The 57,671-nt window shown below is 70.1% G+C and carries 40 protein-coding genes and 1 pseudogene (2 of these 41 running past the window's edge); 19 read left to right on the forward strand and 22 right to left on the reverse strand.

Annotated features, from left to right (window positions below):
• Positions 1–923: the 3' portion of a prephenate dehydrogenase/arogenate dehydrogenase family protein gene (locus K8640_RS17545; RefSeq protein ID WP_223748072.1), read on the forward strand. It extends 115 nt beyond the left edge of the window; the window shows 923 of its 1,038 coding nt (coding positions 116–1,038); the start codon falls outside the window, past its left edge; its stop codon occupies positions 921–923.
• Positions 924–926: 3 nt separating this feature from the next.
• Here the strand turns inward: K8640_RS17545 and K8640_RS17550 are convergent, their stop codons facing one another.
• The gene (locus K8640_RS17550; protein WP_223748073.1) at positions 927–3,548 is read right to left on the reverse strand and encodes a U32 family peptidase; all 2,622 of its coding nucleotides are present in this window, start codon (positions 3,546–3,548) and stop codon (positions 927–929) included.
• 115 nt (positions 3,549–3,663) lie between these two features.
• Between K8640_RS17550 and K8640_RS17555 the strand changes: the two genes are divergently transcribed.
• The 7 genes from K8640_RS17555 to K8640_RS17585 all read left to right on the forward strand — a co-directional run bounded on the left by K8640_RS17555 (position 3,664) and on the right by K8640_RS17585 (position 13,549).
• Positions 3,664–4,467, forward strand: a complete 804-nt coding sequence (locus K8640_RS17555; protein WP_223748074.1) for an SDR family oxidoreductase — start codon at positions 3,664–3,666, stop codon at positions 4,465–4,467.
• A gap of 92 nt (positions 4,468–4,559) precedes the next feature.
• Complete coding sequence (locus tag K8640_RS17560) at positions 4,560–7,487, forward strand: Ig-like domain-containing protein (protein ID WP_223748075.1); 2,928 nt, start codon at positions 4,560–4,562, stop codon at positions 7,485–7,487.
• Positions 7,488–7,692: 205 nt separating this feature from the next.
• Positions 7,693–9,645 carry a M3 family metallopeptidase gene (locus tag K8640_RS17565; protein WP_223748076.1) on the forward strand — a complete coding sequence of 651 codons (1,953 nt, stop codon included), beginning with the start codon at positions 7,693–7,695 and terminating at the stop codon, positions 9,643–9,645.
• A 224-nt stretch (positions 9,646–9,869) separates the two neighbouring features.
• Positions 9,870–10,871: a siderophore ABC transporter substrate-binding protein gene (locus tag K8640_RS17570; protein ID WP_223748077.1), complete on the forward strand. Its 1,002-nt coding sequence runs from the start codon at positions 9,870–9,872 to the stop codon at positions 10,869–10,871.
• The gene (locus K8640_RS17575; RefSeq protein WP_223748078.1) at positions 10,871–11,830 is read left to right on the forward strand and encodes an ABC transporter permease; all 960 of its coding nucleotides are present in this window, start codon (positions 10,871–10,873) and stop codon (positions 11,828–11,830) included. The genes K8640_RS17570 and K8640_RS17575 overlap by 1 nt, the downstream gene beginning before the upstream one ends.
• Positions 11,820–12,794, forward strand: a complete 975-nt coding sequence (locus K8640_RS17580; RefSeq protein ID WP_223748079.1) for an iron chelate uptake ABC transporter family permease subunit — start codon at positions 11,820–11,822, stop codon at positions 12,792–12,794. The genes K8640_RS17575 and K8640_RS17580 overlap by 11 nt, the downstream gene beginning before the upstream one ends.
• The gene (locus K8640_RS17585) at positions 12,791–13,549 is read left to right on the forward strand and encodes an ABC transporter ATP-binding protein (protein ID WP_223748080.1); all 759 of its coding nucleotides are present in this window, start codon (positions 12,791–12,793) and stop codon (positions 13,547–13,549) included. The genes K8640_RS17580 and K8640_RS17585 overlap by 4 nt, the downstream gene beginning before the upstream one ends.
• A 66-nt stretch (positions 13,550–13,615) precedes the next feature.
• On the opposite strand, the gene K8640_RS17590 is transcribed toward K8640_RS17585, so the two are convergent.
• From K8640_RS17590 to K8640_RS17600, 3 genes are all read right to left on the reverse strand, one after another.
• Positions 13,616–14,683, reverse strand: coding sequence for a hypothetical protein (locus tag K8640_RS17590; RefSeq protein WP_223748081.1), 1,068 nt, complete (start codon positions 14,681–14,683; stop codon positions 13,616–13,618).
• Between the two features lie 69 nt (positions 14,684–14,752).
• Positions 14,753–15,862 carry a triacylglycerol lipase gene (locus K8640_RS17595; protein ID WP_223748082.1) on the reverse strand — a complete coding sequence of 370 codons (1,110 nt, stop codon included), beginning with the start codon at positions 15,860–15,862 and terminating at the stop codon, positions 14,753–14,755.
• Between the two features lie 388 nt (positions 15,863–16,250).
• Complete coding sequence (locus K8640_RS17600; protein WP_223748083.1) at positions 16,251–18,761, reverse strand: glycogen/starch/alpha-glucan phosphorylase; 2,511 nt, start codon at positions 18,759–18,761, stop codon at positions 16,251–16,253.
• Between the two features lie 253 nt (positions 18,762–19,014).
• Here K8640_RS17600 and K8640_RS17605 point away from each other — a divergent pair, with 253 nt between their 5' ends.
• Entirely contained in the window at positions 19,015–19,608 is a 594-nt protein-coding gene (locus tag K8640_RS17605; RefSeq protein ID WP_223748084.1) for a TIGR02265 family protein, read from the forward strand.
• Between the two features lie 15 nt (positions 19,609–19,623).
• On the opposite strand, the gene K8640_RS17610 is transcribed toward K8640_RS17605, so the two are convergent.
• The 6 genes from K8640_RS17610 to K8640_RS17635 all read right to left on the reverse strand — a co-directional run bounded on the left by K8640_RS17610 (position 19,624) and on the right by K8640_RS17635 (position 33,284).
• Positions 19,624–20,802, reverse strand: a complete 1,179-nt coding sequence (locus K8640_RS17610; RefSeq protein ID WP_223748085.1) for a M23 family metallopeptidase — start codon at positions 20,800–20,802, stop codon at positions 19,624–19,626.
• A 98-nt stretch (positions 20,803–20,900) separates the two neighbouring features.
• Positions 20,901–24,806 carry a M36 family metallopeptidase gene (locus K8640_RS42875; protein ID WP_370640358.1) on the reverse strand — a complete coding sequence of 1,302 codons (3,906 nt, stop codon included), beginning with the start codon at positions 24,804–24,806 and terminating at the stop codon, positions 20,901–20,903.
• Between the two features lie 192 nt (positions 24,807–24,998).
• Entirely contained in the window at positions 24,999–28,739 is a 3,741-nt protein-coding gene (locus K8640_RS17620) for a choice-of-anchor A family protein (RefSeq protein ID WP_223748086.1), read from the reverse strand.
• Between the two features lie 162 nt (positions 28,740–28,901).
• Positions 28,902–30,758: a Hint domain-containing protein gene (locus tag K8640_RS17625; protein ID WP_223748087.1), complete on the reverse strand. Its 1,857-nt coding sequence runs from the start codon at positions 30,756–30,758 to the stop codon at positions 28,902–28,904.
• 29 nt (positions 30,759–30,787) lie between these two features.
• Positions 30,788–32,137: a S8 family serine peptidase gene (locus K8640_RS17630; protein ID WP_223748088.1), complete on the reverse strand. Its 1,350-nt coding sequence runs from the start codon at positions 32,135–32,137 to the stop codon at positions 30,788–30,790.
• A 250-nt stretch (positions 32,138–32,387) separates the two neighbouring features.
• Positions 32,388–33,284: a sigma-70 family RNA polymerase sigma factor gene (locus tag K8640_RS17635; protein WP_223748089.1), complete on the reverse strand. Its 897-nt coding sequence runs from the start codon at positions 33,282–33,284 to the stop codon at positions 32,388–32,390.
• A 206-nt stretch (positions 33,285–33,490) separates the two neighbouring features.
• Here K8640_RS17635 and K8640_RS17640 point away from each other — a divergent pair, with 206 nt between their 5' ends.
• Complete coding sequence (locus K8640_RS17640; RefSeq protein WP_194869484.1) at positions 33,491–34,525, forward strand: serine/threonine-protein kinase; 1,035 nt, start codon at positions 33,491–33,493, stop codon at positions 34,523–34,525.
• Between the two features lie 24 nt (positions 34,526–34,549).
• Here K8640_RS17640 and K8640_RS17645 read toward each other — a convergent pair whose 3' ends face one another.
• Genes K8640_RS17645 through K8640_RS17655 form a run of 3 tightly spaced genes read right to left on the reverse strand, consistent with a single transcriptional unit; the run spans position 34,550 to position 39,283 of the window.
• Entirely contained in the window at positions 34,550–36,043 is a 1,494-nt protein-coding gene (locus K8640_RS17645; RefSeq protein WP_223748090.1) for a SpoVR family protein, read from the reverse strand.
• A gap of 40 nt (positions 36,044–36,083) precedes the next feature.
• On the reverse strand, positions 36,084–37,193 hold the full coding sequence (locus K8640_RS17650) for a DUF444 family protein (RefSeq protein WP_141332034.1): 1,110 nt from the start codon (positions 37,191–37,193) through the stop codon (positions 36,084–36,086).
• A 26-nt stretch (positions 37,194–37,219) separates the two neighbouring features.
• Positions 37,220–39,283, reverse strand: a complete 2,064-nt coding sequence (locus tag K8640_RS17655) for a PrkA family serine protein kinase (protein ID WP_141332033.1) — start codon at positions 39,281–39,283, stop codon at positions 37,220–37,222.
• Positions 39,284–39,898: 615 nt separating this feature from the next.
• On the opposite strand from K8640_RS17655, the gene K8640_RS17660 reads away from it, so the two are divergent.
• A complete protein-coding gene (locus K8640_RS17660) occupies positions 39,899–41,482 on the forward strand; it encodes a glycosyltransferase family 39 protein (RefSeq protein ID WP_223748091.1) in 1,584 nt (527 codons plus the stop codon).
• 10 nt (positions 41,483–41,492) lie between these two features.
• Here the strand turns inward: K8640_RS17660 and ruvX are convergent, their stop codons facing one another.
• Entirely contained in the window at positions 41,493–41,963 is a 471-nt protein-coding gene (gene ruvX / locus K8640_RS17665; RefSeq protein WP_223748092.1) for a Holliday junction resolvase RuvX, read from the reverse strand.
• Positions 41,964–42,153: 190 nt separating this feature from the next.
• Here ruvX and K8640_RS17670 point away from each other — a divergent pair, with 190 nt between their 5' ends.
• Both K8640_RS17670 and K8640_RS17675 read left to right on the forward strand, forming a co-directional pair.
• Positions 42,154–43,644 (forward strand): hypothetical protein, encoded by a 1,491-nt coding sequence (locus K8640_RS17670; protein ID WP_223748093.1) that lies wholly within the window; start codon positions 42,154–42,156, stop codon positions 43,642–43,644.
• Between the two features lie 4 nt (positions 43,645–43,648).
• Positions 43,649–44,173 carry a tetratricopeptide repeat protein gene (locus K8640_RS17675; RefSeq protein WP_141332029.1) on the forward strand — a complete coding sequence of 175 codons (525 nt, stop codon included), beginning with the start codon at positions 43,649–43,651 and terminating at the stop codon, positions 44,171–44,173.
• Between the two features lie 130 nt (positions 44,174–44,303).
• Here the strand turns inward: K8640_RS17675 and K8640_RS17680 are convergent, their stop codons facing one another.
• The 4 genes from K8640_RS17680 to K8640_RS17695 all read right to left on the reverse strand — a co-directional run bounded on the left by K8640_RS17680 (position 44,304) and on the right by K8640_RS17695 (position 48,931).
• The gene (locus K8640_RS17680; protein ID WP_223748094.1) at positions 44,304–45,497 is read right to left on the reverse strand and encodes a M48 family metalloprotease; all 1,194 of its coding nucleotides are present in this window, start codon (positions 45,495–45,497) and stop codon (positions 44,304–44,306) included.
• Positions 45,498–45,571: 74 nt separating this feature from the next.
• Positions 45,572–46,711 (reverse strand): tetratricopeptide repeat protein, encoded by a 1,140-nt coding sequence (locus tag K8640_RS17685; protein ID WP_223748095.1) that lies wholly within the window; start codon positions 46,709–46,711, stop codon positions 45,572–45,574.
• A 196-nt stretch (positions 46,712–46,907) separates the two neighbouring features.
• Complete coding sequence (locus tag K8640_RS17690) at positions 46,908–48,020, reverse strand: ArsA family ATPase (RefSeq protein WP_223748096.1); 1,113 nt, start codon at positions 48,018–48,020, stop codon at positions 46,908–46,910.
• Positions 48,017–48,931 (reverse strand): ArsA family ATPase, encoded by a 915-nt coding sequence (locus K8640_RS17695; RefSeq protein WP_223748097.1) that lies wholly within the window; start codon positions 48,929–48,931, stop codon positions 48,017–48,019. The genes K8640_RS17690 and K8640_RS17695 overlap by 4 nt, the downstream gene beginning before the upstream one ends.
• A gap of 165 nt (positions 48,932–49,096) precedes the next feature.
• Between K8640_RS17695 and K8640_RS17700 the strand changes: the two genes are divergently transcribed.
• Positions 49,097–49,405, forward strand: a complete 309-nt coding sequence (locus K8640_RS17700; protein ID WP_141332524.1) for a hypothetical protein — start codon at positions 49,097–49,099, stop codon at positions 49,403–49,405.
• A gap of 35 nt (positions 49,406–49,440) precedes the next feature.
• Positions 49,441–50,244, forward strand: coding sequence for a ParA family protein (locus K8640_RS17705; RefSeq protein ID WP_223748098.1), 804 nt, complete (start codon positions 49,441–49,443; stop codon positions 50,242–50,244).
• A gap of 3 nt (positions 50,245–50,247) precedes the next feature.
• On the opposite strand, the gene K8640_RS17710 is transcribed toward K8640_RS17705, so the two are convergent.
• Positions 50,248–50,907: a polyhydroxyalkanoate synthesis regulator DNA-binding domain-containing protein gene (locus K8640_RS17710; protein ID WP_141332526.1), complete on the reverse strand. Its 660-nt coding sequence runs from the start codon at positions 50,905–50,907 to the stop codon at positions 50,248–50,250.
• A gap of 165 nt (positions 50,908–51,072) precedes the next feature.
• Here K8640_RS17710 and K8640_RS43145 point away from each other — a divergent pair.
• From K8640_RS43145 to K8640_RS17720, 3 genes and pseudogenes are all read left to right on the forward strand, one after another.
• Positions 51,073–51,171 (forward strand): annotated as a pseudogene (locus tag K8640_RS43145) (zinc-ribbon domain-containing protein); the annotation flags it as partial.
• Positions 51,172–51,381: 210 nt separating this feature from the next.
• Complete coding sequence (locus K8640_RS17715) at positions 51,382–53,925, forward strand: hypothetical protein (protein WP_370640361.1); 2,544 nt, start codon at positions 51,382–51,384, stop codon at positions 53,923–53,925.
• Between the two features lie 6 nt (positions 53,926–53,931).
• Complete coding sequence (locus K8640_RS17720) at positions 53,932–54,747, forward strand: hypothetical protein (RefSeq protein WP_223748100.1); 816 nt, start codon at positions 53,932–53,934, stop codon at positions 54,745–54,747.
• Between the two features lie 109 nt (positions 54,748–54,856).
• Here K8640_RS17720 and K8640_RS17725 read toward each other — a convergent pair whose 3' ends face one another.
• On the reverse strand, positions 54,857–55,081 hold the full coding sequence (locus tag K8640_RS17725) for a twin-arginine translocase TatA/TatE family subunit (protein WP_141329496.1): 225 nt from the start codon (positions 55,079–55,081) through the stop codon (positions 54,857–54,859).
• A gap of 113 nt (positions 55,082–55,194) precedes the next feature.
• On the opposite strand from K8640_RS17725, the gene K8640_RS17730 reads away from it, so the two are divergent.
• A complete protein-coding gene (locus K8640_RS17730) occupies positions 55,195–55,920 on the forward strand; it encodes a glycerophosphodiester phosphodiesterase (protein ID WP_223748101.1) in 726 nt (241 codons plus the stop codon).
• 9 nt (positions 55,921–55,929) lie between these two features.
• Here the strand turns inward: K8640_RS17730 and K8640_RS17735 are convergent, their stop codons facing one another.
• Positions 55,930–56,817, reverse strand: coding sequence for a hypothetical protein (locus tag K8640_RS17735; RefSeq protein WP_223748102.1), 888 nt, complete (start codon positions 56,815–56,817; stop codon positions 55,930–55,932).
• Positions 56,818–56,991: 174 nt separating this feature from the next.
• Positions 56,992–57,671, reverse strand: partial view of an MXAN_5808 family serine peptidase gene (locus K8640_RS17740; protein WP_223748103.1) — the end only. Its footprint extends 2,560 nt past the window's final position; only the last 680 of its 3,240 coding nucleotides appear in the window; its start codon lies off the right edge, out of view; it ends in the stop codon at positions 56,992–56,994.

Raw genomic sequence — 57,671 nt, forward strand, 5'->3', positions numbered from 1 at the left:
CTCCCAAGCTCCAGGCCGGCTCGCTCGCGGAACTGGCCACTCGCTCCTCGCTGCTCGTGCTGGCGATGCCCGTCACCGCCATGCACGACGCGCTGACCTCGCTGCGCCCCTTGCTGTCCCCCACCCAGCTCGTCATCGACGTGGGCAGCGTGAAGGTGAGCCCCGTGCAGGCGCTTGCCTCCGTCCTGGGACGCGACATCCCGTGGGTGGGCACGCATCCGCTCTTTGGCCCCGCGAGCCTCGCGCGCGGTGACGCCCGGCGCACCGTGGTGTGTCCCAACTCGCTACACCCCGAGGCCGCACAGCGGGCCCGCGCGCTGTTCGAGCGGCTCGGCTGTGAAGTGACGGAGATGACTCCCGAGGCACACGACGCGCTGATGGCTCGCACGCATGTGCTCACGTTCTTCCTCGCGCACGGGCTCGTGAAGGCCGGAGTGGGGAAGGGCATCCCCTTCGCGCCGCCCAGCTTCCAACCCGTGGCCCGATTGGAGGAGTACGCACGCACCGAGGTGCCCCACCTCTTCAACGTCGTGCAGTCGGAGAACCCCTACGCCCGCGAGGCTCGCGCGGAGCTGCTCGCGGCCCTCACCGAACTCCACCAGGGACTCGAGGCCTCCGCGAAGGCCGTGCGCAGCCCCACCGCGCCTCCCGCCCTGCTCGACGTGCGCCAGCGCATCGACCAGGTCGACCGTGAGCTGGTCTCACTGCTCGCGCGCCGCGCTCGACTCGTCCAGGACGCGGCCCGCGTGAAGTCCGAACACGGGCTCCCGTTCCCCGACGCCGAGCGGGAAGCCTCCATGCTCGACACCCGACGCGCATGGGCCGAGCACGACGGTCTCCACACCGGCTCCATCGACGAGGTCTTCCACGCCGTGCTGCGCCTGTGCCGCGACACCGTCACCCAACCCGAAGAGGAGCCCTGACCCTCAGCGCTGCACGGTGAACGTGGGGTTCAACACCTTCATCGTCCCCTTCGTCACCCCGAACTGCTCGTGCACGGCCGCGCGCCGCACCGTCTCCGCCGGGGAGATTCTTCCCGCGAGCAGCTCCTGATACGCGCCCAGCACCCGCGTGGCCTCCTCGCGCGACTCCCGCACGAACTCCACGCGGAAGCGCCGCACCCCACGGGCCAGCAGTGAGGGCACCAGCGACGCCGCGCTCTGCGCCTGCGCGTTGAACACCGTGTTCCGACACCCCACGTCCACCACCACCGGGTGCTCCAGGCCCTTGTGGTCGCGCAGCGACAGCCGGTGCTTCTCACACGGCCGCCCACAGCTGCGGTAGTCACGCCCGTGCGACAGCGTGTGCGAATACACGCAGTGCTCGGTGTGGAACGTCGAGATGTGGTGGTGCACCGTCACCGCGAAGCGCTCGGCGGGCAGGTGCTCCAGCATCGCCCCCAGCTGCACCGCGTCCAGGTCGTGCGCGAACGTCAGCGTGTCCAACCCCAACCCCAACAGGTGCAGCGCCGTCACGGAGTTGGTCACGTTGAGCGAGAAGTCCCCGTGCAGCGCGGGCCGCGTCTCGCCCGGCGCGAACGGCCGCTCCAGGAAGTGCATCATCGCGCCCCAGTGCCGCGCCAGCACCGCGTCCGGCTTGAGCTTCGCGATGCGCGCGTCGTAGCCCTCCTCTCCGGGCTTCTGCACCCGCACCGTCGCAATCGTCACCTTCAGCCCCGCCGCCTTCGCCCGCTCCACCGCGCGCTGGAGCCCCACCAGCTCCATCCAGTCCAGCTCCACCTCGGGCAGCCCCGCGGCAATCACCGCCTCCAACTGCTCGTCCGTCCGGCACAGCGGCAACAGCCGCGCGCCCTCGACGACCGACCGGGCGACGACCCGCGCTCGCGCCGAGCCCCGCACCTCGTCAAGCACGGACGACTCGCGCACCGTGCGCGGAAGGCCCCGGGACACCGACTCCGTCAGCTCCGTCACCAGCGAGCGCCGCAGCGCCTTGATTTCCGACACCGGCAGATGCAGCCCCGGCGCCAGCGCGGACACCTCTATCTCCGCCAGATGGAACGGCGTCCCACCCAGCGCCGCCAGCTTGTCCTTCAGCAGCGCAGCGTCCAGTCCGCCCGCCCGGGCCTGCGCGAGCGGCGTCGTGCTCGACGCCGTGGCCACATGCCCACCGCGCGCCGTGCCCGTCACCACCAGCGGCGTCCCCGCCGAGCCCGACACCGTGAGCGTCAGCGGCACACGCCCCTCGGGCTCCCCCTGCGCGAGCAGCTCCTCCGTCTGCTTCACCAGCGCGGGATCACTCGTCACCCAGACGCGCTGCCCCACCGCGACGCGCGACATGTCCGGCCCGGGGTTGCCGAAGCCCAGCACCCACCCGTGCCCCTTGCGCTCCACGCGGAACAACGGCCCACCGGCCTCGTGCTTGTCCTCGGGATGCCCGTCGTCGAACACCACGCCCATGCCCGGACGCGGTGACAGCTCGGCGGCCACGGGCGCCTCCGTCTCCAGCGGAGACGACACCTTTCCCTGCGGCGCCCCGGCCCTCGAGTCCGCGCCCAGCCCGCCCGTCCACGGACGCCCCTTCGGGTCCTCCACGACGCGCACGTCCCGGCCGTGCACCGACTCCACCACGCCCAGGAACGCACCGCGGTGCTTGGGGAAGCGCCCCTCCACCAGCGTCTGGTGGTCCGAGCCCGCGAAGAACCCGTGCGAGAAGCCCCGGCTGTACGACAGCGTCATGTCGGCCAGGTCCTTGCGCAGCGCGCCCGTGTCGCCCTGTCCCGCGGCGACTCCATCCACCCAGCGCCGATAGCCCCGCACCGCCGTGGCCACGTACTGCGGCCCCTTCTGCCGACCTTCAATCTTCAGCGAGTGCACGCCGACCTCGACCAGCTTCGGCACCGCCATGACGCCCGCGAGGTCCTTGGGGCTGAGCAGGTAGCGCACGTCGCCCAAGTCCTTCGTCTCCCCGTCCACCACCAGGTCGTACGGCAGCCGGCACGACTGCGCGCACTGTCCCCGGTTCGCCGAGCGTCCACCCCACGCCTCGCTGGTGAGGCACTGGCCGCTCCACGACATGCACAGCGCGCCGTGGATGAAGACCTCCAGCTCGATGTCCGTCTCCGACGCCAGCCGCGCAATCTCCGCCACCGACAGCTCGCGCGGCACCACCACGCGCGTGGCGCCCAGGCCCCGGGCGAAGCGCGCGCCCTCCGCGCTCGAAATCGTCATCTGCGTGGAGGCATGCACCTCCATCTGCGGACACACCGCGCGCGCCACCAGCGCCACCGCCGGGTCCTGCACGATGAGCGCGTCCACGCCCGCCGCGGCCACGCGCCGCAGGATGTCCTCCACCACCGGCAGCTCCGGCTCGAACACCAACGTGTTCAAGGTCAGGTACGCCCGGGCGCCCGCGCGGTGCACCATCGCCAGCGTCTCCGGCAGGCGGGCGAGCGAGAAGTTCTCCGCTCGGGCGCGGGCGTTGAAGCCCTCGTCCAGACCGAAATAGATGGCGTCCGCGCCGCTGGCCAGCGCGGCCTTCATGGAGTCGAGGTCACCAGCGGGAGCGAGGATTTCAGGACGACGGCGCATGTCGGGACCTCTAACACAGAGGGCCTCTGCCCGCGTCCGTCCTCAATCGCTCGTGGACGCGGTGCGGCAGGTTCTGGTCAAGTCGCCGCCCGGTTGCTTCCACAGGAGACGAGTCATGGCGGATGGCGTTTTCAAGGACGGGCTGCTCGCGGGCAAGGTGGCCTTCATCTCGGGCGGCAGCAGCGGCATCAACCTCGGCATCGCCGAGGCGTTCGTGAAGGCCGGGGCCAAGGTGGCCATCAATGGCCGCAACGTGGAGAAGCTCGAGGGCGCGGTGAAGGGCCTGCAGGCCCACGGCACCGCGATGGGCGTGCCCGCGGACGTGCGTGACTACGTCTCCGTGGAGAAGGCGCTCCAGACGGTGCGCGACGCGTACGGCGAGCTGGACATCCTCATCTGTGGCGCCGCCGGCAACTTCCCCGCGCCCGCCCTGGGCATGTCCTCCAACGGCTTCAAGGCCGTGATGGACATCGACGTGCTGGGCACCTTCAACCTGTGCCGCGCGGGCTTCGAGCACCTGCGCAAGCCCGGCGCCTCCGTCATCAACATCTCCGCGCCCCAGGCCTACCTGCCCATGGCCATGCAGGCCCACGTCTGCGCCGCCAAGGCGGGCGTGGACATGCTCACCCGCGTGCTGGCGCTCGAGTGGGGCGGCGCTGGCGTGCGTGTCAACGCCATCACCCCCGGCCCCATCGAGGACACCGAGGGCATGCGGCGCCTCGCCCCCAGCGAGGAGGGCACCCAGAAGCTCGCGCAGCTGCTGCCGCTGCAGCGCTTCGGCACCAAGGCGGACATCGCGCGCCTGGCGCTCTTCCTGTCGTCGGATGCCGCGTCCTACATCACCGGCTCCATCATGGTCTGTGACGGCGGCCAGTCCCTGCTGGGCGGCGCCGCGCTGATGGGCGCCCTGGGCATGTAGCCCCCCGCGGGTACGTCTTCGGGGGTAGGTCTGATAGAAGGCGACGCGAGCGGTACCTTCCCTGGGGGGCCGCTCGCCTTCCGGAGAACCGCATGTCCGTCAGCCTTCGTCCGTCACCCCGGCTCCTCGGGTGGGTCCTGCTGTGCCTCGGTCTGTTGCTCGGTTGTGGCGAGGACTCACCGCCCCAGCAGTTCTCGCCCCCGCCGCTGCTGCCGGACGCCGTCGCCTCCACGGTCCTCCTGACGCCGGCGCGGCAGCTCGTCGCGAATGGTGAGGACCGGGGCGAAATCACCGTCTTCGTGAAGGACGAGGACGGCGCGCCCATGGCCGGCCGCACCGTGGCGGTGGCGGTGGCGGGTGAGGGCAACGTGGTGACGCAGCCGGGCCGGACGGATGCAGCGGGGGTGGCGGTCGGCTTCGTGGTCTCCACGCGCGGCGGCGTCAAGCGGGTGACGGCCTCCGTCGCGGCCGAGGGCGGCTCGGTGGTGCTCGTGTCCCAGCCCACCTTCACCTTCGTCTCATCGGTGGCCACGCGACTGGAGTTCTCCACGTCCGTGGTGGATGGCTCGGCGGGCGCGCGGCTTCCGACATTGGGAGTCCGCTTCGTGGACGAGGACGGACGGCTCGTCGCGGATGCCACGTCCCCCGTGACGCTGTCGCTCCCCGTCAACCCCGAGGGCGCGGTCCTGGAGGGGACGCTCACCGTGACGCCGGTGAACGGCGTCGCGCGGTTCGACGACCTGCTGGTCCGCAAGGCGGTGGTGGGACGCAGACTGGTGGCGAGCGCTCCGGGGGTGGCGGACGCCATCCTGGACTCGTTCAACGTGCTCCCGGGGGTGCCCGCATCCCTGGAGGTCGAGGGGCTCGAGGCCGTCGCCGTCGCCGGCACGCAGCGCTCCGCGCAGGTGACGGTGCGCGATGCCTCCGGCAACGTGGTCACGACCTACCGGGGCACGCTCGGGCTGCTCGCCACGGATGACTCGGCCTCGCTGCCCCCGTCCCATGCCTTCACCCCACAGGACATGGGCCGCTTCACCTTCACCGGCATCACGCTGAACCGCGCGGGCAGCCACCAGCTCACCGTGCGCGACGTGGACGTGGCGGTGCTCAGCACGCGGCGGACGGTGGGCGTGGTGGCCGGCGCCGCGTCGGTGCTCGCCATCACCCGCGCGCCTCCCGCGGCCTCCGTGCGCGGCGAGCTGTCGCAAGTGACGGTGGAGCTCCACGATGCCCACGGCAACGTCGCGCTGGTGGGCGCCCCCCAGGTGACGCTGGCGCTGGAGGAGGGCATCCCGCTCGTGGGCGTCACCCAACTGGCGCCGGTGGACGGCGTGGCCCGCTTCACCGGCCTGCGCGTGGACTCGGATGGCGACCATCACCTGCTCGCCACGGCGAGCGGGCTCGCGCAGGCCCGGAGCCAGACGCTCTCCATCATCGATGACCTCCCGCCGGCGCAGCCCACGCTCGCGCTCGGGACGCCGGGCACCGACTCGGTGACGCTGACGTGGACCGCCGTCGGAGACGATGGCCTCCTGGGCCGGGCCACGGCGCAGTCGCTGCGCTACTCGATGTCGCCCATCGTCACCGCCGCGGACTTCGACGGGGCCACGCCCGTGGGCGGTGTGGGGGCTCCCGCGGAGCCTGGAACCGCCGAGTCCGCGACCATCGGGGACCTGACGCCGCAGCAGACCTACCACGCGGCGCTGCGCGTGACGGACAACCGCGGCAACACCACGCTCTCCAACAGCCTGGCCTTCCAGACGCAGAGCAACGACGTGACGCAGGTGGCCTTCACCCCGCAGCCCGCGTCGGGCACCGCGGGGCAGCCGCTGGTGGAGGTGGTCGTCTCCCTCCTGAATCCGCAGGGCGACGTCGTCACCGCGTCCACGCTGCCCGTCACGCTGTCGCTCGTCGGCGGCGCGGACTTCGAGCCGGTGCAGGTCTCCGCGGTGGCCGGCGTGGCGCGCTTCACGAACCTGGTCCTCGAGGAGGCGGGCACGTACCGCTTCGTCGCCACCGCGAACGGGCTGACCGTGCAGAGCGAGGAGTTCGACATCGACGCGGCCGCGCCCGCCGAGCTGGTGCTCACGGGGCTCGCCTCCACCGTCACCGCGGGAGACGAGTCCGCGGTGACGGTGACGGTGGTGGACGCGTTCGGCAACCCCGTGCGGAACTTCACGGGCGCCGTGGCGCTCACCTCCACGGACCCGGACGCGGTGCTCCCCGCGAGCCACACCTTCACGACACAGGACGAGGGCGTGCACGTCTTCGGCAGTCCGGTGGTGCTGGTCACCACGGGCCTGCAGCGCGTGACGGCCACGGGCCCCTCGCAGCTCACCGGCTCGGTCGAGGCGCAGGTCACAAGCGGGGTACCCCACCACTTGACGCTCGAGGGGCTCCCCGCCGAGGTGGAGGCGGGCTCCGAGCACGTGCTCACCCTCAGCATGAGGGATGCGTTCGACAACGTCGTCACCGACTACATGGGCATCGTGGAGCTCGAGTCGAGTGATGCGCAGGCTGAGTTCCCCTTGACGCTCGACTTCGCGGCCCCGAACGCGGGGCAGCTCACCTTCACCGCGGCCCTGAAGAGCACGGGCACGCACACCCTCACCGTGTCGGAGGCGGGGGGCGGGCTGTCGGTCGAGGTCCAGGCGGAGGTGACGCCAGGGCCGGCGGTGTCGATGCTCCTGTCGGTCGCGACACCGATGCCCACGGTAGGTCAGCCGGTCGACGTCACGGTGACGCTCCAGGATGCGTACGAGAACCCGGCCTCGGGCTACCGGGGCACCGTGGAGGTGCGAGTGGCCCAGGACCCGGGGGCCACCCTCCCGGCCCCCTTCACCTTCACCGAGGCCAGCGCGGGCGTGCACGTCTTCAGCGTGACGTTCTCCGAGTCGGACACCATGACCGTCCTGGCCGAGGACACCGAGGACCCGGCGCTGACCGCGTCCCAGGAGGTGAACGTGCTGGACGCCCCGCCGTCTCCGGCGCTGCCGGTCCGGACGCCCCCTCGTCGGTAGTCCAGCCGACAGCCGGGGAGGGCCCACGTGCCCTCCCGGGGTGGGGTGGGGGCGGCCCACTGTCGGCCAGCGTGCCGTCCGGCCGTGAAAGGCTGCTGCTCGTGAGCGGCGGGCGGATTACCTTTGCCCCGCATCCTTCCGTCGCTCCTCGGAAGAACGCGAGGAGCGTGGGTGAAACCCGTCAGCACGCTCAGGAGAGCAGCCCGTGTCTGAAACGCCCGTCACCGACGCTGTCCGCCTCATCACCTGTCCGCCCGCCGAGTTCCGGCGCTCCGGAGAGGCCGCCATGGAGGCCACGCGCGCCGGCATCGCCCGCCTCAAGGGCCTCAAGGCCCCCTACGACGTGGTCCAGGTGCTGGAGCTCTATGACGAGGCCATGGCCTCGCTCGACGACGCGGCTGCCCGCGCGAGCGTCGCCCGGCACTCGCACCCGGAGGCCGCCATGCGCGACGCCGCCGAGGCCGCGGAGCAGGAGCTGGAGACGCTCGCCACCGACATCCGCATGGACCGGGGCGTCTATGACGTCCTCGCCTCGCTGGATGTGTCCGGCCAGGACGCGCAGACGCGCAAGTGGGTGGAGAAGGTGCTGCGCGACTTCCGCCGCTCCGGCGTGGACCGCGACGACGCCACCCGCGCGCGCGTGAAGGCGCTCAACGACGAGCTGGTGAAGATTGGCCAGGAGTTCAGCCGCAACATGCTCCAGGACACGCGCACCGTGTCCCTGCCGCCCGCGGCGCTGGACGGCCTGCCGGAAGACTACGTCCGCGCGCATCCGCCGGGCGCCGACGGACAGGTGGTCATCACCACCGACTACCCGGACATCATCCCGTTCATGACGTACTCGCGCGACGCCAAGGCCCGCGAGCAGATGTGGCGCGCCTTCCGGCTGCGCGGCCACCCGAGCAACACCGACGTGCTCGAGCGCATGGTGGCCCGCCGCCACGAGCTGGCGACGCTCCTGGGCTTCCGCAACTGGGCGGCCTTCGCGACCGAGGACAAGATGATTCGCGACGAGCAGGCCGCCGCGGACTTCATCGAGCGGATTTCCCAGGCGTCCGGCGCGCGGATGCAGCGGGACTACGCGCTGCTGCTCGAGCGCAAGCGCCGCGACGTGCCGGACGCGGCGCGCGTGGACCCGTGGGACCAGGCCTACCTGGAGGACCGCATCAAGGCGGAGCAGTACGCGTTCGACTCGCAGGCGGTGCGTCCCTACTTCGAGTACTCGCGCGTGAAGCAGGGCATGTTGGATTTGACGGCGAAGATGTTCGGCGTCACCTACCGGCGCATCACCGACGCCACGGTGTGGCACCCGGACGTGGAGGCGTACGACGTGCTGGAGGACGGCGCCGTCAAGGGGCGCTTCTACCTGGACATGCACCCGCGCGCGGACAAGTACAAGCACGCGGCCCAGTTCACCCTCACCAGCGGCAAGGCCGGACGCCGGCTGCCCGAGGGCGTGCTGATGTGCAACTTCCCCAAGCCCGGTGCCGAGCCCGCGCTGCTCCAGCACGACGACGTGGAGACGTTCCTCCACGAGTTCGGCCACCTGTTGCACCACATCTTCGGCGGCCACACGCGCTGGGCCGGCGTGTCGGGCGTGCGCACGGAGTGGGACTTCGTGGAGGCGCCGTCGCAGATGCTGGAGGAGTGGGCGCGCGATGCGCCGAGCCTGCAGACCTTCGCGAAGCACTATCAGACGGGCGAGCCGCTGCCCGCGGAGCTGGTGACGCGGATGCGCCGCGCGGAGGAGTTCGGCAAGGGCCTGTGGGTGCGCCAGCAGATGTTCTACGCGGCGCTCAGCCTGGAGATTTACCGGCGGGAGCCGAAGGGCCTGGACGCCACGGCGCTCGTGCGCGAGCTGCAGGGCAAGTACACGCCGTTCCCCTACGTGGAGGGGACGTACTTCCACCTGTCCTTCGGGCACCTGGAGGGGTACTCGTCGAACTACTACACGTATATGTGGTCGCTGGTCATCGCGAAGGACCTCTTCACGGTGTTCCAGAAGCAGGGCCTGCTGTCTCCGGAGCCCGCGAAGGCCTACCGCCGCGCGGTGCTGGAGCCGGGTGGCTCCGACGACGCGGCCCGGCTGGTCCACGCCTTCCTGGGCCGCGACTACGACTACACCGCCTACGAGGCCTGGCTGAACAAGGCCGCGTGAGCGTGACGCCGGGCTGACGGGTGGGGTGCTCCGCTGATGGGGCACCCCATTCTCGTTTCCGCGCACGCACCCCTCGCCGGAGCTTCGTTTGACGCGTTGTGTGCGATAATGATAATGAGTCGCACAATCAAATAGTGCGACTTCACGCCCAGGCTGGTATGTGGGGCCGCGCTTCCCGAGCGACCTCTTGCGTTCGCATGCGAGCGCACCGGCTGGATGAAACCGTGAGCACTTCTGACAAGCGTTCGTTCCTTCCCTTCGCGATTCTCGGTGTCGTGGCCATGCTGGCCGTCATCGGCGTGGTGGTGAAGCTCCAGCAGCCCCCGGCGGAGGTCGTCACGGCGCCGGCGGTGGAGCCCGCGTCCGGCGCGAAGGCGGCCACCGTCACCATCCAGCATGCGCAAGGGGAGTCGGTGGTCCCCTTGAATCCGCGGCGGGTGGTGGTGTTCGACCTGGCGGCCCTGGACATCCTCCAGGCGCTGGGCGTGGACGCGGTGGTGGGCGTGGCGGGGGACCAGTTCCCGCTGCACCTGGCCCCGTTCGCGGACGCGAAGTACCCGCGCATCGGCACGCTGTTCGAGCCGAACTACGAGGCCATCAACGCCGTGCGCCCGGAGCTCATCATCACCGGCGGCCGCTCCAGCGCGAAGTACGACAGCCTGTCGCGCATCGCCCCCACGGTGGACGTGCCCATGGGCGGCGCGCGCTACATCGACACCGTGGTCGCCAACACCGAGCTGCTCGCGCGCATCTTCGGCAAGGAGGAGAAGGCGCGCGAGCTGGTGGATGGCCTGCGCCAGTCGCTCGCGAAGCTGAAGGAGACGACGGCCAGCCGGGGCAAGGGCCTGGTGGTGCTCGTCACCGGTGGCCGCATCAGCGCCTATGGGCCGGGCTCGCGCTTCGGCGTGGTGCACGAGGACTTCGGCGTGCCCGTGGCCGCGGACGGGCTCAAGGCGTCGCTGCACGGCGAGGCCATCGGCTCGGAGTTCATCCGCGAGAAGAACCCGGACTGGCTCTTCGTCATCGACCGCGACGCGAGCATGGGGCAGCAGGGCGGGGCGAGGCAGGTGCTCGACAACGAGCTGGTGCGCCAGACGACGGCCTGGACGAAGGGGCAGGTCGTCTACCTGGACCCACTCAACGCGTACCTCATCGGCGGTGGCATCCAGGCGGTGGGCCTGCTGCGAGACCAGGTGGCCCAGGCGTACGCCACGCCCGCTCCCTGATGCGCCTCTTCGTCGCCGGCATCGTCATCCTCCTCCTGGCGCTGGGCAGCCTGCTCATCGGCGTCGGCGACGTGTCGTGGCATGCGCTCGTCACGCCGAGCGCCGACGAACAGGCGCTCCAACTGCTGGTCATCAGCCGCATCCCCCGGCTCCTGGCGGTGATGCTGGTGGGCACGTCGCTGGGCGTGGCGGGGCTGCTGTTGCAGATGCTCGTGCGCAACCGCTTCGTGGAGCCCTCCACCGCCGGCTCCGCCGAGTCCGCCAGCCTGGGGTTGATGGTCGCCGCCGTCCTGGCGCCGCAGCTCCCCGTGGTGGGCAAGATGCTGGTGGCGGCCCTGTTCGCGATGGGGGGCACCGCGCTGTTCCTGCTCATCCTGCGCCGGATTCCGCTGCGCTCGGTGCTCATCGTCCCGCTGGTGGGGCTGGTGCTGGGCAGCGTCTTCGACTCCGTCACGACCTTCTATGCGTACCGGTTGGACCTGCTCCAGTCGGTCAACGCGTGGAAGACGGGGGACTTCTCCACCATCCTGCGCGGGCGCTACGAATTGCTCTGGCTGACCTTGGGGCTGACGTGCTGCGCGTATGTCGCGGCGGACCGCTTCACCGTCGCGGGCATGGGCGAGTCGTTCACCACCAACCTGGGGATGAACTACACGCGCATCATGGGGCTGGGGCTGCTCATCGTCTCGCTCGTCACCGCCATGGTGGTCGTCACGGTGGGCATGGTGCCGTTCCTGGGCCTGCTGGTCCCCAACCTGGTCAGCCTGTTCACGGGGGACAACGCGCGGAAGGCGATTCCCTGGGTGGCGGTGGGGGGCGCGGGCTTCGTGCTCCTGTGCGACATCCTCGGCCGGGTGGTGCGCTTCCCGTATGAAATCCCGGGGGCCACCATCGCCGGGGTGCTGGGCAGCGTGCTCTTCCTCTCCGTGCTGTTGAGGAGGGACGCCCGTGTCGGTTGAGAGCCTGATGGTGGAGCGGCGCCCGGAGCGCACGCTGTTCATCCTGGGCGGGGTGATGGTGGGCGTGGCCGTGCTGTTCCTGCTCTTCGGCGCGAGCGGCCAGTGGGACTTCGTGCTGCCCTTCCGCGGGCGCAAGCTGGCGACGGCGCTGCTGGTGGGCTACGCCATCGCGGTCTCCACGGTGCTGTTCCAGACGGTGTCGGGCAACCGGGTGCTGACGCCCGCCATCCTCGGGTTCGACAACCTCTACGTCTTCATCCAGACGTGCCTGCTCTACTTCCTGGGCTCGGGCAAGGCGTCGAGCCTGGACCCGAGGCTGCGGTTCGGCGTGGAGGTCCTCATCATGGTGGCCTTCTCGGCCGTCCTGTTCTGGGGGCTCTTCGGTGGGGGAGGGCGCAGCCTGCACCTGGTGCTGCTGACGGGCGTGGTGCTGGGCGTGCTCTTCCGCAGCCTCGCGTCCTTCCTGCAGCGGCTCATCGACCCCAACGAGTTCATCTTCCTCCAGGACCGCTTCTTCGCGAGCTTCAACAACCCGGACCAGGAGCTGCTCGTCGTCGCCTTCGTGCTGACGCTGGGCGTGTCCGTGGTGGGCTTGCGGATGCTCAAGACGTTCGACGTGCTGGTGCTGGGGCGGGAGACGGCCATCAACCTGGGCGTGGACCACCAGCGCACGGCGGCCATCATCCTGGTGCTGGTGGCCATCCTGGTGTCGGTGTCGAGCGCGCTCGTGGGGCCCGTCACGTTCTTCGGCCTGCTGGTCTCCAACCTGGCCCACACGCTGGTGCGCACGTACCGTCACGCGCTGGTGCTGCCCGCCGCGGCGCTCATCGCGGGGGTGTGTCTGGTCGCGGGGCAGTTCGTCCTGGAGCAGGTCTTCGCGTTCAACACCAGCCCCCGCGTCATCATCGACTTCGTGGGCGGGCTGGTGTTCATCGGGATGCTGATGAGGAGGGCGCCGGTATGATCGAGGCCAGGAACGTCACCAAGCGCTACGGCGGCTCGCTCGTGGTCGACGACGTCACGCTGACGCTGCCCGTGGGCGGAATCACCTCCATCATCGGGCCCAACGGCGCGGGCAAGTCCACGCTGCTGTCGATGATCAGCCGGGTGATGCCCATGTCCTCGGGCGTGGTGCTGGTGGACGGGCTGGATGTGCGCACCACGCCGGGGGACGTGCTCGCCCGGAAGCTGGCCATCCTGCGCCAGGACAATCACCTGACGTCGCGGCTCACGGTGCGGGAGCTGGTGACGTTCGGCCGCTATCCACACTCGAAGGGGCGGCCCACGGTGGTGGACCGCGAGCACGTGGAGCGGGCCATCCAGCACATGGGCCTGGAGGCGCTCTCCGAGCGGTTCCTGGACGAGCTGTCCGGTGGCCAGCGCCAGCGCGCCTTCGTGGCCATGGTGCTCTGTCAGGACACGGACCACGTGCTGCTGGACGAGCCGCTCAACGGCCTGGACCTGAAGCACTCGGTGGCGATGATGAAGCAGCTGCGCACCGCGGTGGACTCGCTGAAGAAGAGCATCGTCATGGTGCTGCACGACTTGAACTTCGCGTCCTGCTACTCGGACCACCTCATCGCCATGCGCGACGGCAAGGTGGCCTTCCAGGGACGCCCCCAGGACATCATGCGTCCCGACATCCTGAAGGCCGTGTACGACCTGGACATCTCCATCCAGTGCATCGACGGCGACTGGATTGCCACGCACTACCGCTGACGCCCGCTGCCCCTGCCCGTGGAGCCACCCGTGGCGGGCGTCGGTGGCGAGACTCCGCTCTGACCCTCAGTTGCGTCCCCACCGACGCGGGCGCTCGAAGCGGAAGAAGCCGCTGGCCTCCTCCTGGCCGATGCTCTCCGCCTCGGCGCCGAAGTAGCGCGCGCGGATTTCGACGAGGCGCGCCTCCAGCTCCTCACCGGAGAGCTCCTTCGCGAGCGTCTGACGCTCCGCCATGTACTTCAGGCCCGCGTCCCACCGCGCATCACGACTCTGGTCCAGCGTGTCCCAACGCTTCAACGCCTCTTCGTCCAACCCCAGCTCCCGGCGGATGGCGCGCAGGTTTCGCGAGCGCTCCTCCGCGGACATGGCGCCCAAATCGGTCTGCACCGAGGACACGTCGAGGAAGCGGTTCATCAGCTCCTGCTGGTGCCGCTCGAGCACGGCCCCGAGCTGCTCCCCGTGCACCTCCTGGAGCCGCTGCTTGAAGGTGGAGAGCTTCTCCTCCACGCTCTTGCCCTGGAGCGAGTCGAGCGAGCGCAGCGTGTCGCCGATGGCCTGGTTCTTCAGCTCCGCCGCCCAGATGCGGTCCGCCACGTCCTTGCCGAACAGCCGGTTGCGCGCGTCGCGGATGGCCGCCCGCCGCTCCTGCTCGCTCAGGCCCTTGAGGTAGTGGTCATTGTCGCGGACCCACTTCTCGTAGTCCTCGCGGTTGCGCAGCATCGCCGCCAGCGCGTCGTAGTGCTCCGGGAAGTGCGCCTTCAGGAAGGCCAGCAGCTCCTCCCGCCAGCGGTCCGGATAGCGCTGCTGGAAGAAGCGCATCAGGTCCTCGACGAGGCGTATCTGCGCGTGCGGCTCGCTCAGATTCTTCCCGTAGCGCTGCTTGAGCGACGCGGCCAGCTCCTCCAGCTCCGTGTCCGTGGGCTCCGGCACCGGAGTGGGGGAGGGCCGTGCGACGCTCGTCGTCACAGGAGGCACCGCGCCGCCCGGCACCGTGGGTGCCACGCCCGCGACGGATACGCCCGGCGGCTGCACGCGCGTCACCTCCGGCACGTCCTCCCGCAGGAGCGTCACCCCCAGCCCCGCGAGGAGCAGCACCCCCGCGCCCACCAGCAAGACCTTCAAGCTCCGTCGCATGGCCATGTCTCCGGGCAGGGCGTGGGGAACCGGGAGGCCCTGCACCGCGGCCTCCCGGTGTGCGGCGCGTCAGTCGACCTTGGCGATGTAGTCGATGATGGCCGCGTAGAACTCCATCTCGCTGAACGTGTCGGGGCCGATGCCGATGACGTCCACGTGGTCCTGGTTGATGACGCTGGACATGGAGGTCTGCTGCAGCGAGCTGGGGGCGTTGATGTTGCTGACGTAGCCCAGCGCCGAGTCCTGCGCGACCAGGTCCGCGCCCAGGCGCTCCGTGTAGCGCAGGCGGTAGCCCATCTGCTGCGAGTTGATGCCCACCAGGCCGTCGTCATCCTGCTCGTTGCGGATGCCGTCACCCCTGCCCGCGGCGCCGTCGTTGTCGCAGTCGTCCGCGCACGCGCCGTCCCCGTCGATGTCGAAGAAGAACTGCCGCACCAGCCACAGCGCCGGGTTGACGCTCAGGCCGCTCTGCGCCGTCACCAGCGAGGCGTAGTGCGCCGCGTACGACGCGTTGATGGGGTTGGCCACGTTGAAGGCCTTGGCGCCCGTCGTCTTGCCGTCGCTCGCGTCCGCGTCGTTGTAGATGAGCGCCTTGACCGCCGCGTAGCCGTCATTTCCCGGCCCGTAGACGACGTCGCCGTAGATGCGGAACAGCGCGTCCAGCACGCTGGTGATGCCGGGGCCCAAATCCAGGATGTACTTCGCCACCGGCGAGCCACGGTGCGGCGAGGACACGCTCACCAGCGCCTTCACCACCGTGTAGCCCTTGCGCTCGCGCAGCACCTTCGCCGCCTTGCGCGCGTCGATGCCGCCCTGCGAGTGCCCCACCAGATTCACGTACGCCGAGCCCGAGGAGGCCAGGTAGCCCTCCACGTCGTTGGCCAGGTCCAGCCCGCGCACGTCGGAGCTCTGCAGCGGCTGCACCGCGGCGGCGAACGCCTTCTGCTTGCTGTTCAGGTCCCCGTTGCAGCTCACCTCCAGGAACTCGTCGCACGGGTCGCCCACGAACACGCCGTAGTCGTCACCCCAGTAGTCGTACCCGAGGATGTCGTCGAACCCGCCCAGCCCGTGCGCGAACACCACGGGGTACGTCGTCTTCTCCGCGGCGAGGGCCGGTGCGGCCACGCCCAGTACACCCACGGCCAGGACTGCCAGGAACAGCGGCGGCTGTTGCTTCATGGGGACTCCTTGCTGGTGAGGATTGCCTGCTGCAACCGATGCACGTCGGACCCGGAACCGGGACGCCAGCCTTCGGACACTGCGAAGGCTCCCACCGGTACGGCCCAGACCTTCCCCACGACCAGGCGAGTCCCGAACTCCGGGCGTATCAGTGCACCAGGGTTGATTCGCGAGTCAATACATCGCGCCGCGTCAGCCCCGCCGGACGAGGCGGACGTTCTGTGGTGCACTGCGTTGTCTGTGATTGCGCGACGCGTCGTCCTGGTGCGTTGACTTCTGTCGCGCCGTGTCGACGCCGGAGCCGTCCCGCTCGCCCCTCCCAGGATGGAGGGGGAGCGCGGGGCCCCGTCCCGTCACTCGAGCGACGGGGCGGGGCGGACACCCGTGACTACGGCTCGACGGGGGTCTGCTGGATGCGCCAGATCTCCTCCGCGTACTGCTTGATGGTGCGGTCGGAGGAGAAGATGCCGGCGCGGGCGACGTTGATGATGCACTTGCGCGCCCAGGTGTCCGCGTCCTGGTAGGCGCGCACCACCTCGTCCTGCTTGGCCGCGTAGGACGCGAAGTCCGCCAGCACCAGGTAGCGGTCCTCCTCCAGGAGGCTGTCCACCAGGGGCTTGTAGAGGCCGCGGTCCTCCGGGGAGAAGAAGCCGGTGGAGATGAGGTCCAGCGCCTCGCGCAGCTCCAGGTTCTTCTCGTACTCGTCGCGCGGCCGGTAGCCGGCGCGCTTCCTGGCGATGACCTCGTCCGCGGTGAGGCCGAAGAGGAAGAAGTTCTCGTCGCCCACCGCCTCGCGAATCTCCACGTTGGCGCCGTCCAGCGTGCCCAGCGTCAGCGCGCCGTTGAGCATCAGCTTCATGTTGCCCGTGCCGGACGCCTCCATGCCCGCCGTCGAAATCTGCTCGGACACGTCCGCGGCCGGGATGATGCGCTCGGCCAGGCTCACCCGGTAGTTGGGCGCGAAGACGACCTGCAGCCCCGTCGTGCCCGCGTCGCTGTTGACCACCTCGGCGATGCCGTTGATGAGCCGGATGGTCAGCTTGGCCAGGTGGTAGCCCGGCGCCGCCTTGGCGCCGAACAGGAACGCGCGCGGGTGGATGATGGTGCCCGGGTCCCTGCGCGCCCGCATCCACAGCGCGACGATGTGCACCGCGTCCAACAGCTGGCGCTTGTACTCGTGCAGGCGCTTGATCTGCACGTCGAAGATGGCCTCCGGGTTGAGCCGCACCGAGCGGAGGTCCTGGATGTGCCTGGACAGGTCCTCCTTGTTGGCGCGCTTCACCTCGCGGAACGCCTTGCGGAACGCGGGGTCCTCCGCGTGCGGCTCCAGCTCGCGCAGCTTGTCCAGGTTGGTGGCCCAGCCCTCGCCGATGCGGGAGGTGATCAGCTTGGACAGGCGCGGGTTGCACCACGCCAGCCACCGGCGCGGCGTCACGCCGTTGGTCTTGTTGTTGAAACGCTCCGGGTACATCGCCGCGAAGTCCGGCAGCACGTCCCGGCGCAACAGGTCCGTGTGCAGCGCCGCGACGCCGTTGATGCTGTGGCTGCCCACCACCGCCAGGTGGGCCATGCGAATCTTCTTCTCCGGCCCCTCCTCCACCAGGCTCATCCGCCGCAGCTTCTCCTGGTCATAGGGGTAGCGGATCTGCACCTGGCGCAGGAAGCGCTGGTTGATTTCGTAGATGAGCTCCAGGTGGCGCGGCAGCAGCCGCTCGAACAGCGTCGCCGGCCACTTCTCCATCGCCTCCGCCAGCAGCGTGTGGTTGGTGTAGCCGAACACCGCCTGCGTAATCGACCAGGCCTCCTCCCAGCCCAGCCGCTTCTCGTCCACCAGCACGCGCATCAGCTCCGCCACGCCGATGGCCGGGTGCGTGTCGTTGAGCTGGATGGCCGCCTTCTTCGGGAAGTCCCTGAAGTCGGTGTGGTTCTTCAGGTAGCGCCGGACGATGTCCGCGATGGAGCACGCGACGAAGAAGTACTGCTGCTTGAGCCGCAGCTCCTTGCCCGCCTGGAACGCGTCGTTGGGGTAGAGGACCTTGGAGATGACCTCCGAGTCGTTCTTCTCCACCACGGAGCGCTCGTAGTCGCCCGCGTTGAAGAGCAGCAGGTCGAACTCCTCGGACGCCCGCGCCTGCCACAGTCGCAGCGTGTTCACCGTGTCGTTGTGGTAGCCCGCGATGGGCGTGTCGTACGGCACGCCCACCACCGTCTTGCCGCCCACCCAGCGCGCCACCGGCTTGCCGTCCGGCCCCTGGTGGTGCTCCACGCGCCCGAAGAAGCGCACCGGCACCGCCTTCTCCGGCCGCACGATTTCCCACGGGTTGCCGAACTTCAGCCACTCGTCGGCGCGCTCCACCTGGTAGCCGTCCACGATGTCCTGCGTGAAGATGCCGAACTCGTAGCGGATGCCGTACCCCATGCCGGGGTAGCCGAGCGTCGCCAGCGAGTCCAGGAAGCACGCCGCCAGCCGCCCCAGGCCGCCGTTGCCCAGGCCCGCGTCTGGCTCCATCTCCAGCAGGTTGGTGAGGTCCACCCCCACCTCCCGCATGGCCTCGGCGGCCGCGTCGTGCATGCCCAGGTTCAGCAGGTTGTTGCCCAGCGCCCGACCCAGCAGGTACTCCGCGGACAGGTAGTAGGCGCGCTTGGCGTCCTTCTCGTAGTACGTGCGGGCCGTGCGCACCCAGCGGTCCGCCAGCCTGTCACGCACCGCCAGCGACAGCGCCATGAAGCGGTCATGCGCGGTGGACGTCTCGTAGTTCTTCCCGCGCGAGTAGCGCACGTGGTCCAGGAACGAGCGGCGCATGGACGAAGCGTCGCGCCCGGTGCGGCCCCCATCGTCCGCCGTGGACGTGGACGGGGCGGCGGGGCGCTGCGAGGAGGAAGAGGCGGGAGAGGCCATGTCGCGAGAGGTCTCCATCCGAGGTGTGTCGTCGAGTGGGATGCAACGAACGCAGAGGGCCGTCAGGGTAGCGCAGCCGGAAGGCCCGGCACATGCGGAAAGCGCGGAGCCAGGGAGGGGGAGGATGCTCCCTGGCAAGGACCTGGGACGTCCAGGGACGATGTGACACGCGCGCCCATCCGCTCGCTTTCCCACACGGCCCTCGTGGAAGGGCCGCCCTCCGGGGCGCCGTTTGATGTAGAAATCAACGCTCATGGCCTTCCCGAAGAATGACTTGGACCAGCGCCTGGCGCTGGTGCGGCCGGAAGACACGGTCCGCGGCCTCATCTTCAACGCGGTGTTGATGCTCGCCGAGCGGCAGCTGGGCCCGGACTCCGCCGCGCGCCTGCGCGAGCCGCTCTTCAAGCGCTCACCGGTGGACTTCTTCTCCTACTCCGCGGTGGACGCCATCCGGTTGCTGTACGCCACGTCGGAGGCGCTGGAGCGGGCGGGGCGCTACCCCACGCAGGAGGACGCGGTGCGCGCGTGCGGCGCCGCGGCCGTCACCGGGTTCTTCTCCTCCACGGTGGGCCAGACGCTCACGCGGCTGATTGGCAAGGGGGACCCCAAGCGCCTGTTGTCCAACGCGCCCACGGCCTACTCCACCCTGGTCAGCTACGGGCGCCGGGAATACAGCGTGTTGCACGAGCGCCACGTGCGCCTGTCCTTCCAGGGCGACATGCAGCCGGTGCAGTTCCACGAGGGCGTGCTGCAGGAGGCCCTCAAGGCCATCCAGTGCAACGGCCGCGTCGTGGGCACGCCCCACGGCTACTTCGCGGCGGACTACGACATCACCTGGGAGTCGTAGCCCGCCGGTACCGCCTCAGGGCGCGGCCGGGGCCTGCCCCGCGACGGCGGCCACGGAGACGGCCTCCATCTGCGAGGCCAGCTCCTGCGCCTTGGCGAGGAAGTCCGGGAGCAGCTGCTTGGGCAGCGGGTCCGCGCGGGGGAACTGCTGGTTGAGCGGGTTGGTGTAGCTGCCGCCGCGCTTCATGCCGAAGTGCAGGTGCGGCCCGGTGGAGCGGCCGGTGTTGCCCGAGTAGGCGATGACCTGCTTCTGGCTGACGCGGGCCCCCACGCGCACGCCCTCGCCCAGCTTGGACAGGTGCATGTACTGGGTCTCGAAGCCGTTGGCGTGGCGCAGCACCACCATGTTGCCCGCGGCGCCGGCCCACCCGGCCTGCGTCACGGTGCCGTCCGCCACCGCCCACACCGGCGTGCCGATGGGCGTGCCGTAGTCCACGCCGTTGTGGTTCTTCAGGTACTGGAGCACCGGGTGGAAGCGCGAGCCGAACTTGCTGGTGACGTGCGCGTACTTCAGCGGGCTCTTGAGGAAGGTCTTCTTCGCGCTGGCGCCGTCCTCCTGGAAGTAGTTGGGCTGGCCGTCCGGCAGCACGTACCGGTAGACCTTCTTGGGGCCGACCAGGCCCCCCTGGTACTGCGCGGCGAGCACCTCGCCGTAGCGCAGCACGCGGCCCTTGGAGACGAACTTCTCCACCAGCGCGCGGGCCGTGTCGCCCTTGCGCACGTCGCGGTAGAAGTCGATGTCCCAGGCGAACACGTCCGCCAGCACCATGCCGATGGCCGGGTCCTCGCCCGAGTCCACCGCCGCCTCGTAGAGCGACGTCTGGATTTCGAGCGACACCACCGACACCTGCTTCTCCACCTCAATCGCGCGCTTGCTGCCGACGAACTTCTCGCCGTCGCGGCGCACCTGCCACTCGTCCACGAGGCTCTGGCGGTAGTCGAAGAAGTCCAGCTCCCCGTCGCGCAGGACGATGCGGAACTGGTCCCCCACGCGGGAGCGGCGGAAGTCGAACACGCCCTCGAGCGCGGAGATGACGGCCGTCACCTGCGCGTCCGGCAACTGCGCCTCGTGCAGCGCGCCCGCCAGCGTCTGGCGCGGTTCGATGCGGCGGTTCTTGATTTCATACCGGACAGCGGCCTCCGAGGAGGTCACCGCCAGCAGGGCGGCCAGGGCACAGAGGGGGGAGAATCGCATGGGGCGGGCGCGAGTGTAGTGGACACCCCCGCCCCTGCCCAATCGACGGCTCGGGAAATCCCGCGCTCGGCTGCTCGGCTGCTTCGGGAAGCGGGGCCTCAGGCCGGCCGTCGGCGACGGGCCGCGAGGAGCATCAGCGCGCCCACGAGGCCCAGGGGCGCGCCCCCTCCCGCCGAGGCGCAGCTGTGCATCCCGGGGCGCTGGGGCGGCTCGAAGGGGGGGCCCCCATCCGGCTCCTCACCCGCGTCGGGTGGGGGAGGACCGGCATCTGGCGTGCCCGCGTCCGGGGTGCCCGCGTCCGGAGTGCCCGCGTCCGGGTCCGTCGGCTTGGGCCTCACGGTGACGGTCACCCTGTCCGTGGCGGCGACATCGGCCACGCGGACGGTCAGCTCGAAGTCGAGCTGGAGCTCCTGCTCCGGTCCCACGTCCGGGGCGGTGAAGCTGGGGGCCGCCGTGTCCGCGTCGCGCAGCGCCACGGCGGCGCCGCCCACCTGCCGCCAGGAGAACGCGAGCGGCACCGAGCCCCGGTCCGAGCTGCCCGAGCCATCGAGTGTCACCGTGGCGTCGGCAATCACGCGCTGGTCCACGCCCGCCTCGGCGAGCGGACGGCAGGGGGCGGTGGACTCCGCGACGCGCTCGAGGAAGGGGGGCGTGGCCGTGCCCTGCACGGTGATGTTGTCGACCTCCCAGCCGTGGGCCCGGAAGACGAGCGACGAGGCCGCGCGGAAGCGCAGCTTCACCGTCTTGCCCTGCAGCGCGGTGCCGAAGTCCAGCGTGACGCGCTCCCGCTGCGGCCAGCGCGGGTTCCTCGCGGCGTAGGCGGGACGGCCACCCAGACTGTTCCCGGTCCGGGTGTCGAGCGTGCCGGTGTAGCCCGGCGTCACCCAGGCGGTGACGTCCTTCCAGTCGTCCGGCTGGTTCGCCACCACCTCGGTGAGCTCGATGACGCCGCCGTTCCAGTAGTCGAAGGTGTTCGGCCCCGGGTTGTGCCGGAAGTCGAACCCATGCCGATGGTCGAACGACAGGACGAACGTGTTCCCCGAGGGGATGCTCAGCACGGGCGTCTGCAGCGCCGTGTCGGAGAACTCGTAGACGTCCGGCGCGAACCAGACCTGGTCCCGGGCGTCGAGCGGTGAGGGGACGACGCGCCAGCGCTGCTCCTCGGTGCCGCCCAGCACGGTGGAGGTCCACGTCGTGCGCAGGCCCTCGACCGTGTCCGTCATGGCGGGCGCCAGGTCATAGTGGAGCAGCACGGAGTGGGCCTGCTCGACGCTTCGCTGACACGCCTCGCTGCTCTCCAGGGTGACGCGGTAGCTGGCGCTTCGCGCCGACGACAGCGACGCGGCGAGCGCGATGGGGACCTCGACCACGCCCGTGCCGAAGGCCGCGACCTCGGCCACGGTGAAGGAGGCCCCCCGGGGGAACGTCAGCAGCGCGTCGTCGCTGACCACCCGCACCGTCGCGCGCTGCGCGGGGAGGGGCCCGTGGTTCTGGACCTCCACGCGAACGAGCCCCTCTTCCGAGGCGTCGAGCACGCCGTCCGCGTCGCACGAGCGCCGCCCGTCCACGATGCGCACGGCCGCCAACCGGAGGTCCGAGTGGGCCTCGCCGTCCTCCACCACCGCGTTGTGCTCGGTGGAGTCCCGGGGCGGGGAGACCGCGCACGTGCCAGCGCCCCGTCGCGCGAAGGCCCGGGCCATCGCCTCCAGGTCGTCCCGCCGCCCACGGGCCCGGGCCGCCATCAGCAGCGCGTCCCGCTGCTCGGTGAAGGTGGCGTCCGCGGGCGCGAGCTGCAGCGCGTCCACGACGTAGTCCGCCATGCGACGCCGCGTCTCCGCGAAGGGGCGGGCGTTCTTGCGCCCCTCGTCGAGCAGCGCCTGGTAGGCCTCGAAGAGCAGGGTGGCCCAGACCTCGCCCGCGTTGTGCATCTGCGCGTTCTCCAGGCCGTTGTCGCGCAGATAGTCCTGGTCGGGCAGGCCCGCGTCGTTGGCGATGTGGCGCAGCCGCAGCCCGTTGAGGTCGAGGTTCGTGGAGTAGGGCGTGCGACGCACCCCGAAGTACGTGCTCTGGCCGAAGGCCTGCGCCGCATGGGCGCCCACCGCGTACGTGCCCTGGGGCGCGTCCGTCTCCCGCACCATCATGAGCAGGGCCAGGAAGTCGCTCCAGCCCTCGCCCATGGCCCGGCACTGCGGCTCCGCGCAGAGCGTCAGGCGGCGGGACAGGATGTGCCCCCACTCGTGGGCGACGATGGTGTTGTCCAGCGAGGCGTCGCGCAGGGGCACGGGCGCGCGCGTCATGGCGCCGGTCAGCGAGCCGCGCGACAGCAGCTCCTTGAGCGCCAGGCCGTCCTCGAGCGTGATGGAGAGCGTGGCCAGGCCCGTGGTGAGCGTCGCGTCCACGTCGAGCATCTCCGGAGGCGGCTCGCCGGGGACATGGTTGATGACGACCAGCCCGGCGGCCCCCGCGTTCTCCGCGTTCACCGCCTTGAGCTCGTAGATGCAGCCGCCCCGGTCCGCCAGGACGATGGCCCCGGTGACGTCGTTCTGGAGCGGCTCGCACGCGTCGGTGCCCGCGCCCGTGCCGTCCTCCGCCAGGGCCAGCGGATGCTGGGACTGCTGGATGCGCTGCGGGCCGAACTCGGCCTTGCCCGTGACGTAGCGCGTACCGCCCACGGTGAACGCGCGCGCCTCCTCCGTGTCCCAGAGCGAGAACTCCAACCGGGGCGACAGCCCGTCCCGGGGCACGTACGCGCTGGCCAGGTTTCGCGCCTGCGCGTCCGGGCCCAGGTTCTGCGCCTCGGCCAGCACGGGGTCTCCCCCCAGCCCTCCCGGAGCGTGACTCACGTCCTGTGCGTTGCCCGCCGCCTCGTCGAAGCCCGAGTCGTAGAAGTAATCGTGCAGCCAGTTGGTGGTGTAGAACAGTTGCACCACCGAGGCGGACACCTGCTCCACGCTGTCGAGGGGCGCGGCTTCCGGGTCGTAGACGTGGGGGAAGTCGCGCGTGCCGGGCGTCACCTGCGCGCGTCGGTCCTGGCCCTCGGTGTAGCCATCCGGGTCGAAGTGGTCCGCGTAGGCGTGGACGTTGTTGCCCCAGGTGGTCGTGGCGCCCTGGGGGAGCCACGGGAACACGCGACCCGACTGCGCGTGCACCCGCCCCTCGTGCGTGAGCTGTCGGGGCGCGACGAAGCCGGGCTCGGCCGTCTCGGGGTTGCCCGTGCGGTGCGGCGAGTAGTCCTCGTGGGGGTTGTCCGCGGGCGTGCCGTCCGCATCCGCCCAGACGCGATACGAATAGGCGTCCTGCGCCACCCGGTCCTCGCGCAGCAGCACCTGGCCCGTGGCCGCGTCGAGCACGTGCAGGAAGCCGCGCGCGGGGGCGTCCCCGGCCCGCGTGGAGAGCGCGTCCACGGCGTAGGCGGGCACCAGCCGGCCCCCGGAGGGGAAGTACAGCCGCGTGACGCGCGCAGGCTCCACCAGCCGCAGGCCCGCGCGTTGGAGCGTGCCGCCGGGCGCCAGGTCGAAGCGGGGCGCGTCCGCGTGCGCGAAGCCGGCGGCCACCACCTCGCCCACCAGCGACAGCCCATGCACATCCCCCAGGGCCCGCAGCACCGCCTCGGACGCGGGCAGCGTGAAGCCTCCGTCCCGCGTCAGCCGCGTCGCGTCCGCGTGCATCGCCGCCACGCCGCCGTGCAGGTTCCCCGTGAGCCCCACCAGCTCCAGCCCCCGGTCCAGCAGCACCTTCAGCTCGGTGCGCCCCACCTCCAGGCCCGCCACCCGCTGGCGGAAGAACACGATGATGCCGCCCCGGCCCGTGTCGTGGACCCGATGGACATACACCGACGCCAGATCAGCGGCACTCAAACCATACAGTGACGCTTGTTGTTCCAGATAGACGCGGGCCGCGGCCTCCGGGGTGTCATGGACACGCAGGCCTGGCGCCGCGCCACGCTGCCCGGCCCACACCACCGTGGGGTGGCCCCGCGCCTCGTCCCGCGACAGCACTGTCACGATGTGAGGTTTTTCCGCCGCCCCGTCGGCCCGCGAGCGCGAGTCGACGGGGCCTGGCGTGGGGGGCTCCACCGCGCACCCGCCCCAGCAGGCGAGGGCCAGTACCACGACGGAGACACCGCTCCCTGGACGCTTGGGCACTTGACCCCCCACGAAATGTCGCGCGAGTCCCCGCGAGGGGACCCGAAGCCTTCATCGACAGATATCACTATCCCGCAGCTGGCCCAGATGGCCAACCGCATTGCCTGTCATCGAGCGCGCGTAGAGGCCGCCCACCCAGGCTCCATCACTGAAGGAGACGTGGGCATGGGGTGCAAGGACTGTTCCGTAGAAGCCATAGTCAAACGCGGTGAGCGTGGTGGCCTCCGGGAGGTTGAAGAGCACGCCGTGCTCGTCGATGCCGCCGGCGAAGACATGTCCGAAGTTGGTGAACAGGGGGGAGGTGCCTCGGACGTTGATGACGACGAGCGAGGTGGCGGGGGCTTCGATGGTGAGCAGCGCCGCGCTGGCGATGGCGCTGGCCTGGACGTGGAAGACATTCACCTTGGGGTGGGTGCCCCGCAGGAAGATTCCACCCCAGGGCTCGAGGGTGGTGGTGCCCTGCTGGGGCAGGGCGGCCAGGTCCGCGGAGAGCTTGCGCAGCGAGCCGAGGACGTCGGTGAAGGGGATGGGCGTGCCGCGGGTGACCGAGCCGCGCGGGAAGGTGAGGGTGCCCGCGGGCAGGTAGCGGTCGCCGAACCGGGCGTGACCCCAGACGGTGCCGTTGTTCAGGTTCAGGTCCCTCCCGGCGACCAGGAGGTTGTCGGTGTCGGTGTCGGGCAGGTTCCAGCCCACGCGGAAGTCCTTGAGGAAGATGCTGCCGCCGGCGGCGACGCGGCCCGCCACGTCATTGCCCTGTCGGTAGTCCTCCGCGACGAGGAGGTTGTAGTCAGCCAGGCGGACCTGGATGCAGTGCTCCACGCGCTGCTCCACGACGGTGACGGAGATGCTGGTGACGGCCGGCCCGTTGCGGATGACGATGGTGGCGATGCCAGGCCCCTGCGCGGTGACGACGCCCGCGGTCGACACCGTGGCGATGGCCTCGTTCGATGACGAGTACACCGTCCCCACCGCCTGGGAGGTGATGTCGCGCTTGATTCCGTCGTTGTAGAGGCCCGTCACCACCAGGTTGCGCGTGGAGCCCACCCCGTGCAGGACGCCATCGCCGTTGAGCACGGAGATGAGGTTGAGCTGCGCGGAGGAGACGACCTGCAGGGACACGGGCGGCGACGACCTGCGCTGGCGCGCGTCGTCGATGCCCGTGGCGACCAGCTGCACCGTGCCGATGGCGTGGGGTGGCACCTGGAACGTGGTGGTGAAGGGCGCCTCGGGGATGACGACCGCCTTGTCGGTGCTCGAGACATAGACCAGGTGGGGCGCGAAGCCGCCGGTGCCCTCGGTCACCACGGTGAGGGTGCTCCCGGGGCTCACCGCCGTGCCGGGCGCGGGGGACACGATGCGCATCCCGCCGGAGGCCAGCAGGGGCGAGGGGCGCTCCCACCCGGTGATGACGGGCAGCGGCTCCTCTTCCGGCGCGAGCTGCTCGTCGTCGGGCATCCACGCCCCGCCGCCTCCCGCGTCCGGCGGCGGGCAGTTGGTGGCCGCGACGGGGGCGGGGAGGGACGGGGCGAAGCTGTCACTGGCCACGGGGCTGTTGAGCAGGTTGACGATGCTCGCGTAGTAGCTGGTGTTGGAGGGCGTCTTGAAGTGCTCGAGGTCCGGCACGCTCGCGTCCATGGCGAAGGACGTCGTGGCGGTGGTGGGCGCGCCTCCGCGCTGGTCCGCCTCCGAGGCGAACATGTCGTAGTCCTTGTCGCAGAACAGCCGGCTGGGCTGCGCGGCCTGCTGCGGGTTGCGCGAGGTCTTCGCGCGCATGATGAGGTTCCAGTTCGCGGGGGGCGTGAGCTTGTCCACCAGCGGGTGGTACGCCTCCATGTTGGTGTAGAGGACCTTGATGTGGTCGAAGAGCATGCCCTGTCCCTGGGGACGCTCGATGTTCTTCCCGTTGAGGCTCACCAGCACGTGGGTGGGCACGTTCGTCACGCCCACGGAGGTGAGCAGGGGGTTGCCCGGCTGCAGGTCCTCGAAGGACGTGGTGCCCGAGTTCACCTCGAGCGAGACGTTGAAGTCCCGGAGCATCTCCAGCTTCAGCTCGTCCCAGGCGACCTGGTAGCTGGCCGTCCCCTTCATGTGGTTGCGGGTGTCGACGATGGCCTTGGCGATGGCGCTGCCCGCGTGGGGCGTGTTCAGCAGGATGAGCCGGTTGAGGTCTCCCTTGTTGAAGTTGTCGGCGCGCAGGTAGTCGCTCCTCGCGGCGAACCTGCGCGCCATGATGCCGCCCATGCCGTGGGCGAGCGCGTCCACCTGGGTGACGGCGATGTAGCGCAGGCGCATCTCCAGCAGCGCCTCCCGGATGGCCTTGCCGAGCGCGGCGCGGTTCGCCTCCGAGTCGATGCTCTCCGAGCTGGTCGTCGAGTAGTCGGCGCACGTCACGTCGAACAGGATGTTGGAGGAGATTCCCGCGTGCCACTCCCAGTACTGGCAGTCGGACCACAGGTCATGGATGGCCACGATGGGCGGACGGACCACCTCGATTTCGTGGGTGTCCGGGAAGGGCGTCCCATTGGCCGGGGTGTAGAGGGTGGAGAGCGTCACGGCGCGCTTCTTGAGCAGCTTGTCGGCGGTCTCCTGGCCCGGGCGGATGAAGTCCTCGGGCGCGGTGTAGAGCGCGAAGGCGTAGTACTGGTTGGTCGCGACCTGCTGGGCGGTCGCGTCGATGACGTTGGTGGGGGCGTCCGAGGAGCCCACCAGGCTGAGCCCTCCGTTGGCGGGCAGGTGCGTGTCGCCCAGCTTGAAGCGCAGGGTGCCGGGGCCCGGCAGCCGCGCGCGCAGCAGGATGACGCTGACGCCGTCGGCGGCGACGCCGCTGGCGGGCGTGCCCAGCGTGGCGAGCCGGCCCGGGTTGGTCTCCACCTTGCGCAGCAGCGGGTCGATGAGGATGGGGTTGGGGTCGATCTTCTCCAGGCTGGAGATGCTCACGTTGTCGATGACCACGCTGGAGTCCAGGATGCCGTCGCCCAGGTCGCGGATCTCGAAGACGAGCGTCACCGGCCCGCCGCCGGCGATGGCCACGTTGACCGTCTTGAAGTCGGTGATGCCCGCGTCCGGGAAGAGCTGGATGCCGTCCGGGTAGGTCGCCGGGAAGAAGTCCACGCCCGAGGGGTCGTCCGCGAGCAGCACGTCGAACTGGGTGTCCTTGGCGCGCGTGGCGGAGGCGTCGAAGAAGTGCGCGCTGTTGACCGAGGTCTGCTCGGCCAGGCGCGTGCCCTGCGCGTCCTGCACGTGCGCGGTGAACTGGTCGTTGTACTCGCTGCCCACGAAGTCGGGCGACTCGGCGCTCAGGAAGCGGTAGTCGAACGACAGCCGCGTCATGCCCGCGGGCACGTTCAGGGTGAGCCGCAGGGTGACGACGTCCCCCTCGGCCCCCTCGGGGGCGAAGTCGGTGCCGGGCTCGGGCAGCCGGGCGCGGTCATTGACGTAGCCGGTGCCCAGCACGATGAGCGAGGGGCCCTTGCGCGGGGTGATGATGCCGTAGTTTGACATGACCTTCGTCGTCTGGTCGGGCGCGGGCGCGGTGAGCTGGCTGCTCACCAGCATGCCCGCGGGGATGTCCAGCGCCGCGGCCAGGTCGGGCGCGGTGGCCTGCGCGAGCTGGGCCGCGGGTTGCACGACCTGGCGGCTCGCGATGCGCCGCCGCTCCGCGCGCTGCGCCTCCTCCCGGAGCGTCGCTTGGGATTGCTGTTGGGGCGGTGAGGCTTCGGGAGGGCTGGCGTCGCCACATGCCAGGGCCAGCGCGAGGACGAGCGGGAGCAGGGGGACGTTGCGAGGCTGCATCAGGTTCACTCCGAGGTCTGGGGCGGCGGGAGGCGAACGGCGGGGCGGCAACGGGCACGGCCATCCAGCGGACTTCCACTGGATGGCCGGCGGTCTGGAAGGGTGATGACGTCGGGCGAGGGGCGCGGAGGCCTTCGGGGCCGCGCCCTCGCTGCTGGGCGGCTACTGGCGCCGGGCGGCCAGCTTGTAGTCGCGGTGCCACCGGGACGGCAGCGAGGCCAGCACGTCGGCGCTCTTCTGCGTCTGGGCGATGGACTCGTACTTCTGCTGGATCTGCCCGTCACCCACGACGAAGCCGTTGGCGTAGACCACCGTCTGGTCCTGGGCGAGCGCGAGCTTCTCCGCGTCCGAGCCGACCTTCACGTTGTACACCTTGCCGGCGTACGGCTCGCGGCTGACCTCGACGAGCCTGCTGGGGCCCGCCTGGGTCATCACCACGTCGCCCTGCTTGAGGGCGCGGGCCTGCACCATGCCGCGCGCCAGGACCTGGATGGGGTGCATCTCCGTCATCAACAGGCTGTGGCCCGCCGCGCTGCGGATGCGCACCATGGGCACCGTCTCGGTGCCCACGGCCGTGTCCATGACGGTGAGCGTGGGCTGGTGCGGGTTCTTCACCTTGTCGCCGGCCTTGAGCGACTCCACGGGCGCCACCTTGCCCTCGGCCAGCGCGATCTGCGTCCCCGCCGCCAGGCAGCTGTTGGTGACGGTGATCTTCTTGAAGGTGTAGTCCGGGCGCGGCACGGCGCGGTCGTTGCTCAGCGTCACGGAGGACTGGTACGTGGCGCCGCCCGTCCCGACGACGGGCAGGACGATCTTCAACGTGAGCTTCACCTCGTCCTGCACCTGGCGGCAGCCGTCGTCGAAGAAGGCCGCGTGGGCGCCCGTCAAATCCCAGGAGAAGGTCTTCTTGTCGGCGCTGAGGGAGGCGCGGTCCCAGAACTGCCCCATCCTCGCCTCGATGAGGTTGCCGTCCGTCACGTCGCAGCCGCCGCCCGCGTTGGTGAGGATGAGCTTGAGGTGGCCCACCTCATACGTCGGCGTCCCCAGGGCCAGGTCCGCCTTGAACTGGTTGATCTTCGCCTGGTCGAAGGTGTGGGGCGCGGAGGTGAGCGACAGCTGCCCCTTGAGGGGCAGCTTGATGGCCTGCGGGGTGCCGGTCAGGTCGTAGTCGCAGTCCTGGGTCCACGTGCGGTTGAGGCACACGGAGATGAGGTTGTCGTTGAGCACCGTGTCCACGGGCGCCTGGACGGTGAGCGCGGAGTACGTGGGGCGCGTGGAGGTGGTGCCCGGCGGCGAGCCGAACTCCGAGTAGAGGTACGAGTCCTTGAACCCCTCGACGGAGTCCTCGACCTTGTACGAGGAGACCCGGTAGCGGCCCAGCTGGGTGAGCCCCAGGTTCGCGGTGGTCGGGACGGTGAGGTTGGTGCCCTGGTCGTACTCCTCCGCCCAGGCGAGCTGGGTGAGCGGGTGGCCCGTCTGGTCGGTGAAGTTGGTGTCCGTGTACGTGTAGTACGTGCCGCCCGGGAAGGTGGACGTGGACACGCCCTGCCCGTCGTTCTCCTCGCGTGTGGTCTCACCCGCGTTGGCCGACTCGATGGCGTGCATCTCCTTGCGCTCGGCGGACGTCGCCAGCCCGGCGTCCTCCGACGACAGCTGGCCCGGCGCGAAGCCCCGCGACACGTGCTCCTTCTGGCGCGCGGCCAGCGCCTCGAACAGGTACGGCGAGTTCTCCGGCGTCTTGCCCGCCAGCTTCAGGCGCGCCTTCGCGAAGCGGTACTGGGCCGGGTCCGCCAGGTTCAACCGGACGCGCACGTCCGGCTTGGCGATGGAATGCAGGTAGGCCTCGTCCGCCCGGTACGTGGTCCACTCGGCCTGGCTCAGCCGGGTGGCGTCGCCGAGCCCGCGCAGCGTGCGGCCGAAGTCCGCCACCTGCTGCTCGTGGGGACTGGAGGTGCAGCCCGACAGCAGGGCCAGGCAGGCGGTGCTACCCATCACCAGAAAACGACGTGCTCGTGACATGGTGTTTCCTCCTCCGCTTGGAACGGCTCTCACATGCAGACTTGCTGGAAGTCGGGGCAGCAGTCGTTGAACTCCAGGCAGCTCGGGTCGCAGAAGCAGCCCTCCGCGCCCACGCCGCACAGGCCCACGCAGCTGTTGGCCTCGCCCACGCAGAAGCCGTTGCCCTGCGTCAGGTCGCTGAAGAGCAGCGAGTCGGGCGAGCCCTTCAGGTCCTCCACGCACTCGAGCGTGGCGGAGTCGCGCAGGTTGGCGACGATTTGCGCGGGCGTGGCGGTGCGGTGGGTGCCCAGGTATTGCGCCACCGCGCCGGCGACGTGGGGGCTGGCCATGGACGTGCCCTCGTCGACGACGCTCGCCACCGCGTCGCCCATCCAGGCGCCGAGGATGCTCACCCCCGGCGCGAAGATGTCCACGCACGGGCCCCAGTTGGAGAACGTCGCCCGGACGTCCGCGTCGTCGACGGCGCCCACGGTGATGACCAGGGGCTCGCTCGCGGGGGACTGGGTGCAGGCGTTCAGGTCGTCATTGCCCGCGGCCACCACCACCGGGATGCCCGCGTTGACCAGCGCCGCGGCGGCCAGGTTCGCCGGCACGTACAGCGGCCCGGTGATGCTCACGTTCGCGACGCAGGGCCCGTCCTGCCGGGGACAGTCGGCGCGCACGAAGTCCATGCCCGCGATGATGGCCCCCCAGGTCCCCAGGCCGTTGCACCGCAGCACCCGCACCGGGTGCACGGTGGCCTCCTTGGCCATGCCATAGAGCGTGCCCACGGCGGTGCTGGCCACATGGGTGCCATGGCCGTGGCAGTCCTCGATGCCCCGGCCATCCGGCACGAAGCTCTGTGACGAGCCCACCCGTCCGGTGAACTCCGAGTGCTCCGTGTTGAGCCCCGTGTCGAGCACGTACACGTGCACCCCGGCGCCCGTGTTGTCGAAGTCGTTGTACTGGCCGTCGCGCCCCTGGCGCTGGTCCACCCGGTCGATGCCGTCCGCGGGGCTGGGCACCGTGGCGCTGAGGGTGACCTGCTGGTCCTCCTCGATGAGGGCCACGCCCGGCTCGGCGCGCAGCCGCTCCACCTGGGCGCTGTCCAGGCGCGCCGCGAACCCGGGGATGAGCTGGTAGCGGTGCCGCACCTGATTGATGCCGCCCGCGCGCGCCACCCGGCCCACAGCCGAGTCGATGGCCTGCCCCGTGATGCCCTCGGAGAAGACGACGATGTACTCGTCGGGGACGCGCCGCGCCTCGGGGGCGCGGCCCAACGGCGCCAGCTTCGGAGCCGAACCGGGCCCCTGGGCGGAGGCGCCCTGGGGCGGGCGCTCCTCGCAGGCGATGAATCCCAGGACGAGCGCCCCCAACAAGGGCAGGGCCTCAAGCTTCATTCCAAGCAAGGGATGGGCACGTCGGGGCAGGGGCCGCATGGTGTCTCGGTCTGGGTGGGCCGAGCGACGCCCGCGCCGACACGGGGCCTCTCGGGATGGACGGGGGATGTCCGCGGCGGCGGAGGGCTTCCGCTACCGCGGGGGGAGGCGTGGACGTGGATGGCGTGAGCGCGAGCCCCAGGCGGGCCCGAGCGACGTTCGCGTCTTGAAGACGCACGCCCGAATCAACCTATGCATCAATTCTCGATATTCACTTTGGGTGAATTGTTTCATCGAGGATGCGCGTGAGGCTGAGATGCAGATGGCTCTCCACGCTGCGCAGGACGCTGGTGAACTCCTGGGAGGAGAGGTCCAGGCGTTCCTTGAGCAGGCGCCGCGTCTCGTCGTGCACGGCCTGCTGGGCGCTGTGCAGCCAGCGCGAGACGGTGGACTGGTTGACGCCGAAGAGGGTGCCGAGCTTCGGGGTGGAGAGGCGGTCCACGAAGTGGAGGCGCAGCAGGTAGCGGTGCTCTCCGGGGAGGATGGCGAAGGCGTCCTCCAAGGCCTTCCGGAACGCGTCGTGGTACCGGCGTTGGATGGCCTCCAGCTCGGGGTCGGGCGCGGGCGTGGGCAGCAGCTCCAGGACGGTGTCGCTCGACGGGCAGGGCTCCTGGGACTTGCGCAGCAGGCTCAGGGCCGTGCGCAGGGCCACCACCCGCACCCAGTTGGCCAGGGTGCCCCGGCCGGAGTACTCGGCGATGCGGGGCGCGGCGGCGGTGCGCACCAGCAGCCGCTCACGGACCTGCTGACGCACCTCGTCCACCATCGCCGCCGGCAGCCGCATGTGCGCGAGCACCGTCGGCACGCTGGCCATGTGGTGCCGCTCGAAGGCGGCGAGCGCCGTGCCCAGTCCCTGCACGCAGCCGCACGCCAGATAGAGGTCGCCGGCCTCGAGCCGCTCCAGCGCCGTCCCCCAGTCCTCGCCCGGCGCCAGGCGCGGGAGGTGGAGGGCCAGGTGTCGCATGAAGCTCTCGGCGCCCAACGGGATGTCCGGCCAGTGCTCCCGGCCTTCGTTCCAGAGCCGTGACAGCCACGGCTCCAACACCTCGGGCGTGACGTCCTCCGGCGGGACGCCCGCATGCGCCAGGAATAACGGTGCGAATGCCAAGCCCCCCTCCTCCATGCCGCCATTATAACCGATGGAGCCTGACTTACTCTGAGTGCGGGTTAATCTGAGTGAAGGTCGTCTTTGGGCATGAAAGGGGAGAGTTTCTCGCTTTACCGGATGAAGTCCGTTTTGTGAGAGGCTCTGACCGGGGGCATACAGGGGGGTGTCAAATCCTTACATCCGGCTGCCTGTGCGAGGAAGACGTGGTGGCGCTCGTCGAGGAGCGGCTGGACGGCGCGGCGAGGGGGCGCGTCCATCGCCACGCCGCCGAGTGCCCCGCGTGTCGGGAGCTGCTGGTCGCCGTCATGCGCAGCCAGACGGGGAGCGTGGACGCGCCCGCGCCTGCCTGGGGGCCCACGGTGGCGCGGACCTGGGTGCCGCCCGGGGTGCTGGACGAGTTCCACCTGGTGCGGCTGTTGGGGCGGGGGGGCATGGGCGCGGTGTACCTGGCGCATGACACGTCGTTGGACCGGCTCGTCGCGCTCAAGCTGAGCGTCGCGCTGGAGCCGGACACCAGCACGTTGGACAGCTTCGCCATCGAGGCGCGCGCCATCGCCCGCATCAAGCACCCCAACGTCGTCACCGTGTTCCGGGCGGGGCAGGTCGAGGGGCGGCCGTATCTGGTGTACGAGTACGTGGACGGCAAGAGCCTGGCGGAGCTGGCGCCGCCCCTGCCGTGGCGGTACGTGCTGGACATCGCGCTGGGGCTTTCGCGGGGCTTGAGGGCCGCGCATCAGCGCGGGGTGCTCCACCGGGACGTGAAGCCGGGCAACGCCATCCTGGACGCGGATGGCAGCATCAAGCTGCTCGACTTCGGGCTCGCGGCCTTCGTGGGGACGGACCGCTCGAAGCCGTGGGCCGTGCCGGGCGTCGTCGGCACGCCGCGCTACATGGCGCCCGAGGTGCGCCTGGGGGCGCCGGCCACGCCGCAGAGTGATTTGTATGCCCTGGGGCTGCTCGTGTACGAGCTGTGCACGGGGCGTGTCCCGCATGTGCGCGCCTCCGGTGCGGACCTGGAGGCGGGCCGGGTGGCGGCCGCGCTGGTGCCGCTGGTGGACCTGGTGCCGGGAATCGACCTGGACTTCGCGGAGGCCGTCGAGCGCTGTCTGGAGGAGGACCCGTCCGCGCGCTTCGGCCGCGTGGATGCGCTGTGCACCGCGCTGGAGCGTCTGGTGTCGCAGGGGCCGGCCGCAGGCTTCGCGCCCGTGCGGTCCGCCGCCATCGCGGAGACCCGCCCGTGAGCGGGTCTCCGGCTGCTTGGGGCGCTACAGCTCCACCTTCTTCTCCGTCTGGTTCGTCCCGTCGAAGCGCAGCATCACGCCCTTGTTGTCGTAGCGGGTGATGATGTTGACGGGGCGGCGCCACAGGGACTGGAGGTTGCGCAGCGTCTCGCGGGCGTAGTCACCCTTGAGGTCCTGGCCGTCGTGCTTGTGCGCGAGCAACAGCTCCCCGCGGTTCTCGTGGTTGCCGTCCACCACCTCGATGATGGGCTGGCCGAAGTTGGTGAGCCCCTGCAACAGCTTGCTCTTCACCTTGCGGAACTCGCGGTCGAGGATCTCCCACGAGTTGCGCTTGTCGTTGAAGCCATACACGAAGAGCTTCTGCTCCATCGCGAACTCGGGCGTCAGGAACGTGTCGATGAAGGTGATGTCGTTGTAGTGCTTGCGGACCTCGAAGATCTTCTCGCGTCCGGCGCCCAGCTTCTTGTCCCAGTTGCGGCGGGCGCGCAGGTCATCACACTCGTCCCACTCCTTGCCGAAGCGGCCCTTGTTCCAGCGCTCCTCGATGTCCCGCCACAGCTCGATGCCCAGCTTGTAGGGATTGATGGCGCCGGGGCGCGTCCCCATGGTGCCGGAGTGGTGGTCCGCGTAGTCGATGATTTCGTCGTCGCGCAGCGCCCTGCGGGTCATGATGGTGGAGTGCCAGTAGCTGGCCCACCCCTCGTTCATGATCTTGGTCTGGCCCTGGGGCGCGAAGTAGTAGGCCTCCTCGCGGAGGATGGCCAGGATGTCCGACTCCCACGGCTCCAGCGGCGCCTCCTCCAGGAGGAAGAGCAGCACGTCGCGCTGGGGGCGCTCGGGGAACTTCTTGGCCCGCTGCTTCTCGTCCTCCACCTTCTTGCGCTGGGAGTCGAGGAACTCGGACGGGTTGATGTAGCCGCGCATGTACTCGCGGCCGACCTTGAAGCCCTCCACGCGCTCGTTGGACTTGAGCTCGTCCTCGGCGCGCCTGGGGTCCGGGTTGCGCCGGATGTGGGGCGAGTGCTGGTCGATGAGGTTCTCCAGGCTCAGGGTCCGGTCGATGAAGTCCTCGACCTTCTCCACGCCGATCTTGTCCACCCAGCGGCGCACCCGCGTGGCGTGGTTGGCCATCTCGTCGATCATCCGCCGGTTGGTGTGGCGGAAGGAGAAGTTGTTCTTGAAGAAGTCGCAGTGACCGTAGACGTGGGCCATGACCAGCTTCTGGTCCACCTCCGGGTTGCTCTCCATCAAGTACGCGTAGCAGGGGTCGTTGTTGATGACGAGCTCGTAGATTTTACTCAGGCCGTACTCGTAGCCCTTGGAGAGCTGCTCGTACTCCATGCCCCAGCGCCAGTGCGGGTAGCGGGTGGGGAAGCCGCCGTAGGCGGCGACCATGTTCATCTCGTCGTAGGACACCATCTCGAAGACGGTGTCGAAGAAGTCGAGTCCGAACTCCTTCGCGTAGCCGTGGATCTCATCCCTCAGCGCGGCGAGACGGGGCGTAAGGCTCTTGGGCATCGGGAAGTCTCTCCGGAGGACAGGTGGGGGCGCTGGCTCTTCAGCGTCCCTTGCCGAGGAAGTCCTTGATGGACGCGTAGATGGCGTCCTTGTCCGCGATTTCGCTGAGCGCGACGTTGGGGGTGTCACCCACCGCCTCGCGAAGGTCCTTGATGAACTGACCGCTGCCGTAGGGGGACTCCACCTGTCCGTAGGCGAACTGGTTGACGTTGGGCAGCACGTCGTTGCGCAGCATCTCGATGCACTGGCGCGTGTCGTCCGCGCTCCAGTTGTCCCCGTCGCTGAAGTGGAACGGATAGACGTTCCAGGCGCTCTTCGGGTAGTCGGCCAGGATGATGTCGCGGCAGAGCTTGTAGGCGCTGGAGATCATCGTCCCGCCGGACTCGCGGGTATGGAAGAACGTGTCGCGGTCCACCTCGCGCGCCACCGCGTCGTGGATGATGTAGCGCGCCTCCAGGCCCTTGTATTGGTGGCGCAGCCACGTATCGAGCCAGAAGCTCTCGATGCGGACGATCTCCTTCTGCTCGTCACCCATGGAGCCGGACACGTCCATCATGTAGATGATGACGGCGTTGGTCTCCGGGAGGTCCTGCAGCTTGTAGCTGCGGTAGCGGCGGTCCTCGCGGGTGGGGATGATGACGGGCCTGGCGGCGTCGTAGGTGCCGGCGGCGATTTGTCTGCGCAGGGCCTGCTTGAAGGTGCGCTTGAAGTGGCGCAGGGATTCGGGGCCGGTGGTGTTGATGCCGGTGTAGCGAATCTTCTGGGTGATGATCTTCTCGTTCTGGCGCCGCTCGATGTGGGGCAGCTGCAGCTCCTCGCCCAGTATCTGCGCCAGCTCCTCGAGCGTGACATCCACCTCCAGGGCGTGGTCTCCCTCACCCTGGCCGGCCTGGTGCCCGTCCCCGGGCTCCACCGCCCCGGGGCCGAGCTGCTGGCCCACCTCGCCGTCACCCTGTCCGACGCCGCCCTGCTCCTTGTGGCCGTACTTGAAGCGGGGGATGTCGATGAAGGGGATGGGGATGCTGATGGCATCCTTGCCCTTCTTCCCAATCATCTCGCCCTTCTGCACGTACTTGCGCAGGTTGGCTTTGATCTTCCCGCGGACGATCTGTTTGAAGCGGGAGTGGTCCTGGTGGATCTTCAAGGTCACGACGGCTCGCCCTTCTCCTGAGGTGGTTACTCCTTCGCGTCGCCGCGGGCGAAGATGCTCGCCACGAAGTTCAACACGTCGGTGGAGCAGATCTCGCAGTAGCCGTAGTTCTTCATCATCCGGTCCTTCACCAGGTCGATCTTCTCCTGGGTCTCCTTGTCCACGACGGAGGAGACGAGGTTCTTGAGCTTGATGCTGTCCTTCTGGTCCTCGAACAGCTTCAGCTCGAGCGCCTTGTGCAGCCGCTCGTTGGTCCGGTAGTTGAAGGTCTTCCCCTCCACCGCCAGCGCGCCGATGTAGTTCATGATTTCGCGCCGGAAGTCGTCCTTGCGGCTGTCGGGGATGTCGATCTTCTCTTCGATGGCCCGCATCAGCCGCTCGTCCGGCTCCTCGTAGAGGCCGGTGTACTTGTTCTTGACCTTCTCCTTCTGGGTGTAGGCCTTGATGTTGTCGATGTAGTTGCCGCACAGTTTGCCGATGGCGTCCTCGTCGGCGCTGATGGCGCGCTGGACCTCGTTCTTGACGATGTCCTCGTACTCCTGCTTCACGGAGGTGAGCAGCTCCTTCATCCGCTTGCGCGCGTCCTCGTTGTTGATGAGCGAGTGCGTCTTGAGGCCCGCCTCCAGCTCGTTGAGGACCATGAAGGGGTTGATGCAGCCCTCGCCCTTGTCGCTCACCAGCGCGTTGGAGATTTTATCCTGGATGTAGCGCGGGGAGATGCCCTCCAGGCCCTCGCGGATGCTCTCCTTGCGCAGCTCCTTGATGTTGTCCTCGGTGAAGTTGGGGAGCGTCTTGCCGTTGTAGAGCTTGAGCTTCTGCAGGAGCGACAGGTTGTGCTTCTTGGGCTCCTCCAGGCGCGTGAGCACCGCCCACATGGCCGCCATCTCCAGCGTGTGCGGCGCGATGTGCTTGCCCTTGATGGCGCGGGAGTTGAAGTCCTTCTCGTAGATCTTCACCTCCTCGGCGAGCTTGGTGATGTACGGCACGTCGATCTTCACCGTGCGGTCGCGCAGGGCCTCCATGAACTCGTTGTTCTCGAGCTTCTTGTACTCGGGCTCGTTGGTGTGGCCGAGGATGACCTCGTCGATGTCCGTCTGCGGGAACTTCTTCGGCTTGATTTTGTGCTCCTGCGACGCGCCGAGCAGGTCGTAGAGGAAGGCGACGTCCAGCTTGAGCACCTCGACGAACTCGATGATGCCGCGGTTGGCGATGTTGAACTCGCCGTCGAAGTTGAACGCGCGCGGGTCGGAGTCCGAGCCGTACTCGGCGATCTTCCGGTAGTTGATGTCACCGGTGAGCTCGGTGGAGTCCTGGTTCTTCTCGTCCTTGGGCTGGAAGGTGCCGATGCCCACGCGGTCCTTCTCGCTGAAGACCAGGCGGTTGACGCGCACGTGGTCCATCACCCGCGCGAAGTCACCGTGGTACTGGGTCATCAGGTCCTTGAAGACGAAGCGGCAGGCGGGGCACAGCTCCGAGCCGTCCGGGATGGTGTAGCCGGAGTCCGGCGGCGACAGCTCCTGGTAGACCTTGGCGCGCCACTCGCGGGGAACCAGGTTGAGCGGCTCCTCGTTCATGGGGCACTTCATCTTCTCCTTCACGACGGTTCCGTCCGGCAGCTTCTTGTCGGTGGTCCAGGAGAAGGTGTACGCGGCGCCCTCGGGCGTCTTCGAGTAGTCCTCGGTGCCCTTCTTGAGCAGCCGCGCGATGGTGGACTTGGACGAGCCCACGGGGCCGTGCAGCAGGATGACGCGTTTCTCGGTGCCGTAGCCCTGGGCGGCGGACTTGAAGACGTTCACCAGCTTCATCAGCGGCACATCCAGGCCGAAGATGGCGTCCTTGCCGCCGAACTTCTCGTCGCTGAAGAAGTGGTAGCGGATGAGCTTCTTCTTGTTGTCGATGTACTCCGTCTTCCCGTGGCTGAGGATCATGTCGTAGATCCTCTGGAAGGCGGTGCGTGTCACCTTGGGGTTCTTCCGGACGATTTCGAGGTACTCCTCGAAGTTGCCTTCCCAGTTGAGCTCCGCGTAGGTCTTCGCGTCCTGGAGCGCGGCGATTTTGGAGACCCACGAACCCTTCTCAGCGTCCCTCATGTCTCTCCCTCGGAAGCCGGCCTGGGGTGCGAGGCACTCGCGCCCTAGGGGGCCAGAATGGTGAACCTGGAGGGCTGGATTGCCATTCCACAACCATCCCGCCGAGGTCCCAGGCACGACAGCCCTGCAGCCAATTCGGGACCCCGCCGCGGAATGGGACCGCGCGTTACGCTCGTGTCAGGGGCAGGACGCCGGAACAGGCGCGCCCCCTCCACGGGGTGAAGAGGCAAGGGTGATTATAGGGCGGCGCGTGCAACGGGGTAGGTGCCCCCCCGGAACGCGAGGGGTATTGAACGCCTGACGGCCTTGCCGGAGGCGGACTGTTGGCTGGCTGTGGGGCGGCGTCTGTGTTCCTTCCACATGTCGGCGGTGCAGGTGAGGGGCGCCAAGACATCCCTGACAGCAGCCAGGCGGGCGTGCCTGCACCGAAGGGTGATACATTCGCCACGCGGTACACGTTGGCTCGGGCCCGCTGTGCCTCCGGGGCGCGCGAGGGCGGCGGTGTGCTCGCTCCGGCGCGCGGTTCGCTGAGGGTGAAGTCGGCTGCGGGGAGGCTGGAGAAGACGGGGTCGCCGGCTTGGCTTTGGGCCGTGCCTGCGTATCCTGCCGCGCGTCATGGCGACCGCACCTACCTCTGTCTCCCACCCTCCGTCCTCCGTGCCGAGTCTCGCGGCGGTCCCGTCCCCCGCGCCCGAGCCGAGCACGCGCCTCCTCATCGGAGTGCTGTTGGCGGTGGCGCTGGTGCCCCGGCTGCTCGTCTTCTTCGTGAACGAGAACCTGTACGGCGACGCGGTGGTGCGCACGGAGCTGGCGGAGCGGTGGCTGCGCGCCCCGCACCTCATCACCGCGTACGGTGATGGCGCGTACCAGTTCGGGCCGCTGCACCTGTACCTGGTGGGCATCGCGCTGTCGGTGTTCGACCGGGAGGTGGCCGGGCGCGTGGTGAGCCTGCTGTTCGGCGTGCTGTCGGTGGTGCCGTTGTTCGCGCTGACGCGGCGGCTGTTCGACTGGCGTGCGGGCGTGGTGGCAGCGCTGGTGTTCAGCGCGTGGGGCATGCACCTGCAGTTCTCCACCACCGCGGGCAGCGAGGCGGTGTCGCTGTTCTTCATGCTGGCCGCGTTCGCGTTCTACGCGGAGGGGGTGGACGAGAACCGCTTCGCGCCGCTGTTCCAGGCCGCGCTGATGCTCAACCTGGCGTGCGCGCTGCGCTACGACGCGTGGATGTACATCCCGCTGTTGTGCCTGGGGCTGTTCTTCAGCAGCCAGGACAAGGTGGCGGCGGTGACGCGCGCGGTGGGCTTCGGCCTGGCGTGCCTGCCGTTCCCCCTGTTGTGGATGCAGGGCAACGAGCTGATGCACGGCGACCCGTTCTACCCGGTGAAGGCGGTGGAGGACTTCCACCGGGACTGGGTGCTCTCCTCGGCGGGCTCGGGGGCGGCCATCGGCTGGCGCGCGCAGCAGCTGTTCTTCTGGCCGGGCGTGGCGCTCTTCACCCTGACGCCGGGCGTGGGGCTGCTCGGTCTGTGGGGCATGGTGAAGGCGTGGAAGGCGCGGCCGGACACGCGCTGGCTGGTGGCGGCGGCGGCGGTGCCCGCGGCGTACTTCACGTTCCGCGCGGTGGTGCTGCTCAACTTCGTGCCGCTGGGGCGCTTCACGGTGACGCAGCTGGCGGTGGTGCCGGTGTTCGTCGCGTTCGGCTTCTGGGCGCTGATGGGCTCGCGCGGCGAGGGCGCGCGCAAGGCGGTGGCGGGGGTGTCCGCGCTGCTCGCGGTGGTGCTGCCGGTGGCGCTGGGCCTGTACACGTTCCGCGACGACGGGCGCCTGCAGACGTCGCTGCGGCCGGTGAGCCCCACGTCGACCAACCCCGTGCCGGTGATGCGCGTGGCGGACTTCGTGAAGGCGGAGGTGGCCGAGAAGGGCGGGGCGCTCGCGCTGGATACGGACCCCAACTACATGGACCTGCAGGTGGCCTTCTTCTCCGGGCTGCCCGAGGAGCGCATCGCGCGCGTGCGTTGGGACACCTTCCGCAAGCTCCTGGGGGAGGCACGGCCGGAGGTGCTGGTGCGCTTCGACCAGGGCTCGCTGGCGAAGGACCCCGGGGTGAGGCTGGAGGGGCGCACGCTGACGTTGGACGGCGTCGCCTACGAGGAGCTGGACGGCTTCACCGCTCCGCTGCACGTCTACCGGCGCCGGCCGTAGCCGCCCGGCGTCACCCGGAGTGTCCGGGCTCGTCGTCGTCGTAGTCGTCCGGGTGGTAGTCGGTGTCCCTGGGGCGGCGCGCGTCCAGCCAGCCCTGGAGGATGAACTGGGCGGCCACCTGGTCGATGACCTCCTTGCGGCGGGCGCGGCTGACGTCCGCTTCCAGGAGCGTGCGCGTGGCGGCCACGGTGGACAGCCGCTCGTCCCAGAGCTCCACCGGGATGCCGAGCGCCTGCGTCAGGGCGTCCGCGAACTTGCGCGAGGCCTCCGCGCGGGGGCCCTCCGAGCCGTCCATGTTGAGCGGCAGGCCGAGGACGAAGCGGTCCGCCTCGTGCTCGCGCGCCAGGGCGCCGAGGGCGGCCAGGTCCGCCTTGAGGGACGTGCGGCGAATGGTGGTGACGCCCTGGGCGGTGAGGCCCAGGCCATCCGAGACTGCCACGCCGATGGTCTTGGTTCCGAAGTCCAAACCCAGGGTTCGCATGCGTGGCGCAACTTAACCGCATCCTCCCTCACGGACCGCGCCGTCCGTTGACGGGGACGTGCCCGGGTTGTCAGTCCGGCTAACCGACGGAATTCGCTCGCGTGGTCGCCGGGCCGCCTGCCGGCACCGTCGCTGCAACCCCCACGAGTCATCGCGCGGCACTCCATCAACCCGCCGCGTGGGAGGACTCATGGTGGACTTCTTGAAGAGCGCGACGAACCTGCTGGCCCGCCCGGAGGGCACGGCGATGGAGGGGGCGGGGGACGCGGGGACTCTCTCTCCGCTCGTCTCCAGCTCCATCAAGGCCGCCACGGGCGTCATGACGGGCAACGTGCTGCAGGCGGGGACGGGCGTGGCGGGCGTGGCGGAGGAGCTGAAGAAGAACCCGGCGGCGAAGACGGAGTACGCGACCTCGGCGGGGGCCGCCGGGAAGACCCAGGGCTATGCCCCGCTGCTGCCCGCGAGCACCAGCGCGTTGGACCCGAAGATGCTGGAGTACGAGGCCGCGCTGAAGGTGCTGGAGGCGAACTTCGAGCAGCTGGACCTCGCGGACGGGAAGAAGTCCGGCTCGCTGTCGAAGGAGGAGCTGCGGCGCGCGGCCAACGACGCCAGCCTGTCCCCGCAGCTTCGCGACGCGGCCCGGTTCCTCACGCAGAACGCGGCGCTGTTCGAGCGGGTGGACTCGCGGGGGCTGCTCTCGTCGCTGATGCCGGTCCTGGGGAGCATCTACAACGACGACCGCATCAAGCTGTCGGGCGTCCGCGCGGAGCTCAAGCGGGTGGGGGAGGAGTTCGCCCGTTATGGCCGGCCGACGGCGCCGCCGGTGTCCCCGCCCAAGCAGGAGGACTGCCCGCCCGGCACGACGCCTCCGCCCACCACCGGTGGGCCGTCCCCGGGGCCGCGTCCCACCCCGCCGGGCAATCCGTCACCGGGGACCGGAGGTGGCACGGGCGGTACGGGAGGCACCGGTGGCACGGGTGGTTCGAATGGCTCGGGCGGCGCGGGGCCGGTGGGGGGCGGCAAGCCGCCCACGTCGAAGGACCCGGACTTCCGCGAGTACCTCGAGGCGGTGGCGGTGCTGCGCGACAACTGGGGGACGTTCGACACGGCGTCGGGCGTGAAGGATGACCGCGTGACTCGCGCGGACATGCTGGCGCTGCTGAACAATCAGGGAGCGTCCTCGACGCTGAAGAAGGCCGCGCAGTTCTTCAAGGACCACCCGGAGTACTTCGACCGGCTGGAGATGGCGGCGGGCATCGACGGGCGCGACGGCATCATCGGCTGGTTGGATGTGAAGGCGGAGCTGGAGCAGTCGAAGGACGTGAAGACGAACACGCCGAGCAAGGCGAGCTCGAGTGTTCGCGGCATCGTCGACAACCCGCGCATGAGCATCGAGGACAAGGTGCAGGCGATCCTCGGCGCCATCTCCAGCGACACGGACACCGAAATCATGGAGGTGATGGAGCAGATGGCGACCGCGGGCGAGGACCGCGCGACGCTGGGCACCACGGACGTGGACAAGAAGAAGGCGGCGAAGCTCGACGGGGACATGCGCGAGCTGGAGCTGCGGCTGCAGCGGCTGCTGGAGAAGCGCAAGGCCATGTTCGACCTGATGAGCAACATGTCCGCCAAGTTCAACGAGATGGCGAAGACGGCCATCTCCAACCTGCGCGGAGCCTGAGTCCATGGGCCGCGTCATCAAACACGAGGGAGTCGAGGGCATGCGGATGGAGACCGGGGCGGTGCACAGGATGCGGTCCTTCGCGCGGGGCGAGGCGACGTGGGCGGAGGTGGAGGGGATGACCTTCGAGGAGGCGAAGGCGATTGCGCAGGTGGGGTGTGACCTGGCGGCCGCGGGGCGGCTGGAGGAGGCGCGCATCCTCTTCGAGGGGCTGGTGGCCGGGAATCCTCGGGACGCGGGCGCTCACGCGGCGCTGGGCACCGTGTACCAGAAGCTCGGGCGGCTGGAGGAGGCCATCGCGGAGTTCAGCGCGGCGCTGGCGCGGGACGCGGGGCATCCGGTGGCGCTGGCGAACCGGGGGGAGCTGTACCTGCGAAAGGGGGAGCGGCAGGGCTTCACGGACCTGTCGAAGGCGGTGGAGGTGGACCCGCACGGTGAGACGGCGGCGGGGCGCAGGGCGCGGGCGCTGGTGAAGGCCATCACGCTGGTCGCGGTGGAGAAGCTCAAGCAGGACGCCCAGCAGCCGTAGCTGGGTGGCGTGGGGGGGAGGAAGTGCCGCTGGCGCTCGGGGGAGTGGCCCGGCGGCGGCTGTCGGCGGGTGGGCTCGGGTGGAGAGGGGAGGGGAAGGGGAGAGCCCACCTGCCGGCCGCTTTTTCACGTCAGGGCGCGGGCAGGTCGGCCAGGCGCTCGCCCACGGGGGGATGGCTCATGCCCTTGAGGACGACCCAGCGCGGAGGGTCGGGGTCCATCTTGTTGACGCGCGCGGCCTTCACCAGCATTCGGCGGAACGCGTCGACGTCGTGGGTGAGGTTGAGGGCGAAGCGGTCCGCCGTGCGCTCGCGCTCGCGGGAGAAGGCTCCGGCGATGGGCGCGCCCAGCAGCAGCACGAGCGACAGGAGCAGCGAGAGCAGCGGCAGGGTGCGGATGTCCGCGAAGCGCGAGGTGCCGAACCAGCTCCGCGCCGCCGCGACGCGCAGCATCCGGTCGATGGCGAAGAGGAGCGCGACGACAGCCAGGGAGGAGGCGATGCGGCCCGGCCACTTCTGCTCCTGGACATGGCCGGCCTCGTGGGCCACGGCCGCGAGCACCTCGTCCTCGGAGAGCTCCTGGAGGATGACGTCGTTGAGGACGATGGCGCGCGTGGGGCCCTGGCCCGCGAAGTACGCCTGGATGCGCCGCGAGGCCACGGAGGTCTTCTCCACCAGCACGTCGGAGAAGGTGATGTTTGCCTGGGCCATCAGCGCCGTCATCCGCGTGCGCAAAGGCCCCGGGGGCAGCGGCTCCTGCTCGAAGTAGAGCCGGCCCCGGTACGTGTCCAGCGCGGAGGAGACGAGCATCAGCAGGGCCACGGGCACGCCCAGCACCCACCACCAGTGGCGCGTGCGACGGGCCAGTCCATACAGGCCGATGACGAGCGCGGCGATGGCGAACCCGCCCAGCAGGTGTCCCTTGAGCATGTCCCGGGCGAAGGCGGCCGGGGTGTAGTTGGACATGCCGTGCTGGTGCTCCAGCGTGTACGCGAACCAGATGTCCACGGGGGCGTAGACCAGCTTCACGAACAGGTCCGTCATCAGCGCGAAGAGGACGGCCGCGCCCCAGCCGGACTCACCCCACAGCCGGTCCATGGCGCTGAAGAAGGCGCGGCTGACGGGCGCGGTGCGCAGGAAGCCGAAGCGGCGCTCCAGCCCCGCCGCGGCCGCCGTGGCCATGCGGAAGAAGGGCCGCACCAGCACGCCCAACATCAGCGCCAGCAGGGCGAACCGTGCGAAGGGGTTCACCGCCGCGCGGATGTAGTGGGGCAGGTGGTAGGCGTGAATCTCCGCGAGCTGCTCGGGCGTGAAGAGGGGCTCCATGGCAGGGCCCCAGGCTACGCCGCCCGGCCCGGGGCTGCCCAGTGGGGCGGCCTCCGGGCGACTTCAGCCGCGGCTCACGTGTGGGGCTCGTCCTTCGACGCGGGAGGCTCGGGAAGGGGCTCGCCCTCCGCGTCCGCCAGCAGCAGGGCCTTCACCTTGGCGAGGCTCTCGCGCGTGCGGTCCACGAAGCTGCTCTGCGAGCCGATGCGCTCGGCCGTCTCCAGGGTGCGCTCGTAGATGTTGATGGACTTGGTGAGCAGCACGCGAATCTTCTTTCGCAGCTCCTGCCGGTAGACGACGGCCTCTTCCGCGTTGAGCTCCGCGGGCGCGGGCGAGCTCACCATCTGCGCGTAGAGGTCCTCGTACATCGCGCCGATGCGCGAGCCCGACGCGGTGGCCCAGTAGCCGTTGCCCACGCGGATGGAGCGCAGGTAGTGGCCCTGCGAGGAGAGCAGCAGCTCCGCCTTGTAGTTGAGGTCCTCGGCCAGCTTGTCCGCGCCCTTGGAGGGGTCCAGCTTCACGTCCTCGTAGTCCAGCCGGTACAGCTCTCCCACGAAGAAGTGCGCCTGCGCGGGGAAGTAGTCGTCCACCTCGTCCTTGTCGGACAGGGCCTCGTAGGCGGACAGGGCCTTGCGCAGCGTGGCCTCGGCGGCGTCGGTGCGGCCCGCCTCCAGCTCACACACGCCCTGCTGCACGCGCGCCTCGATGCGGCGGTTGACCGGGATGTCCTCGCGCGCGGCGAGCGTGGACAAGAGGGCCACGGCCTCGTCGTAGCGCTCCAGGTGGTACTGCGTCTCCGCCACGCGGAAGGACGCGTCCAGCGCGTCTCCCTGGCCCGCCTTCGCGTCCGCCAGCTCGGAGAAGCGCAGCCACGCCTCCTCCCACTCCTTGAGGCGCTGGTGGGCGAGCCCCGCGTTGTAGAGCGCCGCGCGACGGTGCTGGCTCTTCGGGTGGAAGTCCACCAGCCGCCCGAAGAAGCGCGCCGCCTGCTTGAAGTCGTTGGCCGCGAAGGCGGACGTGCCCCCGGCGAAGAGCTCCTCGTCGTTGAGCTTGTCCAGCTCCAGGTCCGCGGTCACCGTCACCGCGTCGAACTCAATCTCCTGCTTGGCCGGGGCCACCTGGGCGGTGTCCGAGCTGCCCGCCGCGCCCGTCGTCCGACATCCGGCGACACCCAGGCCCAGCGCCAACACCCAGCCCCAGCGACTGACCGACATGTACGTTCGCTCGTTCCGCGTCACGGAATGCGTCCTCCTGGCCCTGCCGTCTCCGGACAACGCGCCGTGCCCTGGAGTTCCCACCGCCGAGGGTGGGCGCGCCCAGTTTAATGCGTCCGGGGCGCGCGCGCCGCCGTCCCGCCTGTCCGGCCCCCGGGTGGCTGCTGGCCGCGACGAGGGGTGAGCCCGGGCCCGCTCAGAAGGGGTCGTCTCCCAGCAGGTAGCGTCCGGTCTGCCACAGGCTGGTGATGTCGTGGACGTCCAGCCCGAAACGCGGCACCCGGATGAGGGGGATGCCCGGGCAGGCGGCCTGCAACTGGGCGATGCCCTTCTGGTCCTGCTCGGCCAGGACCTGGAGCTCGCGCAGCGTCTCCTCCACCTTGGCGCGGCGGGTGGGCGTCAGCGTGGCCGCGTCCGCCCACATGGCCTCGGTGGGCAGCGGGTGCACGCGGTTCACCACCAGGGACACCACCTCCATGCGGTGCTGCTTGAGGAGGCTGTTGAAGTGGATGGCCTCGTCCATGCGCTCGGGGTGGGGGCTGGTCACGAGCACGAAGCCCGTCGTCTTGTCCTCCAGGAGCGAGCGCACGCCGCGCGCCCGCTCGCGGAAGCCCTCGTTCATGCCCGACAGGGACAGCATGAAGCTGGAGAGCTCCTGGAGCATCTCCGTGCCGGTGAACTTGGACAGCGCGCGCAGCACGTAGCCGCTGCGGTTGAAGAGCGACAGGCCCAGCTTGCCCGCCTTCAGCGCGGGCGCCAGCAGCCACTTCGCCGCCTCGTTGTCCAGGAAGTCCAGCACGCGGTTGGGCGCGTCCAGGAAGTCCAGCGCGTGCGCGGTGGGTGGCGTGTCCAGCACGACGAGCTCGTACTCGCCCTTGCGGCGCAGCTCCCACACCTTCTCCATGGCGATGTATTCCTGGCTGCCCGCCAGGGCCGTGGAGAGCGACTGGTAGAAGCGATTGGCGAGGATGCGCTCGCGCTGCTCCGGAGGCGCGACGCGGGTGATGAGGTCATCCCACGTCTGCTTCATGTCCAGCATCATCGCGTACAGCGCCGCGCGCGGCGTGACGCCCAGCGGCTGCAGCGCGGAGGCCGGCACCTGTGTCTCCGCGTTGCCGAGCGCGGACAGGCCCAGCGAGTTGGCCAGCCGCTTCGCCGGGTCGATGGTGCACACCAGGCTCTGACGGCCCTCCACCGCCGCGCGCAGGGCCAGGGTGGCGGCCACCGTCGTCTTCCCGACACCGCCGGAGCCGACACAGATGAGGACGCGCTTGTTCGCGAGCGCGGGCGCGAGGGCCGTGGTGCTCACCGCTCCCCCATCACCAGTGTTTCGAGGTGACCCATGACCTGCTCGATGGCGTCCCGCCCGAAGGCGGGGAGGAACAGCCGGGGGATGTTGAACACCGGCGTGTGAAGGTTGCGCTCCAGCTTGGTGCCCGCGAGCACCGTCAGCGCCGCGCGGTCATGGTGTGCCTGGGCCACGTGGTGCAATTCGGGGTGGCCCGCCAGGGCCTCCAAATCGGCCTCCGTGAAGCGCTCGGGGATGGCCTGGTTGAGCACCGCCGCGTGCGTGCGGAGGTTCACCCGGTCCGTGAGCGCGGCGTGCAGCTCCAGCGCCTCGTTCACCGGCATCTCCTCCGGGAGCGCCACCAGGATGGCGGCCGTCACGGACGGGTCCACCAGCAGGTCGCGCATCTTCTGGGCCTCGCGCGACATGGGGCCCGGGGGCACCGTCTGCACGAGCACCTGGGGCACGCTCAGGAAGGAGATGGCGTGGCCGGTGGCGGGCGCGTCCAGGACGATGGTGTCGAAGCGCCAGCGCCCGTCCGGCAGCTTCTCCTGCAGGTGGTACATGATCTTCCCCAGCAGGACGAGCTCCTGCAGGGACGGCACGAAGCGCAGGAAGTAGCGCACCAGCTTGTTCTCGAAGACCGTCTTGTAGAGGGCCTCGAAGCGCAGGACCATCAGCCCGTACTCGCGCATGGCCTCCTGCGGGCGCACGTCCACGGCCCAGAGGTTCTCCTCCAACAGCTTCACCTCGGGGCCGGCGGGAGGGTGCTCGAGGAAGCGGCTGATGCGCTCCTGCGTGTTCACCTCGCACACCAGCGTCCGACGCCCCGCGCGCGCCGAGCGCAGGGCGAGCGCCGCGGCGACGGTGCTCTTGCCCACGCCGCCCTTGCCGGAGACCACCCACAACCGCTTGTCCAGGAGCCCTGCCATAAGCGAGCGGCGAACCGTAGGAATCGAGTCTCCAGGAGTCAACGCGTTTGGCCCGGGGTTGTTGCCTTGCTTGACACGTCGCGTTGCCCCCTCGCAGAGTGCGGCGTCTTTTTCCCGACGTCCCGACGGTGGGGTTCCACCGGGCGGGTGAAAACCAGGCGTCCCATGCTGAAGAACAACCCGGTGATGAAGAAGCTCGTGGAGACGGGCGAGGAGCGCGTCGGCAAGCTGGCGCAGCAGCTGCTCTCCAACGAGAAGTTCGTGGCGGCGGTGCAGACGCTGGTGTCGCGCTCGCTGTCGGCCAAGGGCACGCTGGACAGCGCGCTGCGCTCGGCGCTGTCGGCCATGAACCTGCCATCCACGGCGGACCTGGAGCAGCTGCGCTCGAAGGTGGATGACCTGGAGCGGCTCTTGGCGTCGGTGGAGAGCAAGGTGGACACCCTGGTGGCGCAGAAGGCGCCGTCGAAGAAGTAAGCACCCGGACAGGTCCGGGGGAGCCCGAGGCCACCATGCGGCGCATCGCCTTCATCAACGAGAAGGGCGGCACCTGCAAGACGACGCTGGCGGTGAACACCGCCGCCTGGCTCGTCAGGGAGCGCGGCCTGCGCGTGCTGCTGGCGGACCTGGACACGCAGGGCCATGCGAGCAAGGCGCTCGGCCTGGACGTGCGCACGCTTCCTCGCAACGTCTTCCACCTGCTGACCGACGACACCGTCGCCCTGGCGGACGTGGTGCGGCCGTCGGCCGTGGCCGGCCTGGACGTGCTGCCCTCGTACAAGGAGATGGCGGACTTCCCGGTGGTGGTGGCGTCCCACGCGCGGCGCTCGCACCGGCTGGCGGACCGCCTGGAGGCGGCGAAGGACGCGGGCTACGACGCCGTCGTCTTCGACTCGCCGCCGTCCATGGGGCTCACCACGCGCAACATCCTGGTGGCCGCGACGGAGGTGGTGGTGCCGGTGGCGCTGACGTACCTGGCGCTGGATGGCTGCGCCGAGGTGGCGGACACGGTGCGGCAGGTGGGCGAGGCCGAGGGCCGCTCGGACCTGAGCGTCACCAAGGTGGTGCCCACGCTGTACCGCAAGACGGCGCTGGCCACGGCCATCCTGGAGCGGCTCAGGGCGTACTTCCCGGAGTCACTCGCCACGACGCCGCTGGGCTACGACGTGAAGGTGGACGAGGCCCAGAGCCACGGGAAGACCATCTTCGAGTACGCGCCCCGCAGCCGGGGCGCGCAGATGCTGGCGGCCATCGCCTCGGAGATTCACGGCGGGCCCGCTCCCCGGAAGCGGAAGCGGGCGGCGCCCAGGGCCTGACGGCTACTCGGACTTCTTGGACTGCTCGAGCTGCTCGAGCTTCTTCTCCAGCTCCTCGAGGCGCTGGGTGAGCGACTGCATGTCGCGGCCCAGGGCGGGGAGGTTGCCGGTGAGGTTCTCGACGACGTGCTTCACGCGCTCGTCGATCTTCTTCTGCCAGTCCTCGAAGGCACGCTGGCTGGCCTTGAGCAGGTCGGCGGGGGACAGGCCACCGGCAGGCAGGTTGGCGTCCGCGGCCTGCTGGGGCTCCTCGGGAGGAACCTCCAGGCCGGCCTTCACGGCCTCTTCGCGGCGCAGGAGCTTGTCGAGGCGGGACTCGGCCTCCTCGCGGATGGAGGCGACGCGAGGGCTGACCTCCTTCTGGATGAAGCCCGAGATGGACTCGCCGGGGTGGCGGATGATCTCCCGCAGCACCGACAGCGGCATCTGGTTCTTCTTCTTCTCCTCCTCGAAGATGATTTGCGCGAGGGTGACCGAGGTCAGGTCTTCTTTCGTGCGGTTGTCGACAATCCGCACCTCGGTGCCCTCCTTGATCATCGCGGCGATCTCATCGAGGGTGACGTACCGGCTCTCCACGGTGTCGTAGAGCTTCCGGTTCGTGTACCGCTTGATGATCTTCGGCTCCTTGCTGCTGGGAGCGCCTGCTTGCTCGGCCTCGCTCATCGGTTTCTCCGCCCCTTTTGGGCTCGACTCCAAGCCAGCTTCCATGCCTGAGTCTCGCAGGGGCGAACCTCGTACCAGAGGGGTTGGAGGCGAGCAAGCAGCGAGAACCCGTCTCGCCGGACCCGCCCGGTGCCTCTATACTCGTGCCTGCCCCAGGCCTGCTGAATGATCGTCAAGTGCGCGCGGTGCCAGACGCGGTTCAAGATCCCCGACGAGAAGGTGACCGAGAAGGGGGTCAAGGTCCGCTGCACCAAATGTCAGAACACGTTCCGCGTCACCCGTGAATCAGGCGGGGAGGATGCCGGTGCGTCCTCGCCTCCCCCGTCGGCCGGGCAGGCCGACCCCTTCGCCGCCTTCGGGGCCGCTGCCGACCCCAAAGGCGTTGAAATCACGCGGCCCGGCTTCTTCGCCCAGGGCGTCGCGGCGACGCGAACAGCCCCCGCGGGCCCCCCTGGGGGTGGCTCGTGGAACAGCATGGATGGGGACCTCGACACGGAGGACGGCGTCTTCCGCGAGCCCACCCGCGTGGGTCCCATCCCGCTGCCGCCGGCGCAGTCCTCGGGCCCTCCCGTGGCCGGGGCTCCTGGCGTCGCCGCGGTGCGCAACGCTGGCGCGGTTCCACTGCCCGGGGCCGCGCAGCCCGTTCGTCCGCCAGTCGACACTTCCTCGGGCTTGTACGGTGGCGCGGTGCCTCCGCCGGTCGATGAGGCCGCCGCATCGCGGCAATCGGGCCCCGTGCCCCTGCCCGGAATCGCGTCCCGGCAGCCTCCGGGAGTCGCGGCGCCTCGGGGGGCGCCAGCCCGCACCGCGCCGCCTCCGCCTCCCGGGGCGGGAAGCGCCGCGTCGCGAGGCGCGGACCCGTTCGCTGATTTCCTCGCCGCGCCCGTTGGGGCGGTGGGTGGGGCGGATCCGTTCGGTGCGTTGCCTGCGCCCGTGGGGCCTGGCGCGAAGCCTCCCGCGCCTCCGGTCGATGCGGATCCGTTCGCGTCCATCGACATCGATGACGCGCTGCCTGCGCCTCGGACCGCCGCTCCTCCCGCGGCCGAGGATGACCCGTTCGCGTCCATCGACATCGACGACACGACGATGTCGGCGCCGCCTCCGTTCGCTCCGGCGAGTGCTCCGGTGGCGGGGCAGAACGCTGCTCCTCGTGGCGTGACGGGGCAGCCGCCTCCTCGGGCTCCTCAGGCGGGGGCACCTGGCGCCCCGCGTGCTGGTGCGCCAGCGGCAGGGCGGCCCCCCGCGCATGGGGCGGCGGGTGCCTCGCCGTTCACGGCGCCCGAGGAGGCGACGCTTCCGGGGCGTCCTCCGGCTCCACCGTCGGATCCGTTCGCCTCGCTCGACCTGGATGTAACGCAGGCGGGTCGACCTCCGGCTTCTCCGGCGGACCCGTTCGCTTCGCTCGACCTGGGTGATGCGACGCAGGCGGGGCAGCCGCCGGACCCGTTCGCGGCCCTTGACTCGAGCGACGCGACGCAGTCGGGTCGTCCGCCTGCTGCTCCTGGTCGCGTGGAGCTCTTCGCGGCCCTGGCTCCGAACGAAGCGACGCAGGCCGGGCGTCCGCCCCCGGCGCCCGCTCGCGCAGGAGGCGCGCCGCTCAATCCGAGTGATGCGACGCAGGCCGGGCGGCTTCCCGCCACGGTTGCTCGCGGGGCCGCGCCGCTCAACTCGAGTGATGCGACGCAGGCCGGACGGCCTCCCGCCTCGGCTGCTCGCGGGGGCGCCGCGCCACTCAATCCGAATGATGCGACGCAGGCCGGGCAGCCTCCCGCCTCGGCTGCTCGTGGAGGCGGCGCGCCGCTCAATCCGAGTGATGCGACGCAAGCCGGGCAGCCTCCCGCCGCGGCTGCTCGCGGGGCCGCGCCGCTCAACCCGCGCGATGCGACGCAGCCGAGCCGTCCACCTGCTGCTCCTGCTCCCGTGGACCCCTTCCTCGCCCCGAGCGACGCGACGCTCCCGGGGCGTCCTTCCTCGGCCGCAGACCCGTTTGCTTCCCTCGACCTGGGTGACGCGACGCACCCAGGCCATTCGCCCACCGCCGCGTCACCGGGACATCCCCCTTCGTCTCCTCCCGGCGCGCAGGACCTGTTCGACCTGAACTCGGACGGTGGCGAGGCCTTCGGCGAGCACGCGGGGCTCGAGGCCTCGGACACCGGGCGCGCGGCGCTGTTCGGTGACGTGTCACCAGGCGCTCTCGACCACGATGGCTCGCACGGCGGTTCGTTGGGCTCGCTCCTGGACGACGTGCCTCCCGTGGACGCGGGCCAGGGTGGAGGCGTCACCCTGGGACGCGTGGGGAGCGGGGTGGGGCAGCGCGAGGTGCTGGAACTGGACCCGAGCATGTCCTCCGCGCCCGTGGTCTCCGTGGCCAAGCCCACGGCCCGGCCCGAGGACGTCGGAATCCCCCAGGCCCGCCCGCCCAGTCGCGCGCGCAAGGTGACGGCCCTGTTCGTCAACCTGGTGGTCGCCGCCGCCCTCGTGGTGGGTCTGGGCGCGCTGGGCTGGGTCTACCTGCACGAGGGCCGGGTGGACTTCTCCGTCCTCTCTCCCGAGCGCCTGCGCTCACTCGTCGTCCCCGCGCCCACGCCGCTGGTGGCTCTCGACGTGTCCAACGGCCTGTACGAGACGCAGTCCGGCAAGCCGCTCTTCTTCATCCGAGGGGACGCGGAGAACCGCACCGGCTCGGCGACGCACCTGCGCGTGCGCGGCGCCCTCTTCGATGGGAACCAGCGCGTGCGCTCCGTCGAGGGCCTCGCGGGCTCGGTGGCCACGCCCGAGGAACTCTTCGCGGTGGGCAACACCGAGTCGGCCCAGGCCCTGCGCCAACGCATGGACTCCTCCGCCGTCTCCGTGGCCCCCGGCGCCAGGGCGCCCTTCCTGCTCGTCTTCCACGAGTACCCGGCCGCCCTCGATGGCTTCCGCCTCGAAGTCACGGTGGAGGCCGTCCCCGCGCCCGCCGCGGCCACTCCTCCTCCCGCCGAGCCCACCGCGCCGGCCCAGGCCAAGCCCACGGAGTGAGCCGCCATGCCCTCGCTGGAGGAAGCTCGCAACGTCGCCCGATTCCTCCACGCGCTCGGTGGCGGTGCGTCGGTGCGTCGCAAGGCGGCCGCGAGGGAGCTGTCGCGCGGAGACCCGCTCGACGCGAATGAACTGGTAGGGCACCTCATCTCCCTGGCCCGTCAGGGCTGGGAGCCCGCCACCTGCGTGCTGTCCGACTTCATGGCCGCGCTCGCGCAGGAGGCCGAGCACATCCCCCACGTGGGCGCGCTGCGCAGGCTCGCGCATGTGCAGTCGCTCGACACCGTGGCGGACCTGTTCGCGCAGGGCCCCGCGAAGCGCGAGATGAACCCCGATGCCGCGGCGCGCGCGGACGCCAACGCCTTCTCGCAGTCGCTCGGGCACCTCAAGCAGCAGGCCCGACTGACGAGGGATCCGGACACGCTGTCGCGCCTGGCCACGGTGAGCAACCCCTCCGTCCTGCGCAACGTCCTCATCAACCCCCGCCTCACCGAGGAGCTGGTGGTGCGCGTGGCCGCGCGCCGTCCCGCGCGTCCCGAGCCGCTGCTCGAAATCTGGAGGTCCCCGCGCTGGTCCGTGCGCCACGCGGTGCGCCGGGCGCTCGTCTTCAACCCGTACCTGCCTCCCGAGGTGGGCGCGAAAATCGTCCCGCTGCTCAACACGGGGGACCTGCGCGAGCTCATCTCGGACAACGCCGTGCACGCCTCGCTGCGCGAGCAGGCCTCCCGGCTCCTGGCCGAGGGCCCCGAGTCCCTCCGCCCCGCGAGCCCTCGCGCGACGGAAGTCCCCGGAACTCGCATCGGGCACCACGGTCCGGACTGAATCGAGGCGCCTTCCGCTTCACGAGGCCCCGAGCGCCGGGAACCCACGTTGGACACGACGGCGCGGGCCCGCGCGGACAGTCGAGAAGCAGCGGGGAGGGGCGGCCGACCTAGCGGCGGCGCGGGGCGTCCTGCTCGGTGTACTCGGCGTCGGTGGAGCCCCGACGTGAGGACGGCAGCGACTTGGCGTCGATGAGGTCCTCGCCCTTGGACGCCTTGCGGAACGAGTAGACGAACTTGCCCACCGCGTTGCCGAGCTGACCCATCCGGGCGGCCGAGAAGACCACCAGCAGGATGAAGCCGAGGACGATGAATTCTCCGAGGCCGAGGCCCATGATGAGGGCACAGTGCAGCAAAGGGGCGGGGGAGGCAAGCCGCGCGTCCAGCCGTGGACGCCTGCCCGCACTTCGGCTGCACGCGGCGGCCGCTTCCGTCGCACACTGCGCCCATGCTCCTGCTTGCCCACCGAGGCGCCTCCGCCGACGCCCCCGAGAACACCCTGGAAGCCTTCACCGAGGCCGCCCGTCAGGGCGCCGACGGCGTGGAGCTGGACGCCATGGTGTGCGGCTCGGGCGAGGTCGTCGTCTGTCACGACGAGCGCCTGGAGCGCCTGGCCCGCCTGCCCTGGGAGGTGCGCACCACCCCCTGGTGGAAGCTCCAGAAGGTCGACGTGGGCTCACCCCTCGGCTTCGCTCCGGCCCGCATTCCCCTGCTGGAGGAGGTGCTGCTGTCACTGCCCCCACAGTTCATCGTCAACATCGAGCTCAAGTGCGAGCGCTTCGATGACGACGGCCTGGCGCGCAAGGTGGCCCGGCTCGTGCGCGACCTGGACATGGCCGAGCGCGTGGTCATCTCCAGCTTCAACCCGCTGTGCCTCTTCCGGCTGCTCGCCGTCGCGCCCGAGCTGCGCCGGGGCTACCTCATCGACCCGGACCGGCGCTGGGGCGTGCAGGCCTACGCGGTGAGCCCGCTGGTGTCCTCGCACTCGGTGCACCCGTACCACGTGGACTGCACGCCGGAGCGGGTGGCCACCTGGCGAGCCGCGGGGCTGCGCGTGGCCGCGTGGACCGTGGATGACGCCGCCCGCGCGAGCGAGCTCGAGCGCATGGGCGTCAGCTACCTCATCACCAACAGGCCGGGCGCGGTGCGCGAAGCCCTGCGCGCCGCGGCCTGAGGGCGCCGCTCAGAAGTCCAGGCCCAGCGTGGTGCTGAACGCGAAGACACCCGGCAGGCCCCGGTCCTCGCTCGCGCCCGGGTCCTCGACGCTGCCCGTGCGGGTGATCGACAGCTCCGCGCCCAACTGCAGCACGCCGCCGATGAAGCGCACGCCGCCGTAGAAGCGCTGGTTCACGTTGTCGCCGAAGGACACCTTCCGGTACGGCGCCGTACCCTCCAGCGCCGCGCGTGAGTCGTTCCCGGTGGAGTCCTCGTAGGAGCGGTTCGGCTGGAAGTCGATGCGGCTGCTGGTGGCGCCCACGAAGCCCAGGTCCAGACCGCCGTAGGGCGTCAGCGTCACCATGCCGCCCAGGGGGAACTGCTTGCCCACGCCCAGGTCCAGGCCCATCACCGTGAGGCTCAAGTCCCTGGTGCCGAACAGCTTGGTGACGTGGCCGCGCACGCCCACGTCCGGCAGCCACGTGAAGCCCTCGTTGACGGCCCACTTCACCTCGCCGGTGGCCACCACCTGGCTGCTCTTCTCCACCCAGCCCACGCGCCCACCCAGCTCCAGCGAGAAGGGCAGGCCCTTGCGCACGTGGAAGGAGGGGATGAGCACCGTGGAGGGCTGCTCCGGGTTCTCGGTGGGGATGCGCACGCTGTCCGGAAGCGACACCACGGACAGCTCCGCGTTGATGGCCCAGGCCGAGTGCCCCGTCGTCTCCGGCGGCATCAGGTTCGCCGAGGTGATGGCGGCGCCCATGATGCGCGCGAAGGCCTGGAAGTCCGCGTTGGCGGAGGAGTTCGCCGTCGTCGGGTCCCCGAACTCGGAGATGCGCAGGTCGTTCTGGTCCGCGTACGCGGTCGCTCCCGAGACACACGCCGCCAGGGCGAGCCACCGACTGAACGTCCGCATTCGAGTCACCGCCTCCCGAGCACCCGCCGGCCGGGGGCGCCCCACGGCGTCGGACGCTAACGCCTGCTCGCGAGGAGCGTCAACAAAACGGGCGGCCCCTCCCGCCAGTCTCCGTGAGGAGGACTGGCGGAACGGACCGCCCGGAAGGCTGCGTCCGGCCCGTGGGCCGGAGGACTACTGCTGCCGAGGCTTCACCGTCCCGGCCGGCTGACCCGGCGCGGGCACCGTCTGGGCGACCTCCGCCGGACGGCGGCGGATGACCAGGGTGCGGCGGCTGGCGAAGTCGGTGCTCTCGCGCGCCACCACCAGCACGTTGTTGTTGCCCTCCTTGAGCGTGAACTCGGTGGAGAACTTCAGCGTGTTGGGCTCGCCCTTGGCCGGGTCCACGCCCTTGAAGAAGACCTTCTGGTCATTCACCAGCACGTAGACGTCCAACAGGCCGTTGGGGTCCGTCACCACGCCGGACAGGGTGAACTTCTCCCCGTTGGCCACCAGGCCGCCCGAGGACGGGTCCGCGTCCAGCTTGATGTCCGGCGGACGGCGCGTCGTCGTCCAGGCCATCTTGGGTGCCATGGGCTTGCCGGCCTTCACCTCGCGAGCATCCTGGGTGCGCACGAAGGCGAAGCGGTTCTTCTCCAGCTCCACGCGCAGGAAGCCCTTCGTCGAGGCCTCCACCGGCAGCACAGCGGCGGCGTTCAGCTTCGCCACCGGGCGGGCGTTCTCCACCGGCGAGCCGAACAGCTCCACCTTCTCCGCGATGCGCACCGAGCCCTTCTTGGGCTCCATCGTGGCCACCGCCGCGTCCTTCACCGGCAGCTCCATCTTCTCCATCACGAACTCCTCGAGGGGCTCGT

It is taken from the genome of Myxococcus sp. XM-1-1-1 (assembly GCF_020037095.1).
GTDB lineage: Bacteria > Myxococcota > Myxococcia > Myxococcales > Myxococcaceae > Myxococcus > Myxococcus fulvus.

What these genes read in the sequence shown, in the direction of transcription:
- K8640_RS17550 (WP_223748073.1), bottom strand. Translation starts at nt 3,548, where the DNA reads ATGCGCCGTCGTCCTGAAATCCTCGCTCCCGCTGGTGACCTCGACTCC.
- K8640_RS17555 (WP_223748074.1), top strand. Translation starts at nt 3,664, where the DNA reads ATGGCGGATGGCGTTTTCAAGGACGGGCTGCTCGCGGGCAAGGTGGCC.
- K8640_RS17560 (WP_223748075.1), top strand. Translation starts at nt 4,560, where the DNA reads ATGTCCGTCAGCCTTCGTCCGTCACCCCGGCTCCTCGGGTGGGTCCTG.
- K8640_RS17575 (WP_223748078.1), top strand. Translation starts at nt 10,871, where the DNA reads ATGCGCCTCTTCGTCGCCGGCATCGTCATCCTCCTCCTGGCGCTGGGC.
- K8640_RS17585 (WP_223748080.1), top strand. Translation starts at nt 12,791, where the DNA reads ATGATCGAGGCCAGGAACGTCACCAAGCGCTACGGCGGCTCGCTCGTG.
- K8640_RS17590 (WP_223748081.1), bottom strand. Translation starts at nt 14,683, where the DNA reads ATGCGACGGAGCTTGAAGGTCTTGCTGGTGGGCGCGGGGGTGCTGCTC.
- K8640_RS17595 (WP_223748082.1), bottom strand. Translation starts at nt 15,862, where the DNA reads ATGAAGCAACAGCCGCCGCTGTTCCTGGCAGTCCTGGCCGTGGGTGTA.
- K8640_RS17600 (WP_223748083.1), bottom strand. Translation starts at nt 18,761, where the DNA reads ATGGCCTCTCCCGCCTCTTCCTCCTCGCAGCGCCCCGCCGCCCCGTCC.
- K8640_RS17605 (WP_223748084.1), top strand. Translation starts at nt 19,015, where the DNA reads ATGGCCTTCCCGAAGAATGACTTGGACCAGCGCCTGGCGCTGGTGCGG.
- K8640_RS17610 (WP_223748085.1), bottom strand. Translation starts at nt 20,802, where the DNA reads ATGCGATTCTCCCCCCTCTGTGCCCTGGCCGCCCTGCTGGCGGTGACC.
- K8640_RS17620 (WP_223748086.1), bottom strand. Translation starts at nt 28,739, where the DNA reads ATGCAGCCTCGCAACGTCCCCCTGCTCCCGCTCGTCCTCGCGCTGGCC.
- K8640_RS17625 (WP_223748087.1), bottom strand. Translation starts at nt 30,758, where the DNA reads ATGTCACGAGCACGTCGTTTTCTGGTGATGGGTAGCACCGCCTGCCTG.
- K8640_RS17630 (WP_223748088.1), bottom strand. Translation starts at nt 32,137, where the DNA reads ATGAAGCTTGAGGCCCTGCCCTTGTTGGGGGCGCTCGTCCTGGGATTC.
- K8640_RS17645 (WP_223748090.1), bottom strand. Translation starts at nt 36,043, where the DNA reads ATGCCCAAGAGCCTTACGCCCCGTCTCGCCGCGCTGAGGGATGAGATC.
- K8640_RS17655 (WP_141332033.1), bottom strand. Translation starts at nt 39,283, where the DNA reads ATGAGGGACGCTGAGAAGGGTTCGTGGGTCTCCAAAATCGCCGCGCTC.
- K8640_RS17660 (WP_223748091.1), top strand. Translation starts at nt 39,899, where the DNA reads ATGGCGACCGCACCTACCTCTGTCTCCCACCCTCCGTCCTCCGTGCCG.
- ruvX (WP_223748092.1), bottom strand. Translation starts at nt 41,963, where the DNA reads ATGCGAACCCTGGGTTTGGACTTCGGAACCAAGACCATCGGCGTGGCA.
- K8640_RS17670 (WP_223748093.1), top strand. Translation starts at nt 42,154, where the DNA reads ATGGTGGACTTCTTGAAGAGCGCGACGAACCTGCTGGCCCGCCCGGAG.
- K8640_RS17675 (WP_141332029.1), top strand. Translation starts at nt 43,649, where the DNA reads ATGGGCCGCGTCATCAAACACGAGGGAGTCGAGGGCATGCGGATGGAG.
- K8640_RS17680 (WP_223748094.1), bottom strand. Translation starts at nt 45,497, where the DNA reads ATGGAGCCCCTCTTCACGCCCGAGCAGCTCGCGGAGATTCACGCCTAC.
- K8640_RS17685 (WP_223748095.1), bottom strand. Translation starts at nt 46,711, where the DNA reads ATGTCGGTCAGTCGCTGGGGCTGGGTGTTGGCGCTGGGCCTGGGTGTC.
- K8640_RS17695 (WP_223748097.1), bottom strand. Translation starts at nt 48,931, where the DNA reads ATGGCAGGGCTCCTGGACAAGCGGTTGTGGGTGGTCTCCGGCAAGGGC.
- K8640_RS17700 (WP_141332524.1), top strand. Translation starts at nt 49,097, where the DNA reads ATGCTGAAGAACAACCCGGTGATGAAGAAGCTCGTGGAGACGGGCGAG.
- K8640_RS17705 (WP_223748098.1), top strand. Translation starts at nt 49,441, where the DNA reads ATGCGGCGCATCGCCTTCATCAACGAGAAGGGCGGCACCTGCAAGACG.
- K8640_RS17710 (WP_141332526.1), bottom strand. Translation starts at nt 50,907, where the DNA reads ATGAGCGAGGCCGAGCAAGCAGGCGCTCCCAGCAGCAAGGAGCCGAAG.
- K8640_RS17715 (WP_370640361.1), top strand. Translation starts at nt 51,382, where the DNA reads ATGGATGGGGACCTCGACACGGAGGACGGCGTCTTCCGCGAGCCCACC.
- K8640_RS17720 (WP_223748100.1), top strand. Translation starts at nt 53,932, where the DNA reads ATGCCCTCGCTGGAGGAAGCTCGCAACGTCGCCCGATTCCTCCACGCG.
- K8640_RS17725 (WP_141329496.1), bottom strand. Translation starts at nt 55,081, where the DNA reads ATGGGCCTCGGCCTCGGAGAATTCATCGTCCTCGGCTTCATCCTGCTG.
- K8640_RS17730 (WP_223748101.1), top strand. Translation starts at nt 55,195, where the DNA reads ATGCTCCTGCTTGCCCACCGAGGCGCCTCCGCCGACGCCCCCGAGAAC.
- K8640_RS17735 (WP_223748102.1), bottom strand. Translation starts at nt 56,817, where the DNA reads ATGCGGACGTTCAGTCGGTGGCTCGCCCTGGCGGCGTGTGTCTCGGGA.